This window comes from Pseudoalteromonas 'SMAR', assembly GCF_048515945.1.
Classification (GTDB): Bacteria; Pseudomonadota; Gammaproteobacteria; order Enterobacterales; family Alteromonadaceae; genus Pseudoalteromonas.
The window spans coordinates 1-57,671 of sequence record NZ_JBLWMW010000006.1 but is presented as its reverse complement, the minus strand read 5'-3'; the positions used below and the strand labels follow the sequence as shown (position 1 = coordinate 57,671).

At 44.8% G+C, this 57,671-nt stretch carries 53 protein-coding genes (1 of these 53 running past the window's edge); 30 read left to right on the top strand and 23 right to left on the bottom strand.

Features of this window, described 5'->3' with window-relative positions:
- Together ACNKW2_RS04455 and ACNKW2_RS04450 are read right to left on the bottom strand one after the other, a co-directional pair.
- Positions 1 to 146, bottom strand: partial view of a tetratricopeptide repeat protein gene (locus tag ACNKW2_RS04455; RefSeq protein WP_419147456.1) — the 5' portion only. The gene continues 841 nt to the left of window position 1, outside the view; only the first 146 of its 987 coding nucleotides appear in the window; the start codon lies at positions 144 to 146; its stop codon lies beyond the left edge, outside the window.
- 10 nt (positions 147 to 156) lie between these two features.
- Positions 157 to 897: a hypothetical protein gene (locus ACNKW2_RS04450; RefSeq protein ID WP_419147455.1), complete on the bottom strand. Its 741-nt coding sequence runs from the start codon at positions 895 to 897 to the stop codon at positions 157 to 159.
- Positions 898 to 1,055: 158 nt separating this feature from the next.
- Here ACNKW2_RS04450 and ACNKW2_RS04445 point away from each other — a divergent pair, with 158 nt between their 5' ends.
- Positions 1,056 to 2,198: a sensor histidine kinase gene (locus tag ACNKW2_RS04445; RefSeq protein ID WP_419147454.1), complete on the top strand. Its 1,143-nt coding sequence runs from the start codon at positions 1,056 to 1,058 to the stop codon at positions 2,196 to 2,198.
- Positions 2,195 to 2,833, top strand: a complete 639-nt coding sequence (locus tag ACNKW2_RS04440; RefSeq protein ID WP_419147453.1) for a response regulator — start codon at positions 2,195 to 2,197, stop codon at positions 2,831 to 2,833. Before ACNKW2_RS04445 ends, ACNKW2_RS04440 begins: the two co-directional genes overlap by 4 nt.
- Positions 2,834 to 2,874: 41 nt before the next feature.
- On the opposite strand, the gene acuI is transcribed toward ACNKW2_RS04440, so the two are convergent.
- From acuI to ACNKW2_RS04415, 5 genes are all read right to left on the bottom strand, one after another.
- A complete protein-coding gene (gene acuI / locus ACNKW2_RS04435; RefSeq protein WP_419147452.1) occupies positions 2,875 to 3,864 on the bottom strand; it encodes an acrylyl-CoA reductase (NADPH) in 990 nt (329 codons plus the stop codon).
- Between the two features lie 239 nt (positions 3,865 to 4,103).
- Entirely contained in the window at positions 4,104 to 4,745 is a 642-nt protein-coding gene (gene acuR, locus ACNKW2_RS04430) for an acrylate utilization transcriptional regulator AcuR (protein ID WP_419147451.1), read from the bottom strand.
- Positions 4,746 to 4,968: 223 nt separating this feature from the next.
- A complete protein-coding gene (locus ACNKW2_RS04425) occupies positions 4,969 to 6,603 on the bottom strand; it encodes a methyl-accepting chemotaxis protein (RefSeq protein ID WP_419147450.1) in 1,635 nt (544 codons plus the stop codon).
- A gap of 260 nt (positions 6,604 to 6,863) precedes the next feature.
- Positions 6,864 to 7,283, bottom strand: coding sequence for a GNAT family N-acetyltransferase (locus ACNKW2_RS04420; protein ID WP_419147449.1), 420 nt, complete (start codon positions 7,281 to 7,283; stop codon positions 6,864 to 6,866).
- 51 nt (positions 7,284 to 7,334) lie between these two features.
- Entirely contained in the window at positions 7,335 to 8,453 is a 1,119-nt protein-coding gene (locus ACNKW2_RS04415; protein WP_419147448.1) for a TRAP transporter substrate-binding protein, read from the bottom strand.
- A gap of 135 nt (positions 8,454 to 8,588) precedes the next feature.
- Here ACNKW2_RS04415 and ACNKW2_RS04410 point away from each other — a divergent pair, with 135 nt between their 5' ends.
- Together ACNKW2_RS04410 and ACNKW2_RS04405 are read left to right on the top strand one after the other, a co-directional pair.
- On the top strand, positions 8,589 to 9,671 hold the full coding sequence (locus tag ACNKW2_RS04410; RefSeq protein ID WP_419147447.1) for an MBL fold metallo-hydrolase: 1,083 nt from the start codon (positions 8,589 to 8,591) through the stop codon (positions 9,669 to 9,671).
- 127 nt (positions 9,672 to 9,798) lie between these two features.
- Positions 9,799 to 11,187, top strand: coding sequence for a hypothetical protein (locus ACNKW2_RS04405; RefSeq protein WP_419147446.1), 1,389 nt, complete (start codon positions 9,799 to 9,801; stop codon positions 11,185 to 11,187).
- 69 nt (positions 11,188 to 11,256) lie between these two features.
- Here the strand turns inward: ACNKW2_RS04405 and ACNKW2_RS04400 are convergent, their stop codons facing one another.
- The 4 genes from ACNKW2_RS04400 to ACNKW2_RS04385 all read right to left on the bottom strand — a co-directional run bounded on the left by ACNKW2_RS04400 (position 11,257) and on the right by ACNKW2_RS04385 (position 15,168).
- The gene (locus tag ACNKW2_RS04400; protein WP_336567149.1) at positions 11,257 to 11,712 is read right to left on the bottom strand and encodes a hypothetical protein; all 456 of its coding nucleotides are present in this window, start codon (positions 11,710 to 11,712) and stop codon (positions 11,257 to 11,259) included.
- 182 nt (positions 11,713 to 11,894) lie between these two features.
- Positions 11,895 to 12,143: a hypothetical protein gene (locus tag ACNKW2_RS04395; protein ID WP_419147445.1), complete on the bottom strand. Its 249-nt coding sequence runs from the start codon at positions 12,141 to 12,143 to the stop codon at positions 11,895 to 11,897.
- 95 nt (positions 12,144 to 12,238) lie between these two features.
- Positions 12,239 to 12,895, bottom strand: a complete 657-nt coding sequence (locus tag ACNKW2_RS04390) for a cupin domain-containing protein (protein WP_419147444.1) — start codon at positions 12,893 to 12,895, stop codon at positions 12,239 to 12,241.
- A 251-nt stretch (positions 12,896 to 13,146) separates the two neighbouring features.
- Positions 13,147 to 15,168, bottom strand: a complete 2,022-nt coding sequence (locus ACNKW2_RS04385; protein WP_419147443.1) for a S9 family peptidase — start codon at positions 15,166 to 15,168, stop codon at positions 13,147 to 13,149.
- 263 nt (positions 15,169 to 15,431) lie between these two features.
- Here ACNKW2_RS04385 and ACNKW2_RS04380 point away from each other — a divergent pair, with 263 nt between their 5' ends.
- The 3 genes from ACNKW2_RS04380 (at position 15,432) to ACNKW2_RS04370 (ending at position 18,885) form a co-directional block, all read left to right on the top strand.
- A complete protein-coding gene (locus ACNKW2_RS04380; RefSeq protein WP_419147506.1) occupies positions 15,432 to 16,988 on the top strand; it encodes a BCCT family transporter in 1,557 nt (518 codons plus the stop codon).
- A gap of 91 nt (positions 16,989 to 17,079) precedes the next feature.
- Positions 17,080 to 17,778: a VC0807 family protein gene (locus tag ACNKW2_RS04375; RefSeq protein WP_419147442.1), complete on the top strand. Its 699-nt coding sequence runs from the start codon at positions 17,080 to 17,082 to the stop codon at positions 17,776 to 17,778.
- Between the two features lie 78 nt (positions 17,779 to 17,856).
- Positions 17,857 to 18,885 carry a metal-dependent hydrolase gene (locus tag ACNKW2_RS04370; protein WP_419147441.1) on the top strand — a complete coding sequence of 343 codons (1,029 nt, stop codon included), beginning with the start codon at positions 17,857 to 17,859 and terminating at the stop codon, positions 18,883 to 18,885.
- 24 nt (positions 18,886 to 18,909) lie between these two features.
- Here the strand turns inward: ACNKW2_RS04370 and ACNKW2_RS04365 are convergent, their stop codons facing one another.
- Complete coding sequence (locus ACNKW2_RS04365; protein WP_419147440.1) at positions 18,910 to 19,089, bottom strand: glycine zipper domain-containing protein; 180 nt, start codon at positions 19,087 to 19,089, stop codon at positions 18,910 to 18,912.
- A gap of 287 nt (positions 19,090 to 19,376) precedes the next feature.
- Here ACNKW2_RS04365 and ACNKW2_RS04360 point away from each other — a divergent pair, with 287 nt between their 5' ends.
- On the top strand, positions 19,377 to 21,038 hold the full coding sequence (locus ACNKW2_RS04360) for a Na/Pi cotransporter family protein (RefSeq protein ID WP_419147439.1): 1,662 nt from the start codon (positions 19,377 to 19,379) through the stop codon (positions 21,036 to 21,038).
- A 62-nt stretch (positions 21,039 to 21,100) separates the two neighbouring features.
- Here ACNKW2_RS04360 and ACNKW2_RS04355 read toward each other — a convergent pair whose 3' ends face one another.
- From ACNKW2_RS04355 to ACNKW2_RS04345, 3 genes are all read right to left on the bottom strand, one after another.
- A complete protein-coding gene (locus ACNKW2_RS04355; protein WP_419147438.1) occupies positions 21,101 to 21,709 on the bottom strand; it encodes a glutathione S-transferase family protein in 609 nt (202 codons plus the stop codon).
- Positions 21,710 to 21,742: 33 nt separating this feature from the next.
- Complete coding sequence (locus tag ACNKW2_RS04350) at positions 21,743 to 22,792, bottom strand: NADP-dependent oxidoreductase (RefSeq protein WP_419147437.1); 1,050 nt, start codon at positions 22,790 to 22,792, stop codon at positions 21,743 to 21,745.
- A 95-nt stretch (positions 22,793 to 22,887) separates the two neighbouring features.
- Entirely contained in the window at positions 22,888 to 23,577 is a 690-nt protein-coding gene (locus ACNKW2_RS04345; protein WP_419147436.1) for a type 1 glutamine amidotransferase domain-containing protein, read from the bottom strand.
- Between the two features lie 172 nt (positions 23,578 to 23,749).
- Here ACNKW2_RS04345 and ACNKW2_RS04340 point away from each other — a divergent pair, with 172 nt between their 5' ends.
- The 11 genes from ACNKW2_RS04340 (at position 23,750) to ACNKW2_RS04290 (ending at position 32,849) form a co-directional block, all read left to right on the top strand.
- Complete coding sequence (locus ACNKW2_RS04340) at positions 23,750 to 24,664, top strand: LysR family transcriptional regulator (protein ID WP_419147435.1); 915 nt, start codon at positions 23,750 to 23,752, stop codon at positions 24,662 to 24,664.
- 94 nt (positions 24,665 to 24,758) lie between these two features.
- Positions 24,759 to 25,067, top strand: a complete 309-nt coding sequence (locus tag ACNKW2_RS04335) for a hypothetical protein (protein ID WP_419147434.1) — start codon at positions 24,759 to 24,761, stop codon at positions 25,065 to 25,067.
- A 181-nt stretch (positions 25,068 to 25,248) separates the two neighbouring features.
- Positions 25,249 to 25,713 (top strand): DUF3015 family protein, encoded by a 465-nt coding sequence (locus tag ACNKW2_RS04330; protein ID WP_419147433.1) that lies wholly within the window; start codon positions 25,249 to 25,251, stop codon positions 25,711 to 25,713.
- A 40-nt stretch (positions 25,714 to 25,753) separates the two neighbouring features.
- Positions 25,754 to 27,568 (top strand): Lnb N-terminal periplasmic domain-containing protein, encoded by a 1,815-nt coding sequence (locus ACNKW2_RS04325; protein ID WP_419147432.1) that lies wholly within the window; start codon positions 25,754 to 25,756, stop codon positions 27,566 to 27,568.
- A gap of 143 nt (positions 27,569 to 27,711) precedes the next feature.
- Positions 27,712 to 28,500: a hypothetical protein gene (locus ACNKW2_RS04320; protein WP_419147431.1), complete on the top strand. Its 789-nt coding sequence runs from the start codon at positions 27,712 to 27,714 to the stop codon at positions 28,498 to 28,500.
- Positions 28,501 to 28,723: 223 nt separating this feature from the next.
- Positions 28,724 to 29,503: an ion transporter gene (locus tag ACNKW2_RS04315; protein ID WP_419147430.1), complete on the top strand. Its 780-nt coding sequence runs from the start codon at positions 28,724 to 28,726 to the stop codon at positions 29,501 to 29,503.
- 196 nt (positions 29,504 to 29,699) lie between these two features.
- Positions 29,700 to 30,014: a DUF6172 family protein gene (locus ACNKW2_RS04310; protein ID WP_419147429.1), complete on the top strand. Its 315-nt coding sequence runs from the start codon at positions 29,700 to 29,702 to the stop codon at positions 30,012 to 30,014.
- Positions 30,015 to 30,340: 326 nt separating this feature from the next.
- Positions 30,341 to 30,988, top strand: a complete 648-nt coding sequence (locus ACNKW2_RS04305) for a CsgG/HfaB family protein (protein WP_419147505.1) — start codon at positions 30,341 to 30,343, stop codon at positions 30,986 to 30,988.
- 8 nt (positions 30,989 to 30,996) lie between these two features.
- Positions 30,997 to 31,338: a DUF4810 domain-containing protein gene (locus ACNKW2_RS04300; RefSeq protein WP_419147428.1), complete on the top strand. Its 342-nt coding sequence runs from the start codon at positions 30,997 to 30,999 to the stop codon at positions 31,336 to 31,338.
- A gap of 1 nt (position 31,339) precedes the next feature.
- Positions 31,340 to 32,017: a DUF799 domain-containing protein gene (locus ACNKW2_RS04295; RefSeq protein WP_419147427.1), complete on the top strand. Its 678-nt coding sequence runs from the start codon at positions 31,340 to 31,342 to the stop codon at positions 32,015 to 32,017.
- A gap of 196 nt (positions 32,018 to 32,213) precedes the next feature.
- Complete coding sequence (locus ACNKW2_RS04290; RefSeq protein ID WP_419147504.1) at positions 32,214 to 32,849, top strand: SDR family oxidoreductase; 636 nt, start codon at positions 32,214 to 32,216, stop codon at positions 32,847 to 32,849.
- A gap of 52 nt (positions 32,850 to 32,901) precedes the next feature.
- Here ACNKW2_RS04290 and ACNKW2_RS04285 read toward each other — a convergent pair whose 3' ends face one another.
- Both ACNKW2_RS04285 and ACNKW2_RS04280 read right to left on the bottom strand, forming a co-directional pair.
- Positions 32,902 to 33,933: a fatty acid desaturase gene (locus ACNKW2_RS04285; protein ID WP_419147426.1), complete on the bottom strand. Its 1,032-nt coding sequence runs from the start codon at positions 33,931 to 33,933 to the stop codon at positions 32,902 to 32,904.
- Positions 33,934 to 34,109: 176 nt separating this feature from the next.
- Positions 34,110 to 34,547, bottom strand: a complete 438-nt coding sequence (locus ACNKW2_RS04280; protein WP_419147425.1) for an acyl-CoA thioesterase — start codon at positions 34,545 to 34,547, stop codon at positions 34,110 to 34,112.
- Positions 34,548 to 34,926: 379 nt separating this feature from the next.
- Between ACNKW2_RS04280 and ACNKW2_RS04275 the strand changes: the two genes are divergently transcribed.
- Positions 34,927 to 35,241, top strand: a complete 315-nt coding sequence (locus ACNKW2_RS04275; protein ID WP_419147424.1) for a hypothetical protein — start codon at positions 34,927 to 34,929, stop codon at positions 35,239 to 35,241.
- Between the two features lie 148 nt (positions 35,242 to 35,389).
- Here the strand turns inward: ACNKW2_RS04275 and ACNKW2_RS04270 are convergent, their stop codons facing one another.
- Positions 35,390 to 35,824 carry a hypothetical protein gene (locus tag ACNKW2_RS04270; protein WP_419147423.1) on the bottom strand — a complete coding sequence of 145 codons (435 nt, stop codon included), beginning with the start codon at positions 35,822 to 35,824 and terminating at the stop codon, positions 35,390 to 35,392.
- Between the two features lie 21 nt (positions 35,825 to 35,845).
- The gene (locus ACNKW2_RS04265; protein ID WP_419147422.1) at positions 35,846 to 36,487 is read right to left on the bottom strand and encodes a hypothetical protein; all 642 of its coding nucleotides are present in this window, start codon (positions 36,485 to 36,487) and stop codon (positions 35,846 to 35,848) included.
- 421 nt (positions 36,488 to 36,908) lie between these two features.
- On the opposite strand from ACNKW2_RS04265, the gene mads1 reads away from it, so the two are divergent.
- From mads1 to ACNKW2_RS04220, 9 genes are read left to right on the top strand one after another with little or no spacing between them, the layout of a single operon-like run.
- A complete protein-coding gene (mads1, locus tag ACNKW2_RS04260) occupies positions 36,909 to 37,094 on the top strand; it encodes a methylation-associated defense system helix-turn-helix domain-containing protein MAD1 (RefSeq protein WP_062570374.1) in 186 nt (61 codons plus the stop codon).
- Positions 37,095 to 37,107: 13 nt separating this feature from the next.
- Positions 37,108 to 38,022 carry a restriction endonuclease gene (locus ACNKW2_RS04255; protein WP_419147421.1) on the top strand — a complete coding sequence of 305 codons (915 nt, stop codon included), beginning with the start codon at positions 37,108 to 37,110 and terminating at the stop codon, positions 38,020 to 38,022.
- A gap of 3 nt (positions 38,023 to 38,025) precedes the next feature.
- On the top strand, positions 38,026 to 40,470 hold the full coding sequence (locus ACNKW2_RS04250; protein ID WP_419147420.1) for an N-6 DNA methylase: 2,445 nt from the start codon (positions 38,026 to 38,028) through the stop codon (positions 40,468 to 40,470).
- A gap of 4 nt (positions 40,471 to 40,474) precedes the next feature.
- Complete coding sequence (locus ACNKW2_RS04245; protein ID WP_419147419.1) at positions 40,475 to 42,997, top strand: type I restriction-modification system subunit M; 2,523 nt, start codon at positions 40,475 to 40,477, stop codon at positions 42,995 to 42,997.
- Positions 42,990 to 44,330 carry a restriction endonuclease subunit S gene (locus ACNKW2_RS04240; protein ID WP_419147418.1) on the top strand — a complete coding sequence of 447 codons (1,341 nt, stop codon included), beginning with the start codon at positions 42,990 to 42,992 and terminating at the stop codon, positions 44,328 to 44,330. Before ACNKW2_RS04245 ends, ACNKW2_RS04240 begins: the two co-directional genes overlap by 8 nt.
- Positions 44,331 to 44,355: 25 nt before the next feature.
- Complete coding sequence (locus tag ACNKW2_RS04235; protein ID WP_419147417.1) at positions 44,356 to 47,658, top strand: type I restriction endonuclease subunit R; 3,303 nt, start codon at positions 44,356 to 44,358, stop codon at positions 47,656 to 47,658.
- The gene (locus ACNKW2_RS04230; protein WP_419147416.1) at positions 47,655 to 48,347 is read left to right on the top strand and encodes a M48 family metallopeptidase; all 693 of its coding nucleotides are present in this window, start codon (positions 47,655 to 47,657) and stop codon (positions 48,345 to 48,347) included. Before ACNKW2_RS04235 ends, ACNKW2_RS04230 begins: the two co-directional genes overlap by 4 nt.
- Positions 48,348 to 48,378: 31 nt before the next feature.
- Positions 48,379 to 49,923, top strand: a complete 1,545-nt coding sequence (locus ACNKW2_RS04225) for an AAA family ATPase (protein WP_419147415.1) — start codon at positions 48,379 to 48,381, stop codon at positions 49,921 to 49,923.
- A gap of 2 nt (positions 49,924 to 49,925) precedes the next feature.
- Entirely contained in the window at positions 49,926 to 50,786 is an 861-nt protein-coding gene (locus tag ACNKW2_RS04220; RefSeq protein ID WP_419147413.1) for an HNH endonuclease, read from the top strand.
- A 190-nt stretch (positions 50,787 to 50,976) separates the two neighbouring features.
- On the opposite strand, the gene gcvP is transcribed toward ACNKW2_RS04220, so the two are convergent.
- The 4 genes from gcvP to ACNKW2_RS04200 all read right to left on the bottom strand — a co-directional run bounded on the left by gcvP (position 50,977) and on the right by ACNKW2_RS04200 (position 56,266).
- On the bottom strand, positions 50,977 to 53,877 hold the full coding sequence (gene gcvP / locus ACNKW2_RS04215) for an aminomethyl-transferring glycine dehydrogenase (protein WP_419147412.1): 2,901 nt from the start codon (positions 53,875 to 53,877) through the stop codon (positions 50,977 to 50,979).
- Between the two features lie 198 nt (positions 53,878 to 54,075).
- Positions 54,076 to 54,465 (bottom strand): glycine cleavage system protein GcvH, encoded by a 390-nt coding sequence (gcvH, locus tag ACNKW2_RS04210; protein WP_336567187.1) that lies wholly within the window; start codon positions 54,463 to 54,465, stop codon positions 54,076 to 54,078.
- A 61-nt stretch (positions 54,466 to 54,526) separates the two neighbouring features.
- Positions 54,527 to 55,609 carry a glycine cleavage system aminomethyltransferase GcvT gene (gene gcvT, locus ACNKW2_RS04205; protein ID WP_419147411.1) on the bottom strand — a complete coding sequence of 361 codons (1,083 nt, stop codon included), beginning with the start codon at positions 55,607 to 55,609 and terminating at the stop codon, positions 54,527 to 54,529.
- An 81-nt stretch (positions 55,610 to 55,690) separates the two neighbouring features.
- Positions 55,691 to 56,266 carry a hypothetical protein gene (locus tag ACNKW2_RS04200; protein ID WP_419147410.1) on the bottom strand — a complete coding sequence of 192 codons (576 nt, stop codon included), beginning with the start codon at positions 56,264 to 56,266 and terminating at the stop codon, positions 55,691 to 55,693.
- Positions 56,267 to 56,394: 128 nt separating this feature from the next.
- Between ACNKW2_RS04200 and ACNKW2_RS04195 the strand changes: the two genes are divergently transcribed.
- Positions 56,395 to 57,240, top strand: coding sequence for a LysR family transcriptional regulator (locus tag ACNKW2_RS04195; RefSeq protein ID WP_419147409.1), 846 nt, complete (start codon positions 56,395 to 56,397; stop codon positions 57,238 to 57,240).
- The last annotated feature ends 431 nt before the right edge of the window (positions 57,241 to 57,671 follow it).

Below are 57,671 nucleotides of genomic sequence, written 5' to 3'. Positions count from 1 at the left end.
TTGAAAGCCGCTTTGGCTTGTTGGTACTTTTGCGCAGTAAACCACTGCATCGCCTCTGCAAACTGGCTTTGCTGCGCTCTGGCAGACTGACCTGCCATTACCAGCAGCATTAGCACTATAATTAGAATTTTAATTAAACGAAACATTACTCTCTCCTTAAGCGATGCGGTACTGTTTAGCAATGCGTTTTTTAAAGCGATTTATCGCCACTGTGCCAATAATGCCTGGTAACACCCAAGGCAGTAACTGCCAAGCCCCAGGTAACACTTGCATTAACCAATGACGGCCTCCAACAGCAAAAAAGGCAGTATACACAGCAATGCCTGCGCCGATGATGGTGGTCATGTGCTCAAGCACCCACTCCCGTGGTTTAAGCGTAGGCTTGTAGATGTAATACAGCGTGGTGATCGCTGTAAATAACCCTATCCCTGCAAAAATGGCGTACAACACACTGCCTTTGTCGATAGCAATATAAAGCACCCGAGTGGCACTGAGTGTTAACAGCCCAATTCCTAGCAAGTGGCCCAGTGTTTTGAGCTGTTGGCGGGCTTGCTTTGCCTGTAATACCAAAGTGGCGTGACGAACGCTCACCCATACCAGCAACGACAGCATCAGCAAGAATTCACTCAACTGCCTTTGTTGTGTGCTTAAACTGGCCAGCTGTTGTGGCGACAGTTCTGCGCTTGGGTAGCGGATGGCAATGGGGTCGTAAATCACCATCAGCGACATAACAACGCCACTGACGGCCACCGCAAGCATACTGTAGTTAAACATTTTGCCCATTAAAATATGCTTGGCGCTGCCTTTTTTAACTAGCACAGGCCCCCAAAAAATGATCAGCGCAAACGCCCCTAATACAATGTGGAGATATAAAATAAACTGGTGAACGGTAAGCATAATTCTGTCCTCAATAGTGTCATTAAGGTTAGCTTACGCAACTTATTGCTCTGTTACCTGTGCCAAAAGTCATGATGTAAACCGTGACTTTTGACCTATAGGAGAGCGCGGTATTCTGTGCCATACTGCAAAAAAGAACAATAACAGGTACATCATCAATGGCGCAGAATAAAGCTTTACCTGACCGTGATAAGCGCGATGTATTGGCCATCGCCACATGGGCAGTAATAGCGCTGCTGGCTACCTATATAATGCAAAAGCAATCAGCGAGCTTGCCGTGGTATCACTATTGGCCATTTTTACTCAGCTATATTGGCGGGTACTGGTTCGCCACCGACAGGCGCTTAAATCCAACTGTGCGTACAAGTTGCCTCGTAGTGATGCTGCTCTCAGCAATTTGCACCATCACCATTTTGCAGCTTGAATTTACCGTTATTCTTACCATTATCTGGGCTGCCGTGCTGGCCTATTTTACCTCACCTAAGCGTGCAACTTGGATCACTGTTGCGGTTGTGGTGCTGCTTTTTGCGCTGCTGAGCTGGCAAGCACAGCAGGTAAAATGGATTGAGGCCATTTTATATGGCGCGTTTCACTTATTTTCGGTGTCTTTAGCAGCCGCCAACCATGGTGAAGAGCAAGCCAAAGAAGCCTTACAAAATAAAAACGCACAACTGCAAGCTACCCAGCACCTATTATCGGAGCTCTCGAGGCAGTCTGAGCGCACCCGAATTGCCAGAGATTTGCATGATTTACTTGGCCATCACCTCACCGCCTTAACAATAAAATTGCAAGTCGCGGGCCTCGCTTGCGCTGAGAATGATAAGGCCAAATCGCAAATAGACGAATGCCATCAGCTCGCCAAGTTACTCCTCAACGATGTCAGAGACGCCGTTGATACCTTAAGACATCACCAGCACATTGACTTTAGACAGTCACTGGCGTTATTTCTCACACAGGTGCCGCGACTTGAAATACACCTAACAGATGAGGATGATTGGCAGCTGCAAGATAGCGCCTTGGCGCAAACCATGCTGTTTTGCATTCAAGAAGCCATTACCAACAGCTTAAAGCACAGCCAAAGTACGCATTTTTGGCTTAAAATAAGCCAGCAACAGCAGCAAATCATTTTAATAATGCATGATGATGGTAAGGTCGCCGCTGACTTTCAGCCTGGCAATGGTCTAACAGGTATGCAGGAGCGCACCCAGCTTTACCACGGCGATGCACAGTTTACGGTGGTGGCTGGTGCTTTGCATTACACTCTTACCTTTACTTTACCAAACGACGAGGAGCAACGATGAAAGTGGTATTGGTCGACGACCAAAAGCTGATCCGCGACGGCATTAAAAGCCTGCTTTCATTTCAACCGGGAGTGGAAGTCGTGGCGGAGTTCAGTAATGGTCAAGCGCTCATTGAGCAGCTAGACACCTTACAGGCGGATATCATCTTATTAGATCTTAATATGCCGGTGATGAATGGCATAGAAACCCTTGAGGCACTGGCCAAGCAAACAACGACACTGCCAGTCCTGGTGCTGACCACCTTTGATGATCCTAAGTTGGTGCTCGACAGCTTAGACAAAGGTGCCCGTGGTTTTGTGCTCAAAGACATTGCGCTGGAGACTCTGGTTGCGGCCATGGAGGTTATCATCCAAGGTGAAACCTACTTCCAACCCGCCATTACCAACTCCTTACTACAACAAGTGAGCAGTAACCGCCAAGGGCTTGAAAAGCAAAGCCACTATGAGGCATTAAGCAATCGCGAAGTTGAAGTGTTACGGCTGTTGGCCAATGGCTACTCCAACAAAGAAATTGCCGCGGCACTGCACAAATCAGAGGGCACCATTAAGAACCATGTCTCTAATTTGCTGGCTAAACTGGGTGTTCGCGATCGCACTAAGGCCGTGCTTCTGGCCATTGAGCAGAGGCTCATTTAATCTGCTCGCAAGGGCGTGAGTATCGCCCCTAGCGCTGTTTGCTAGTCGCCATTGACATCAACGATGACGCGGCCTCGGACTTGACCTGCCAGCAACTGCTCGGCCATGGCTGGTACTTCAGCGAGCGAGATTTGATGGTAAATTTGCTCTAATTTAGTCATATCCAGATCTCGCGCTAAGCGCTGCCATGCCTCAAGCCGCAGTGGCCTTGGGCACATCACACTATCAACCCCCAGCAAACTCACACCGCGAAGAATAAACGGTGCCACGCTCGCAGGAAGGTCCATACCACCAGCCAAGCCACAAGCGGCCACAGCACCACCGTACTGAGTACTAGCACAGGCATTGGCCAACACATGCGAGCCAACCACATCAATTACCCCAGCCCAGCGCTCCTTTGCTAAAGGCTTACCAGCGCCCTCTAATTCACTGCGAGGGATGACTTCAGAGGCGCCAAGTTCAAGTAAAAAGTCTTGCTGTTGCGCTACGCGTCCGCTTAAGGCGATGGCCTCATAACCCAACTTAGCAAGCAGTGTCACGGCGATACTGCCGACCCCGCCGGCAGCTCCAGTAACAAGCACAGGACCACTTTGAGGTGTAATGCCATGGCGCTCTAAGGCCATAACACACAGCATCGCGGTGTAGCCCGCAGTACCTATGGCCATGGCGGTTTTTGGCGAAAATGCCTGAGGTAAAGGAACTAGCCAGTCACCATTTACTCGTGCTTTTTGCGCCAACCCTCCCCAATGTTTTTCACCCACGCCCCAGCCATTTAAGATCACCAGCTGGCCGCTTTGATAGTCGGGGTGTTGCGAGTCGGCCACACGGGCGACAAAATCAATCCCAGGGATCATCGGAAACTGCCGCACCACAGGCGACTTTCCGGTAATGGCTAAGGCATCTTTGTAGTTTATCGTTGAATACAGCACCTCAACGAGGACATCTCCTTGAGGTAATTCTGACTCTGTCAGGGTGGTAAGTTGGCAATGATACTGCTGCGCTGATTTGTCTATTACGATCGCGTTAAACATACCCTCTCCAATTAATTAGACTACTTGTCTATTAAAATATATAAAAATAACCAAGTTGACTTATCATGGCCAACCTAGCCACGAGTTTACTGCTTATACCAATTCGCTTAATTAAGTGGTCTATTTGAGGCAAGAAAATTCTGTCGATAACCAGGCAAAAATTTTGCTATTTAGTTGTTCTAAATGAGAAATTTTTAACGCAGTTAGCGTCGAATTTGCTTCCTCAAATTGAGCAGGTATTAATGCGGATTGGTATTAATCGCAGCAATATAAAAGTCGCTAAACGCCGTTAAAGGTTCAGTAGAATGTTCCAACTTAGCGCGCATAACAGCGCCTTCCCAGCCATTCCAAAAGACATAGGCTAATTGCTGACAATCGCTGTCAGCGGCGATTTCTTGCTGTGCTTTGGCAAGCTCTAAGCACTGTGTGACCAACTGCTGCCAATCAGCCAGTACGCCCGAAAGCTTTTGCCGAAACGATGGCGGTAATTGCGCCACTTCTTGACTTAAATTGCCCACCAAACAGCCTCGCGCAAACTGGTGGCGCTGCATCGCTTGGGCAGCATTTTGCATGTATTGCTGCAGTCGTTCTAAGCCCGACAAATGCGATTGTTGCAGTGCTCGGTTCAGTTGTGTTTGTAAGTAGTTACTATAACTTTCAAGTAGAGCTAAACCGTAGTCTTCTTTGCTCTTAAAATAATGATAAAACGATCCTTTAGGCACATTCACTTGCCGTAAAATCACTTCAATACCAGTGGCACAAAAGCCGCGCTCTGTGAGAATTTCCATCCCAGCACGCAGTAAAGCCGCTTTGGTTTCACTGTGCCCGGCCTGATCTTTTTTTGGGCGGCCACGCCGCCGTTTTGGAGAATATTCAGTCATGGAAAGATATTAGACCGGTCGTCTATAAAAGTAAAGTGCAAAAAACGTTCTTTCAATGTTATTCGGTTGGGGGAGTAAGTCAGGGCTTTATACCAATTAGCTTAATTAAGTGGTCTATTTAAGGGACTATTAATGCGGATTGGTGTTAGTGCCTGTGAGTTATTGCCGGATAACAGTGAACAAGGTTGAGTCATAGCAAGGCTCAACCTTGTTCAAGGCAGAGCTACACTCTGAATTTAGAGACTTGTTGTTTTAATGCCACAGCCAGCGCTTTTAGCTCACTGCCGGCATCGGCAATTTCGCTACTGCCTTTCACTGTGGTGGTGGCGTGTTCACTGACATTAATAATGCCGCGATTGATTTCTTCTGCAACCGCTGACTGCTCTTCAGAGGCCGTTGCGATTTGGGCACTCATGTCATTAATAATGGAAATGTCTTCAACGATTTCTTTCAGCGCTTGATCGGCATCTTGCGCCTGCTCCACCGTTCTGTGGGCATACACTTGGCCTTCTTCCATTACCGTTACCGCTTCATGGGAGTACTTTTGTAAGTCCTCAATCATTTTTTGAATGCTTTCGGTGGATTCTTTAGTGCGCTGTGCCAAAGCACGCACCTCGTCGGCCACCACGGCAAACCCGCGGCCTTGTTCACCGGCACGTGCGGCCTCAATAGCCGCATTCAAAGCCAGCAAGTTAGTTTGTTCAGCAATGCCATTAATCACCGTAGTAACATTGCCAATTTCTTCACTCACCGCACCCAGCTGATGAATAACATTTGCCGCTTTTTCAACTTCACTGGCAAGACCATTCATCGCTTCAATGGCTGTATTAAGCAGCTTCATACCATCACCGGCTTCGTTATGGGCTTTGCTAGCAGCGTTCGCGGTATTAACCACATTATGAGCCACTTCGGTCACTGTGGTGGTCATTTCATTCATGGCCGTAGCCGCCTGCTCTATTTCTACCTGCTGACTGTCCATCGAGCGCTTAGTGTCACTGGCAACGCCTTCGAGGCTATCGGTGGCCACATTAAGCTGCTCTACCGAGGCATTGGTATTAAAAGCAATGTCTCTAAAGCTCGACACCATGCTATTCAGGCCAGTGGCTATATGGGTTAATTCATCTTTGCCAGAGGTATCAACACATAAAGTTAAGTCACTGGTGGCCTCCAGCCGACCAATGGTTTCATCAATACGGGTAAGTGGGTTAATAATACTGCTCAAGACCTGGATTGTAACAAACACCGTTATCACGGCGATCACCAATATAATCACAATGAGGGAGGCTGCTTCAGACCAAAAAGTATCTTCAATGTCATCAACATATACCCCAGTTCCAACTACCCAATCCCAAGCTGCAAACTCTTTAACGTAAGAAATTTTACCCACCGGTTTGCTCGAGCCGCTTTTTGGCCACAAGTACTCCACCGTGCCCTCGCCGTTACGCTCGACAGTGTTCACCATTTCTTTAAATAAGTATAAACCGTTAGGGTCGCGGTTATTTGCGACATTTCGGCCATTTAGCTCAGGCTTAATGGGATGCATTACCATGGTGTGGTCGGTGGTTAAAATAAAGATATATTCATTGTCGGCGTAACGCACCGCTTCTAGTGCCGCTTTTGCGCGTTGCTTTGCTTGCTGCTGGGTTAGCGCCCCGCTTCGAGCTTGATCGCCGTAATGGCTAATAATGCTGTGGGCGGTTTCCACCAGGTTCTGGGTACTGGTTTGCTTTGCGGTTTTCAGCTCATCGTATAAGGTGTTCAGCATCAACACCGATATTAACGCAATCACCGCAAAACAAGAGATAACTTGCGCCCATAGGCGCGTTTTTACGCCATATTGTCTAAAAAAATCTTCCATCACTTTCCCTAAATAATCGTGCTAAATTTCCAGCAGCCATTAGCTAACAATGTCTTAAAATGCCCTTAAACTCATGAGCAGCCAAAGCAAATCATCTACTCATGGGTCATTTGATAGCAGACAGTATATTTGCTTAGCAATAATACCCTTTGTGTTTAATCAAATTTCGAGTTGAATTGGTATAGTAATCAGTCACCTTCTTCTAAGGTAGAAGATGAAATAACAACAGTAAAGCCATTAAAGCTAAAGCCAACATAGACTTAAGAAGTTAATTCTTTCACCATAAAGTAACGACACCCAGTTTTTGGGTAGTCCTGTTGTACCCACTGCGTTTCATAACCATGACGCTGGTAAAAAGGCTGCGCTTGAAAGTTTAAAGTATCCAGCAACGCACGTTGACAACCGCGCTCAATGGCAACGGCTTCAACTTGTTGCAGCAGCTGTGTGCCAAGGCCTTCTCCACGCTGACTTTCACAGACCCATAAACGGTCTAATAACAACCAATTCCCAAAGGTACGTGCGGTTGCACCTGCCACCACTTCTCCTTGGTCATTTTTTACTTGTGCGGCTAATGGTAAACGCTCATTAACCTCCCAGTTTTGCCAGTTAAACTCACTGAGTTTGTTACTAATAAAGTCAATAAAATCAGCATCGGGATCGGATAATATTTCTACCTGCAAAGGCTGTGCTCCTGAGCAAAACAAAACAGCAAACAGTATAGTATTAAACGGCTAGGAAAGGGAGTACTTGCTCGGGGTTTGCGTGGCATCGAGCAGCTGATTAAACGCCTGAGTACTTCCTAATAATTCGCTTTTAATGCTATTCCATGCTTGCTTGTGATGACCATAGCGAGATTGCCATAACGCCAACTCATCGCGACTGGGCTGATAAATTTCTGCCCCAGCTTGTTTTAATCCCATTTCGCAGCGCTGTTGCAGTGCTTTTATCTCGGCCAAGTGAGCGCTAAAGGTAAGTTGGCTAGCTTGTTCCACTTGTTGCTTAAGCTTAGTGGGCAGCTCAGCTAACCACTGCTGATTTAACACGGTCACCCAAGCATCCGGGACGCTGGCGATTTTGGCAACCTGGCCAATTTCACTTTTAAGGTTATCGGGGCCAGCATAAAGTCCCACAACACTGGGATCCAACGCATCAATTTGGCCATTACGAGCCAGTTGCGCGGCTTTATCCCATGGCACATCCACCACATTCGCTGCTGTCATACTGTAGAAGTGATTTAGCACTCGAGAAGCAGGCACTCGCATAGTCACATCGGTTAACGCGTCGGGCGTGTTGATTAAACGCTTGTAGTGCTTGGTGGTAGTCATGGTGCGAGACCCAACCACATGCTGTAACAACACGGTGAGCTTACTGTGTGTTTGAATAGGCTGTAACACCATTTTTTGCCATGTCGGTGAAGTGATCAGATTAAGGTACGCCTGATCGCTATTAAGCCAGAATGGAATATTTAAAATATCGAGCAGTGGCAACGCTCGAGATAAGTTTGAGACCGAGATCAGCGCGGCGTCAATTCTGCCGCGAGTAACCGCAGCCATTAATGCTCGGCCAACGCCTAGAGCGCCATTATCATGAATTTCAACATATACCTTACCTTGCGTGAGTGACTCAATATGTTGCTTAAGCTGCAAGTGCATGTGAGGAATAAAGTCAAAATCAGCGCTACGGTAAGGCGAGGCCAACCGCAACGTTTGCCAGGCCCGCTTTCGTTTCTCAACCTCTTCGGCTTGATGCAATATCTTAGCAGTCAAGTTATTAGCCAATCCTCCAGACAAATAAGTGCCGGCGTAGAGTGCCAGTGAAGCTTGGAGAAAACGGCGTCTGTTTGGTGGCATAACTACAACAGCCCAATAACCACAGTGTTTTAACTATAGTAACTGTGGAGTCAAAAGCAATTCTCACCTTACTATTGGCAAGGTCTAGATAATGGGTAATAATCCGCTGGATAAATAATAAAAATAAGGACGATTATGAACAGGCTCATGCTGCTGTTAAGTGTTTTTCTGATTGGCTGTTCCAGTAAAAATACCGTCAACACGGTCGTAGCAGAAAACGCGGTGATCAAACACAGTCATATTCAAGGATATGAAGACAGATACAGCAACTTGTATGATAAGCAAATCGCTTACCCCGTAACCTGTGAGGAAAACTGCTACCCCACAACTGAGCAGATCCAGTGCCAGGAGGCTATGGAAAACTGCCACTATGTTGGCAAAAATCCCTCCTTAGAGCTCGATACCGGCTTTACCATTCAATGGCTTGGACACGCTAACTTTAAAATAAACACCGCCGATGGCCAGCAATTTCTTTTTGATCCTGTTTTTGAGCAGTTTGACTGGCCGGTGAACTGGGCGTTTTATCTCGCCGATGGCTTTAACCGCCAACCAGCCACCCCCTTATCAGAGGCCGAGTTAAAGCAAACCACAGCGGTGATGTACTCACATATTCATTATGATCATTTTAATAAAGATGATATTGCCGCTCTAGGAACTAAGCCGCAATACCTTGTGCCATTGGGCTTTGCCAAACACTTTGCCCAAGATGGTTACAACATCACCGAAATGGCCTGGTACTCCAGTAAACGCTTTGCCGGAGTGACCGCGCACTTTGTCCCTGCTAATCACTTTAGTAGCCGCATTTGGGTACCGTTTATTTATGAAGACAATAACACCAGTCTATGGGGAGGCTGGCTATTAGAGCAGCAAGGTAAAACCCTGTTTTTTGCCGGTGACACTGGCTACTCGCCGCATTTTAAAGATATTCAGGCTAAGTACGGCGACATTGATATTTGCCTGTTACCCATTGCCTCTTATTACAGTGAAGAATCGCCAAAATGGTACCGCAAAGTGCACACCACCCCAGAAGATGCCTTAACCGCCGCGCAGGATCTAAACTGTAAAGTCATGATCCCATGGGGCTACGGCAATGCTAGCTGGAAAATGGGCGACCGCAGCTCCCATTCAGCCTTATTTCGCTTACTACACATGCGCGATACATTAAACGCAACGACGCCATTATACATTCTTAATGAAGGCGAGACGGTAGCGCTGTAAGGCGGATAAAGGGCACAGCAGAGACAATCACTGCTGTGCCCTTTAATTGCCAATTTTTTGCTGTACTCAACAATAATATCAATGTGTTATAATTGAGGGTAATAAACGACTGGAGTATTGCGCCCGAGTGACTAAAGCCAAATTAAGCCAAGATGAGAGCCTATCATTTAAAATAAATTACCAACTTCTCCCCAAAGAGACTAATCAGCTCGACTTATATTTCTCTATCCCCACCGACATGGGGATCAATGCCAACACCCTCAATGAGGCGAATTACTTTAATGCCAATATTAAGTGCCACAGCGCTTATTACTCCGAGCAACTTCATCTCCCCTTGGTTCGCAGTCGCTTTATTAGCCAAAGTAAGGGAGAAAAAAGCGATTATCGGGTAAACCTTAATTTATTCAGTTACCAGATCCGCATCGCCTTAGATGCCGATATAAAAATGACTTTAAAATTAAAAACGGCAGAGGAGTTCTATCCAGCGGCAGTAATCTTAGTAGCAGAAACCAAACGTTTACTGAAGAAATTACGACGTTACACGCCACCTGACGACAAACTAAAGCCATATTTTCAAAATGCCGATAACTATCTAAGCTGGCACAGCGAGCAAGCTTTTTTAAAGTTGTTATCGCAAGGACCTAAGTCAAGTGACTTCAGTGATGAGCGCGCCATTTTAATGACCTTTTGCCAAGCCGAAAACGACTATCGCACCGCAAAAAGTTACAACTCACAGGTCACTTTAGAAGACCCCAATCGCATCACCAATAAAATGAAACTGTTGGAGCGTTTGATAGAGTATGGCGTGGTATTAAATAAACACACCATCGATTTAGGCGCTAATTTAAAACGCCTAGTTCGGGGCGTTGTCACCGGTGTGATGATGGCATTTGTGATGTACATTGTGCTTAACGCCCGCTCTAATTTCGAAGAAATCACCGTCGCCCTAATAGCCTTACTGGGGGTTATTTATGGGCTGCGGGAAACCTTTAAAGAAGATCTCACCCGCTGGGCTTGGCGTTTAATTCAAAGAGGCCGACCAAAGTGGCGTAATAAATTTAAAAACTCAGTCAACGACGCCATTATTTGTAGTCAGACCATTTGGCTGGAGCATATTCGCAAAAAGGACTTGCCGGAAGATGTCAAAAAGCTTTTAAGTAAGCGCCGGCAACAAAATAAGCAGGCCGCTAACCTATTGCATTTTAGCTGTAAAAATCAAGTTCAAGTGAATGCCTTTCTGCCGGGTTATGAAGAAGTACAGCAAAGGATCACCTTTAACATGAGCTCCTTTGTGCGCTACCTGAAAAAAGGCGCGGGTAAACTGTACAGCCTAGAGGGTAAGAAAGTCTCAAAGCAGTCGGTAGAGAGGCGCTATCAAATTAACTTAGTGATGCGCTTTAAGACCGAGTCAGGCACACAGTTAGAGCGCTATAAGGTCACCATGAACCGCTCTGAAATTGTCGCCATCGAGCTGATGGAAAGCGATTCTGAGTACATCGAACACAAGTCTAGTTAGCCAAGCGTCCTTTAAGCCATACAACGACATTTACGCAAACAAGCACCAATGAGGGCCTGGCGAGTGGAGCTATTCTTTAATTTGGTTAACAGAAAAGCTGTTATTTTTAGCCAATATTTGCTCCATTTTCTGCTGCTTTTCGTTGTCGATGTCCACTAAAATAGCCAGCGGATGTGATTTGTCTTTGGTTAACAGCTGACATTGGCTGTAAAGGTGGATCATGTGCCACCCCACCAAACCGCTTACCCAAACAGAAAATAACGTCATCAGGGTGAAAAAGCCAAAACCTATGGCAAAGGACCAATCGAATAAACTACTCAACACAAGTGTGATCAAATAAAGCACCAGCAAAAATACCACTTCTGCTCGGGCTATATTGGCCACTCGGTGTGTTATCCAAGCATACCAAGGGTGTTGTTGCGAACCACAAATATCTGAAATATCATCCACCTCAGATATGTTTTCCAATTGGTCTTTCAGTGTGACAAATTCTTGATAGTTTGTACTAGTGATAAGATAGTGCATAACTGCACCTCGATTTGTTGCTTAATCCGCTTAGTTCTACGTAGCGCAAACACAAATCGTTCAAAAATTACACAGATACCATGTTTTAGTGAATGTTAGAGGGAAGCAGAACAATAAGGTGGCAAGTTTAGAGGGAAGATCTGGGAGCGCTTCAGCGCTCCACCAGCCAAAAACGATGCTACTTAGTGGCGTTTCTTAGGCCCATAACGCACCATGTCTTTGCCGTTTTCGAAGACTTCGCTTGTCACCCAACGCCCTAACAGCAATTGATGATTATCATCGAGCACCGCAACGAATGGCCGACCATCACTGTTATTGGTTGCCAACGCCACACCGGCCACGTTTTGTAGCCCCAATCCACCATTGTCGACTAAAATCAAAAATGATTCTAATTCTTCCAGAGTCGCGATCACGTCGTTGTCATTAATCATGTTGCTCTACCTAGTAAAATTTTAAGGCGCGTAGAATAGCAGTTATCATCGCTTGGTTGAAGTAAAGCACTATGCCGCTTATTGCCCAGCATGGCTTATTTGCGCTCAGGTAAATGCCCCACTTTCACTAGAATCACGGTTTCTTGCTCGACATAGGGGCAATGTTCGCTCAGGTGTGGGCTACGGATCCAGGTGGCTTCTGGGTAGCGACCCAACTCATCAATAAATTCACCACTGAGCACTAAAATTTCTTCGCCACCAAAATGCTTATGAGCAACGAACTGCTCACCTGCAGGCCATTTAACTAGAGCGGTATGTTGGCACTCAAAACTGTGCAAAGGCATTACTTGGAGACCGCCCTGCCCAGCTTGCCATGGCGTTTGCTTAGTATTAACCCGCACCACTTGGTTATCATCAGGATGAAATTGATTCAGTTTAACGAAAATAACACAGCCCGACTGACTGAAAGGTGCATGACTACTCCCTGGGGGATTACGCAGATAGGTACCGGCGGGATAATCTCCATGCTCATCAGAGAATACACCTTCTAAAACGAAGATCTCTTCACCGAGTGGATGGGGATGCGAACTAAACGCTGAGCCAGGTTCGTATTTCACAATACTGCTAGTATGCCCCGACTCTTTATTTTCACGCTCCAGCGGCTTGCGCCACACACCGGCTGCCGGACTGGCAAGCCAAGGTTGCTGCGCCGTTTCAATCACTAAACGCTCAGCAAAGTTCATATTAAACATCATCACTCCACATCTATTACTGCTAACTGATGAATCATACTGAATAACTTAGTAAATGGCTCACTTGTTGCCGCATCTATATCAGTTTCCCCATTGTGAATACCTCAGATGCTTCACTGTGTGAGCCAAATTAACCTCATCGCGGTCCAGTTAATAACGGATAAGGGGATTGTTAAAGCAACAGAAACTTAAATAAAGTTAATTCAGTTGCCTGTAACCGCCGCGATAAAAAGCACGCTACAGCGTGGCAATCACTGCTTATATTTTTCAAACCATGCCAAAGTGTGCTCAATTTTACTGATCATTCTTGATGGCTTGCCTGCAATACCATGGGATGCGCCTGGGATTTTGACCAACACGGAATCCACTTTTCGTAATTTCAGTGCTTGATAATATTGCTCGGTTTCGGCCATTGGCGTACGTAAGTCTTCTTCGCCAGTCATCAGCATGGTGGGCGTTGTGACATTGCCTACCAACGACATAGGTGAGCGCTGCCAGTAGTGTTCAACATGATCCCAAGGCATGCCAGGAAACTGAGTAGGAATTTGCATTAAACCACTGTCCGCGGTAAGCACTTTACTGAGCCAGTTGATCACCGGTTTTACCACCGCAGCGGCATTAAAGCGGTCGGTTAAACCAATGGCGTAGGCGGTAGCAATGCCGCCGGCAGAGCCTCCAGCAATAAAGAGGTTGTTGTTATCAATAAAGCCTTTGGCTAGCATGGCATCCACCCCAGAATTATGATCGGCAAAGTCTTCTTTGGAGCTATATTTATACTTTAATAGCATGGCAAAACGCTCACCATAGGAGCTACTGCCGCGATGGTTATCGTAAAACACCACATAGCCTTCAGCCGCATAGCGCTGTAATTCCGCAGAAAAGTGTGGGCCATAGGCTAGATGTGGACCGCCGTGAATTTCCAGCAATAACGGGTACTTTTTGTTGGGTTCAAAGTTTGGTGGGGTAATATACCAACCTTGAATGGGCTCACCATCAAACGACGAGGTATAGTTGATCTCATGCACCTGGCCTAAGGATTTATGGCCAAGCAAGTCTTCGTTGAGGGTTGTTAGCTGTTTTACCTTGCCGTCTTTACTCACCACAGCCACATCCGCCGGACGCTCGCTCGAGCCCTTGGTAAAGGCTATTTGGCCAGCATAGTTGGCACTGAATTCGCCGCTAATGTAAGGGCGACCTAGATACGTCCCCGACACCGAATCAGTTAAGTCGGTGATCTTGCCACTGGTGGTAATGGTCGCAAGCTTGCGTTTGCCGTGGTCGTCATAAGCAATAGCGAGCTTATTACTAGCAATCCAAGCAGGGCTTTGAATAGAACGATCAAAATCTTTAGCAATCATTTGGTAAGACTTTGATGACCAATCCATGATATTGAGTTTATGGTTACGATAAGGGTTCAGCTCACCAGAGGCGCTTAAGAAAGCCAGCTTTTTGCCATCTTTAGAAAAGCTAGGGGCATGCTCTTTGCCTGGCGCCGAGGTTAACTGGGTTAACTCCCCAGACAACGACACCTTGAATAAATCCCCTTCTAGGCCTTTGTATTCCCAGTCGACTATGCGATTAGCTGAAAACACAATGGCCTGTGAGTCAGGCTGCCAAGCCAGCTTACCGCCATGGTGAAATTCGCCGCTGGTTAACTGTCTCGGCGTACCTCCTTCACTTGGCAGAATAAAAATCTGCTGGTAGCCTGGCTTTACTAATCCTCGGCCATCGGCTTGGTAGTAGGCTTTATCAATCACAATCGCCGCTTCTGACCACTGGGCCCCTTTAGGCTTGGCTGGCATGTTGGCAATCACCGCTGGTTGCTCTGCTACTTTTTGACTAAACGCTAACCATTTGCCATCAGGCGACCAAGTCAGGTTACTAATAGGTGCCTGCAATTGACTCACCAGCGCCGTGCGATTTTGTTTTAGGTAATGCACGTAAATTTGGCTGCTACCAGAGGCTGAACTTAAAAAGGCGATTTTACTGCCATCTGGCGACCATCGCGGTTGATAATACTGGTGCTGATCAGAAAACAACGGGGTTTGCGTGCCCGACTGCGTATCTAGCAGCCACAAGTTACGTCTCGTACTGTCTTTCATTACATCATTACTGTTGCGCACATACACTACCTGCTCGCCATTGGGAGATATTTGCGGATCGCTGGCGTGCTCCAAGTCGAAAATATCACTGGCCGTAAACGTGCCGTTGGCCTGTACCAAGGCTGGTAAAAGTGCAGCCGCCGCAAGGGTGCGCTTTATTGAGCTTTTCATAAAAATCCTTTCGGGCAAATAAAATTAGCTAAGTGATACTAAAGATATCAGCAAATGTCATTCATTCACGATAAAAGCCACACCAAGAACAAAAATAATAACTCTCCGCACAGCAAATAGTTAGCAAATGCTTGGCGTAAAACCATGGCGTATCGGCCATCACAGCAGTTATAATGGTCGGTTTCGCCCGTTACGTCGTAGCGTAAACGCAACACCAAGCAACAACCGAGTATTTTTGCTTAACTGAAGTTTGATGAGGAAACATTATCCATTTAACCACAACACCCTCGAACCCACTTGGGGTAGATAAACCGTTATTTGTCATCACCGCAGGGTTTATCGCTCTGTTTTGTCTGTTAGCCGTCGTTGACCTCGGTACCCTATCGGCCCTAGTTGATAGCAGCTTTGCTTGGTCGGCGCGCTACTTTGGCCTGTACTGGCAATTACTGTTACTGGCTACTTTCTTGATCAGTATTGTGATCGTATTTATGCCTGGAGCAGGCAGAAAACTGGGCGATACCGAGCAACCCGAGTTCACCGCCTTTCAATGGGGGGCCATGATCATGTGTACTCTCCTTGCAGGTGGTGGCGTCTTTTGGGCGGCCGGAGAGCCCATGGCTCACTTTTTAACCCTGCCACCGCTATTTGAGCATATAGCAGCAAGTAGCAAAGCAGCGGTGCCATACGCTTTAGCTCAGGCTTATTTACATTGGGGCTTTTTGGCTTGGGCCATACTGGGCAGTCTTACCACCATAATGTTTATGCATTACCATTATGAAAAAGGCTTACCGCTGGCTCCGAGAACCCTGCTGTATCCGGTGTTTAAACAGCGCGCAATAAGCGGCCCTATTGCGACTTTAACCGACGCGGTGTGCATTATCGCGGTTGTCGCAGGCACCGTAGGGCCCATCGGCTTTTTGGGATTGCAAGTCAGCTATGGCCTCGAGGCGCTGTTCGGTATCCCTGATAGCACCACCACCCAAGTAATAGTCATTGCCGTACTCACAGCCCTATTTGTCCTTTCGGCTGTATCTGGCGTGACCAAAGGCATCCAAATTTTAAGCCGTTTAAACATGTACTTAGCGCTGGGTTTATTGGCTTTTATTATTGTTGCAGGCACCAGCGCGTTTATTTTCACCAGCTTTTTTGCCAGCCTTGTCACTCACCTTGAGCATTTCTTTGCCCTGGCACTGCACCGTGGCGATGCCGGGCTATTCAATGAAGCTGGCTGGCTAGGTTGGTGGACGGTGTTTTTCTGGGGCTGGTTTTTAGGCTATGGCCCTATGATGGCCATTTTTATTGCCCGTATTTCTCGTGGCCGCTCTATTCGTGCAATTATTATAATGCTGTCGGTGGTTGCGCCATTAATCACCATGTTTTGGTTTACTATTGTTGGCGGCACTGGCCTGGGCTTAGAGTTAGAAACGCCCAACACCATTGCCAAGGCCTTTGAGGGCTTTAATCTGCCCGCAGCGCTGATTGCCATCACCCAAGCGCTCCCCTTGGGTGGCCTAGTATCCTTTTTATTTTTGCTACTGACTATGACGTTTGTTGCCACCACCGGCGACTCCATGACCTATGTGTTGTCTGTATCGACGTCAAAATCCGAGCACCCGTCAGTGCAAGTTCGGGTATTTTGGGGCGTGGCCATGGGCTTAATGGCAGCCATTTTAATTGTGATAGGCTCTGGCGGCATCGATAAGTTGCAGGCCTTTATTGTGGTCACCGCAGTGCCCGTTTCCATTATTTTGTTGCCATCGCTTTGGGATGCGCCAAGAATCGTGATGACTCGCTCAACACAAAAAGCCCACACTAGCTAACAAATAGGCAACTTTGGGCCTGCCTCAAAGTTGCCCCGCTCAGCGGCTTGCCGTACACTCATCACTATTAGAAGTATTTCGATAAGAGGGTGTGGTGTCAGCGACCAATCAAAAGCAGTCTGGCTTTTTTAGCCAAATGATTTTTAACATTATTATTCCTGTGGTTATTCTAACCCGCTTTTCTGGTGAAGAAGATCTCGGCCCAACTCTTGGAGTCATTATCGCACTGGCTTTTCCGCTAGGGTTTGGTTTGTGGGAGCGCAAGAATACCGGAAAATTTAACTTTATTTCAGGCTTAGGAATTGTTTCAGTGCTACTCACTGGCGGAATAAGCCTGCTGCAGCTCGATGCTAAATACATAGCCATCAAAGAGGCCTTAGTGCCAGGCCTCATTGGCATCGCCATTATTGTCAGTCAGTACACTAAATACCCACTGCTAAAAACATTACTGTTTAACGACACCGTTATGGACATTGCTAAAATAGAGCAGGCATTGGCAGATAAAGGCAATACGCAAAAGCTGCGCAAAGTGCAAATTGTCGCCTCGAACATTCTGGCTGGTTCGTTTTTCCTATCTTCCGTTTTAAACTATGTACTGGCGAAAATGATTGTCGTCAGCCCAGCAGGCACTGAGGCTTATAACAATGAACTTGGCCGCATGACCGCCCTAAGCTACCCGGTTATTATGGTGCCAACCATGATCATCTTTTTTATCGCCATGTACTACCTTATTACCTCACTAAAGAAGCTCACTGGATTGGAGTTGGAAGAGCTCTTTCATGAGCAATAACAACTAAGCCATTACGGCGAAGATCGGCCCATGGCCTAAATGAGTATAACTAGCAAGATTGGCAAATAGGTAGACACATTGGACTCAATTACACAAGTGGCATTAGGCAGTGCCGTGGGCTATGCCGCCCTTGGCAGCAAGCTAGGTCGAAAAGCGCTATTGGTGGGTGCCGCATTTGGCACCTTACCCGACTTAGATGTCTTAATTGATTTTGGTGGCGCCGTGGAAAACTTTGTTTTTCACCGCAGTTTTAGCCATTCATTACTCATCCAACTGATGCTGAGCCCCCTATTTGCCTGGTTATTGCTGCGTTTTCAGTGGTCAAAGCCGGTCTCTTTGATGCGCTGGAGCGTTGCCCTATTTGCTATCATGAGCACCCATGCTCTGCTCGATGCCTTCACTGTGTACGGTACCCAATTGCTCTGGCCGTTGACTGATTACCCCTTTGGAGTGTCGAGTATTTTTATTATTGACCCTGCCTACTCAGTGCCACTGTTGTGCGCGGTGATTGCCCTGGCTTTTATAAAAAGCCCTGCTACCGGGCAGCGTCTTAACATCGCCGTACTAACACTTAGTTGTGGTTATCTTGCTTGGAGTGTGGCAGCAAAGTGGTACATAGATGACAAAATCAAAGCCGCCATGACGGCCCAGAACATGACTTACTTGGCTTATGAAAGCACGCCTTCGGCTTTCAACACCTTATTGTGGCGCGCTGTTGCAACCACTCCTTCGGGGCATTATGAAATTTATGCTTCGATATTTGATAACCCAGAAGAAGTCAGCATTGCCTTTTACCCCACTGAAAACACCTTACTGGATAAACTCAGCAACGAACGTAGAGTGCGCTTACTGCAGCAATTCACCAAAGGCCTATATGGCATTTATTTAGAAAATAATCAGCTAATTTTCAGTGACTTGAGAATGGGAGTTGAAGGGTTTTACGTGTTTTCTTTTGTTATTGCTAAACAGTCGCAACAAACTCTGGAATTTGCCGATTTTAAACAGCTGGAACGGCGCCCACCGCTATCACGCGCCAGCAAGTTGTTTGAGCGCATCACCGATCCTAGCATCAAATTAAACTTTCAAAGCGACATACAGCCCGACTAAGGCCATAACACGATAATGACGGGGTTACTCTTCAGAGCCACTTTGCTTGGTTTTACAGCCTCGCTTGGCATTGGTAAAAGCAATCCCTAAGGCCACACCAATGGCAATGCCAACTCCGACGTTATCAAACAGGGCTTCACCAAAGACAACCCCCAAAGCCACGCCAACCGCTATCCATGTCCCCTTTTGTTTGTTATTCGACATCCTACCTCACTTACTCATTTAACCTATCGAGTTATACTCAATGAACTTGTTGATGTGCTCGGTTCTCTACCTGCCTATAACCAAGCGAAGATAACGGCTTTGTTGCTATTGTAAAACCGCACTAGGTCACTATAGCCTAATTTACAACCAGCGTCTTGCAGCCCCAAACACAACCGCGCCTTATTCAACGCAAACGTTGTTGCCTAAGATTTATTTAGGCAATAAACAACACTTCGGCTAGACTTATAATAATCAATAAATTCAAAGCAATATACGAGTAATCAACGATGGAAACGATAACCTTACTCGGTACCTTACTGGGCGGCATAGGCATCTTTTTAGTTGCCATAAACATGATGACCGATGGCCTAAAGCTCGCTGCAGGTGAGTCGTTACGTCATGTTTTAGCAACATGGACTAAAACACCACAGCGCGGAGTCGCAGCGGGGTTTTGCATGACCGCCTTGGTGCAGTCTTCCAGTGCCGTTACGGTGGCCTCACTGGGGTTTGTTAACGCTGGTCTTATTACCATGTACCAAGCCTTAGGGGTGGTGTATGGCGCCAATGTTGGCACCACCATTACCGGCTGGTTAGTGGCGGCAGTGGGGTTTAAATTCAATATTCAAGCCATTGCTTTGCCCCTAATTGGCTTCGGCGCATTACTAAAATTACTACGGCCGCAAACGCGCTTGGCAGCCACTGGTATTGCTTTGGTGGGCTTTGGCTTATTTTTTATTGGTGTCGATGTGCTTAAAGGCGCATTTGAAAGTGTGGTCGCCACCTTTGATTTAAGTGCGCTTGAGGCCGATGGGCTGACTGGCATGGTTACCTTTTTGCTGGTCGGCATCGTAATGACCACCTTAACCCAATCATCCAGTGCTTCCATTGCCTTAACTATCACCGCAGCGGCCAGTGGTATTATTGATATTTACGCGGCAGGCGCCATGGTGATCGGTGCTAATGTGGGTACCACTTCCACCGCCATACTTGCGGCCATTGGCGCTACCTCAAATGCCAAACGCGTGGCCGCAGCCCAAGTGGTGTTTAACTTATTAACCGCAGTGATTGCTTTTGCCATCTTACCGGTGTTGTTTTACTTGATCCGGCAATTTACTGGTTTGATCAATCTTACGCCCAACCCAGCCTTATCGTTGGCCCTGTTTCACACTCTCTTTAACCTCTTAGGCGTCATTATTATTTTCCCTGTGAACCAGTACCTTGCTAACTTTTTAATGAAGCGTTTTTGTAGTGCCGAAGAAAACGCCTCGCGACCGCGTTTTTTAGACAAAACCATCGCTGCCACACCTTCTCTGGCAACTAATGCACTGCTGTTAGAATTAAAACTGGTGGCAGATAAACTGCTGGCGCAATTTGATAAAACCTCGGAGCTTGGAAACCAGCACGCAATCGAGCAAGAGATAAAAGTGCTGCAGTCACTATGTCAGCAAATCAGTAACTTTATTGTTAGCGTTGAACAGGCGGCTTTATCACAACATACCACCGCTTTGTTGGCTAAGCTGATGCGGGTTGAACACTATTTATTTACTTGCTGCCATTGTGTTGAAAAGCTGGCGCGGTTAACCCCGAATAAGGCGCTGATGGGGCAGCAACAGCTGCATTCGCAATTCAGCGAGTATCAAAAACAACTGAGCCACTTTATGAAAACCAGTCTAGCAAAAGAGCTAACGGCCGCCAGCGAGTTAACCTCGGCCACTGAGCAGTTACAAAGCTTACATGACGACGTTAAAGACGATCTTATTTTGGCAGGTACCCATGCCACCTTAGCGGTAGACAAAATGGTACAAAACATTAATGCCTTAGCGGAAATGTGGCAGCTGTCGCAGCAGTGGCAAAAAGCCATGTTGCTGTTGTACCAAGTGGAGTCGCAATTAGATAACTCCCAAGCCGATGAGCTCGAGCAGCATGGTTCGCTTGAGATAAGCCGTTGACAAACAAAACGCGGATCAAAGTAACTTAACTACCCTCTGATCCGCGATTGCATTTATATCACTTAGCCGTGGCGCTTCGCGGCTTGATAAGCCGGCCTTGCTTGCACTTTTTCTAAGTATTTTTGAATATTGTGATATTGCTCTAACTTGCCGAGCTTAGCGGCCACTTCGAATAAAAACGTCATCATAATGTCGGCTGCAGTAAACTCGCTACCGGCAAAGTATTCTTGTTCAGCTAAGGTTGCATCAATATAAGCCAAGTCAACGGCAACTTCTTTGCCAATATAGCCATCCATCGGCTGATCGCCTGAGCGCGTTTCCATGCTCATTAATAAGGTGGTGATCATTGGCAGTGCCAGCGAACCTTCAGCAAAGTGTAACCACTCAAGGTAGCGGTAGTACTCTGGGGTGCCAGCTTGTGGCCGCAGTGTCGACTCTGGTGCTTGGTCAAGCAAATACTCCATGATGGCGCCCGACTCACACAAGGTGGTCTCACCATCCACTAAAATAGGTGCTTTCCCTAAAGGATGCACCGCTTTTAGGCTCTCTGGTGCTAGGCGAGTTGCGGCATCGCGCTCATGCTTTACGATGTCATGAGCCAACTCGAGCTCATTTAAGAGCCACAACACTCGAGTTGAGCGCGATTCGTTTAAATGGTGAACAGTTAACATGGTGTTTATCCTTATATCATTAATATCGTGCGGTTATACCAGCTCATCGGGGCCTAAGCGCACCACTAACTTGCCAAAGTTTTTGCCCTCAAGTAGGCCAATAAAGGCATCCACGGTATTGTCCATACCGTCAACTAAATGCTCTTTGTATTTGATTTTCCCCGCTTGTAACCAAGGCACCATGGCATCACTGAACTCTTGATAACGATGACCATAATCATCAAACACAATAAAACCTTGCATTTTAATACGCTTAACTAATAGCATCGCCATTAGAGCCGACATGCGATCTGGCCCTTCTGGTAGCTCGGTGGCATTGTATTGTGAAATGAGTCCACACACTGGAATACGAGCACTTGAGTTCAGTAGCGGCATAACTGCATCAAAGACCTTACCACCGACGTTTTCAAAATAGACATCAATCCCAGCATCACAAGCATCTGCAAGCTGCTCGGCAAAATTATCGCTGCGATGGTCGATGCAAGCATCAAAGCCCAACTCTTCGCTAGCATAACGGCACTTTTCGCTGCCACCAGCAATACCAACCACTTTACAGCCTTGCAGTTTAGCAATTTGCCCCACTAAGCTGCCTACCGCCCCGGTTGCTGCGGCCACGACTACGGTCTCACCGGCTTTGGGCTGACCAATGTCCATCAAGCCCATGTAGGCGGTTAAACCGGGCATGCCTAACACCCCTAGGCTATAAGACGGTTTTGTGATGTTATTATCAAGCTTCAACAGCTCAGAGCCATCAGACAGGCTGTAATCTTGCCACCCGGCCATGGCCAACACCCAATCGCCCTGAGCAAACTTGGGGTTATTAGACTGCTCAACACGGCAAACCGTGCCCCCGACCATAACATCACCAACGGCCACAGGCTCAGCATACGATTTGGCATCACTCATGCGGCCACGCATGTAAGGATCAAGAGATAAAAACACCGTGCGTAGCAGCACTTCGCCAGCTTTTGGTGTCGGTATGTCACGATGTTGCAGTTTGAAGTTTTCTTGGCTTGGTGCACCGTGGGGTCTAGATGCCAAGGTGAGTTGTCGGTTACTTTCTCGGGTTTGTGACTGGCTCATTATTTACTCCTTTAACGTACTGTAGACTGGCATAGCAATCCGCTTAATTAAGCGGATCGCTATTAACAGCGTTATATCAATTAGTATTGAACGCTTTACTGATTTAAAAAGGTCAGCATTTTCTCGGCCACTAACTCAGAGCTTGCGGGGTTTTGACCGCTGAAGATAAGGCCGTCTCGTACCGCAAATACACTCCAGTCTTCTACTTTTTGGTAGTCTGCGCCACGCTTAAGCAACTCATCTTCTAATAAGAAAGGGACTACCTCTGTGAGGCCAACAGCAGCTTCTTCACTGTTGGTGAATCCTGAAACCGCTTTATCTTTAACTAAATAGTCGCCAGAATCTGTTTTAACATCCATTAGTACAGCGGTCGCGTGACACACAGCACCAACGGGTTTATCCGCTGCAAGAAAGTCTTTAATCAATGAAATCGACTGTTCATTGCCAGCCAAGTCCCACAGTGGGCCATGACCGCCTGGGTAAAACACAGCATCAAACTCTGCCGCATCTACTTCACTAAGCGCTTTGGTATTGGCGATAAGCGCTTGTGCAGTATCGTCTTTATAAAAACGTTCAGTACTGGCAGTTTGAAAATCTTCGGTCTCACTGTTGGGGTCGATAGGGGCAGTACCGCCTTTAGGAGAAGCCACTGTCACTGCCATCCCGGCATCAACAAAGGCATAGTAAGGTGCGGCAAACTCTTCTGCCCAGAACCCAGTTTTATTACCGGTATCACCGAGTTCTGAATGTGATGTTACTACCATTAATACTTTCTTCGTTGCCATGATTATCACCTCTGTTTCATTAATGTTCACTACACAGACTGAGAGTTTTCTCTGTCTGTATTCGATTAACGATTAGTGTATGGGCCAAAACAAGGTCAAACAATGCAGACAAAACCTAACTCTTTGTTCAAATAATTGATACAATCAACATTCAGTAAGTGGGGAGCTAGGTATGGATATTTCGTTTGAACGCCTAAAAAGCATGGTGGTATTTGCTCAAGTGGTAGAGCAAGGTACGTTAAGTGGTGCGGCAAGGCACCTCAATTTATCTCGGGCGGTGGTGAGTTATCATATCAAAAAGCTGGAAACCCAGTTAGGCATCAAACTGCTAAACCGCTCCACCAGAACCATTTCTCTAACCCAAGCGGGCAGTGAGTATTACCAGCGTTGCCGGGTGATTGCCGAGCAAGCGGCAGCAGCCAATCAACAAATCGAAAACCATAAAAACGAGCCCGAGGGGCTGATTAAGATCACCTGCCCTGTTAATGTTGGCTTGCAGACCATAGTGCCTGCTTTAAACCAATTTCGTGCCCTATACCCCAAAATCCAGCTCGATATTATGCTCACCGATGAGGTGGTTAATATCATTAAAGCAGGCATTGATTTAGCCATTCGCGGTGCCCCTCTGCCCGATTCTGGCTTGCAAGCCACGAAACTCTCAGTATTAAAAACCTGTTTATGTGGCTCACCCGCTTATTTTGAACAACATGGTACGCCCAAACACCCTACCGACCTATACCATCATCAATGGGTGATTTATAAGCTCACTGCGGGAACACTGGAATTAACAAAGGGGTCTCGTAGTTATAGCATTAGCATGCAAGGTGGAGTAAGCACCAATAACGCAGCAGCCCGCACCGCTTTTGTTGAAGGCGGTCATGGCTTAGGGCGGATCCCGATATACGACGCCTATCCTAAAATTCAAGCCGGTACGCTGGTTTCCGTTCTCGACGATTACAGCATGAAAGACATTCATGTTTACGGCGTTTTTCCTGAAGGCAATACCAACGCTAAAAAAGTACGCTTGTTGCTGGACTTTTTAAAGGGATACTTTAAACAAAACCTGCCAGAGCCAAGTATAAATTAATCGGCTTACTCCCTTATAAAACAGTACCTCAATAGTGCTTTTAATTGGCTGTTTAAGATATACTTTTGGTTTATGGATGTAACCTAGGACCCCCATGAAGAAACTGTCAAAAGTACAACTTAAGCAACAAGCGCTAGTAATGAGTGTTGCAGATCAGATTGAAGCCGAAGCGCTGGCGGAAATTCCGGGTATGGTGCAGTGCTGGTTCGATGTGGAATACCATCTATTTCCCGGCTCGTTGCTGCTGTGTTTTCAGTTCGAAGATGACAGCGCCCTCAATGCCGCCCAGCCAGAGTTATTAAAGTGGCAAAAAAAGCTCAGCGCCGCCATGTTAAAAAAAGGCGTGATCTTAAAAGATATGCGCAAGCACTTAACCTTCACATTGCTTGGGCCTGATGATTAGAGCTGTTAATTCACGCTAATTTCATACTCCCAGACACGAGTATCCTCTACTTGAGCAATAATAGAGCAATTAACCCCCATTACAAATAATTGTATTAGTCACCTATTGTTTAACAAAGGGGGACGGTATAGAATCGCGCTCCCACATGTCGGGATATAAAATTAAAATAAGGATTTAATTCATGCTAAAAGCAACTCTTTCTGCGGCAGTACTTGCAGGCGCTTTCTTAGCGGCTCCAGCACAAGCGCAAAACATCAACCCTTGGCAACAATGTGGTATCGGCGCAATGATCTTTCCAGACAATGGAGCGGCAGCTGCAGTCTCAAATATTATTTGGGACCTTGGTACAACCGCTGTATCAACAAAGATCTCTTCGCAAGAATCTTGTGCTGGTGCAAATGTAAAAACAGCGATGTTTATTCAACAAACGTTCCCGGTTCTTGAACAAGAAATTGCTCAGGGTGAAGGTGAGTACGTTGCAGCTATGCTAAACGTACGTGGCTGTGATGCGACTGCACACGCAGATATTGTGACAGCGATCCGTAATGATTACGCACAAAAACCAGCGACTGACGCACAATCGCTGTACAACATTGTTGAAAGCAAAGTAACTAGCCAATTTGCTGCTAATTGCTCTGTCATCTAAGCAATCGAAGTGGGCATAACTGCCCACTTATGCTCCAGCTATGCTGCGACTATTCCTATTAACAGCCTTATGCTTACTGGTTCACACTACCAGTTGGGCTAAACCTGACTATACACAGCTTGCCAAACACCCTACTTGGTTAAAGTTAGGCCACTATAAAGCCCCTTTATTCAATAAAAGTTACGTTACCAGCGATCACTTTTTCCTTGCAGAGAATGGCCATACCAACCCCCACGCAGAATTACTTGCAACGGTTGCCGAGTTTAATCAACACCCCGAGAGCCAGTGTCGTTTCCCGGCTAGATACCAATGGCTTAATGCACAGGGGGTAACATTTACTTCAGCTAAGTCGGCATGCCCTGATTTGACACAGTGGCGAGACGCACAGAAAATACAGTCTGTCAGTTTAGTTTTTGCCTCAGGGTACATGAGTAACCCGGCTTCTTTGTATGGCCACATGTTGTTGAAATTAAACCGCGCCACAGAAACACACAGCAAGCTTCTTGATTACAGTATAAATTATGGCGCTTTAGTCCCTGACAATGAAAATGGTTTGGTGTACATCGCCAAAGGCTTATTTGGTGGCTATCAGGCAGGCTTTTCCGATCAGCTATTTTATCGTCATCGCCATAATTATGGTGAAGTTGAGCTAAGGGATTTATGGGAGTATCAGCTCAATCTTACAGATACTGAAGTACAGTTAATTAGTAACCATATTTGGGAGCTGATGGGAACAGACTATACTTATTATTTTGCTGATGAAAACTGTGCCTATCACATCGCCCGAGTCATTGAATTGGTGGTCGGAGATAAGCTCACACCAGACCTATCACCTTGGGTGATCCCAGTCACTATTTTTTCCAATTTAGCTCAAAGCCAACATAATGGTGAGTCATTAATTAAAAAAGTACAGTTCACACCATCAAGAAGTAGCGCTTTTTATCAACTACAGCAACAGCTAAGCCCAAAAGAACGCGAGTTCGCCCAACGCATATATGCACAAAAATCGCTACTAGAAAGCGCAGAGTTTAACTCATTGCCACTTAGCAGCAAAAAAAGAATCATTGAAGTTTTATTTGAGTTTGTACAGTTACAGCAGCTAAAAAAGCACCGACCAGAGCATAATCAAACGTTAAAAAAAGCGCTCATTAAATCACGATTGGCACTGCCTCCAGGTAACGAGCTTAGCGCTGAGCAATATCAGCAAAGCGCCCCACATAAGGCACAAAAGCCATCAAGCTATTCACTTTCGGGAGCATCGACGAATCATACAGAATTCGCCAAAGCAGGCTTTAGGCTGAGTTATTTCGACTCCTTAGCCAGTGATATTGCCAGAGTGCCTTTTTCTAATTTAGAAATGCTTGATGTCGAAGTCGCGATAAAAGACTCTACACTCTACTTAGATAAGCTTCATATTCTTGATTTAGAGTCATTTAACCCAGCTTACACTGATTGGCCTAATGATGGCGGCTGGGCTTGGCAGCTAAGTGCCGGCTTTGAACGCGATAGAGCAAGCTGTAACCACTGCAGCAATACTTTTATTGCTGGCGGTGTCGGCAAATCACTGCTTCTCAACAACGACAAAACCCTCTTTTATGGCTTTGTAAATGGTTACATGGGAGAGCTTGCCAACACTTCACATCACCTTGAGGGAAGCGTAGAAGTTGGAGTGCTCACTGATGTTTATCGTGGAGTAAAGCTAAGAGCGAGCATTGAACGTTCATACGAACGTGCAACCTTAGATAAAAAAGTTGAAGTTGTTATGCCAATACATCAAGACTTAGATATTCGCTTTGCTTATCAGCGCAAACAACAAACGCTTTGGCAATTAAAGGTTAACTACTACTGGGATTAAAAGTATAGATTCATTCTGTTGAACACTAAAAGTTCACCTTGGGTGGCCTGGTATCTAGTATATCGCCGCGGGCCGATTCCATCCTTGCCCTTTTTGCAGTAAGCTTGTAGCCATGTTCTTAACCCAAACAAAAGGTAACCGCGTTGAGCAAGAGAATAGAGCCTGAACTGCCTAGTATTATGCCCGATATCGATCAGGTTGAAGCCTACAAGCAGTCTACTGGCGCAGCGAATAATAAAGCGTCGGCAGCACAACCCGACAGCACCACAAAAACAGCACCGGCCAAATCAACCGGGATCACCACTTGGTTGGGGGCGGTTGCCATCATTGCCCTTGCTGCGGGCAGTTATGGTTTGTACCAACAAAATCAAGCGACTAAAGCACAACTGTTCGCCTCTGAACAGCGAATTGCTGAGCTTGAGCGCACCCTTTCTGCCACCGGCGAAGAAATGGGTGAATCGGCAGGAGCTATGCGAGCTAAGCTCTCTGAATTAACCGAGAAAACCGATGAACTGTGGAGCCAGATGGATAAACTATGGGCCTCGGCATGGCGTCGTAACCAGTCTGAAATTAAAGAGTTACAAAAGCAAACCAACAATATTGCCAGCACCCAACAACAGCAAGGCGACACGCAATCGGATGTCGCTGCCACCGTGCAAACCCTGTCGCAGGCGCAGAATGAAATCACTTTAAAAATGTCGTTAATGCAAGAGCAAGTAGAAACCGCTCAAACTCTAAAAAGCCAGCTGGCCTCTTTAAACGAAGACCTAGACAAGCTTAAAGCACAATCGCAGGAGCGCAGTGCACAACAAGTTGAGATAGGCAGTAGCATGGCGCAGCTAGAAATGACGCAAAACGCCTTAACCGAAAAAGTAGAACGTTTAGAGCGTCAACTATCAAGCACCGCCAAGGTTGGGCAAAACCTGAACTAGCGCAGCGCTGTTACGCCACAGATAATGACTTAAATCTTATTCCGCCATACCGTAAAACGACTCAGTTGAGTCGCTTTACGGCAAACGGCTTCTAGTTGTGTAACCACCTCGCGGTTGTTCATCACCGCAGCCAAAATAACTCTTGAAAAATACGCAGTTGCCCCACATTATGGCTTACCTTTGCGTTTTTCATTTTCGAGTTATGACATCCTCTAACACCTTTATGTCAAAGTTAACTGCACTGGTTGAAGCGCAGTTTTTTCAAAACTTTTTAATCGCTGTGATTTTATTTAATGCGATAACCTTAGGCTTAGAAACCACCCAGTTTGGTAAAGACAATGCCTCTATATTGCATAAAATCGACCTCGTGGTATTGGTTATTTTTAGCCTAGAACTGTTATTAAAACTGATTGTCTATCGATTCAGGTTCTTTAAGTCGGGTTGGAATTGCTTCGACTTTATTATTGTTGCCATTTCGTGGGCGCCGTCGAGCGGTGCACTTTCGGTACTACGTGCCTTTCGGATTTTACGGGTGTTACGGCTATTCTCTGTGGTGCCACAAATGCGCAGAGTCATTGGTGCTCTTGGCCACTCGCTACCAGGCATGGCCTCGGTAGTTGGGGTGCTGGGGATCGTGTTCTATGTTTCGGCGGTACTCACCACTAAGCTGTTTGGCCAACACCCCGACCCCAACATGCAAGAGTGGTTTGGCAGCATCAGTGCCTCTGCTTACACCCTCTTTCAGGTAATGACCTTAGAGAGCTGGTCAATGGGCATTGTGCGCCCGACCATGGAGCTGTTCCCGCACTCGTGGCTATTTTTTGTGCCATTTATTATTATCACCAGCTTTGCGGTGCTTAACTTATTTATTGGTATTATTGTCGATGCCATGCAAACCATGCATGAGGAAGAGGGCAAACCCGACCAAGTGTTTGTTACTCGGCAAGACATTGCTCGAGTCGAAGCCAAGCTCGATGAGTTACTTAAACGCGAGCAGCAATAACAGCACAGAAGAGAAGTCGCGCAGTTGCGGCTTCTTATTCGCTCAGCAATACACGCCTTGCTCGCCAACAATTGAAATATCACGTAAAATAAGTCATTCCCTTTTTGTATTTATGTCACATCACCATTAGGCTTAGTACATATCCATTTTTACTCTGGCAATTTCGCCATTGAGTATTTCTTGCTTGAAGGCAACTATGAAAAAAACATTTGAACTTACTCACCCTAAAATTAAACTCGCAAGACGTGTTGACGCCGTTAAGCATGAGCTTAAAAAGTACTTAAAGCGTGAGCGCAATAAAACCTTACCAGCTGGCGCTGATTACTGGGACTTTGATTGCAAGTTTGGCAACACAGAAGCCGAAGCCGAACCGGTGCACGTATCGCAGCTTAATAAATTGATTGATAAAACCCAGCAAGAAGAACGCACCAGTTTCTATGTTGAAATTTTAGCTAAACCAGCGGTAAGACAAAGCAACCTTGGCGCTGATGACGAGGCTGACGAAGAATAAATCCAGCCTAGCTTCTTCTGGCCTCAATGACGCTACCTGTAGCAAATGGCATTGGGGCTAGCTTTTAGCAAACAACGCCACTGTAAAATTAAACGAGTACTCTACCTCCCCTTGCTGATATTGGTTGCTACAAAGCACCAAACAAATAAATACCATTACATTTTATAAATATTTTTTGCGCTTTTTTACTTGCTCAGGCGCGCAGTACCATGAACAATAGTTACAGTACATTTAACTCATCACTTCCTCTGTTGTAATGGAAGATAACTAGTCATTATTAGTAGGGATCCCCTGTGAATAAACAAATACCTCATCAAATTAAAACCATGGCTTTGGCATTAGGCACTTGTGCTTTTTTAAGCGCGTGTGCCACCACCTCTTCACAAGTGATAGAAACACCGAAAGTGGCAAGTTACAACACCCAATATACAGGAGAGAAAAGTAAGCTTGTGGTGGGTAACTTTGTCAACCGTTCAAGCTTCCAAAATGGTATTTTTTCAAGCGGTGAAGACAAGCTTGGCAACCAAGCCAAAACCACCTTGATGAGTCACTTGCAGCAAACTAACCGCTTTCGAATATTAGATAGAGCCAACCTAGAGCTACTGGCACAAGAAGCACAACACGCTGGTACCACACAAAGTATTGCCGGTGCTAAGTATGTTGTTACTGGTGATGTTACCGAGTTTGGTCGTAAAGCCATTGGCGACAAACAGCTATTTGGCATTTTGGGCAAAGGCAAGTCGCAAATAGCTTATGCCAAAGTCACCCTGAATGTGGTGGATGTCAGTACCTCAGAGGTGGTTTACTCCGTTCAAGGTGCTGGCGAATATAGCCTGTCTGAACGTGAAGTGATCGGTTTTGGCAGCACAGCAAGTTATGACTCAACTCTCAATGGTAAAGTGCTCGATTTAGCTATAAGAGAGGTAGTAAATAAATTAGTGAACGGTCTTGAGACTGGCGCGTGGACAAACTAAGGGTAAGCATGAAAAAGTCCCCTTTGGTCCTGTTAGCCATTATGGTTTTAGCTGGCTGTGAAACCACAGCCCCGCTTTACTATCATGGTCAATATAACACCGCAGTGTATAGTTACTTTAAAGCAGAAGATGTCACCCTCAAAGAGCAAATTGGGGTGTTGCAAGAGCTCATTGAAACCGCTGCAGCAAACAACAAACACGTAGCGCCGGGGGTGCATGCTCATTTAGGGATGCTTTATTTTGAAACCGGTAATGCCACCTTGGGTAAACAACATTTTGAAACAGAAATGGCATTATTTCCCGAGTCCAAACACTACCTCACGTTTTTATTAAAGTCTGCCGGAGTGTAATATGCGCCAAATACTGTTAACTCTCCTGCTCGCGGTACTATTATTGGCTGCCGGTTGTGTTAGTACGCCAGAAGGCCAAGATTACTCTGAGTTTCGGGCTGCAGATCCGCATTCTATTCTGGTTTTGCCTCCGATTAATAACACCCCAGAAGTAATTGCTCCTTATAGTTTAATGTCACAAATATACCGCCCTATTGCGGAATCAGGCTACTACGTATTCCCAGCAGCGGTAGTGGCACAAACCTTTAAAAACAATGGTCTTACGGTGGCTAGCGATACCCATGCCGTACCAGTGGCTAAGCTGCATGAAATATTTGCTGCTGATGCCGCGCTTTATATCACCATCGAAGAATATGGCACCAGCTATGTGGTGATTTCGAGCGAAACCAGAGTCACCGCCTCCGCTACACTCGTTGATCTTAGGTCTGGCACAGTGCTATGGCAAGGTAAAGCCACAGCTTCATCTGCTGAAACCCAAGATAATAGTGATAGTGGATTGCTTGGTATGCTCGTTGAAGCAGCCCTAACGCAAGTGCTGGAAAGCGTTTCCGATAAAGGCTTTGATATTGCTGCCATTACGGCCAACCGACTGCTCTCATCAGAAGCGTATAACGGCTTACTTCACGGCCCACGTTCACCCAAATATGGTCAGCCTGCGAAAAGTGAAAAAGCCAAATAACCTATTTAAGCTGTTGTTTACTCATGTATGCAACAGCTTTTCTTCACGTTTCTCTAAACAATAAAAAGCCACACACCTGCTCTACTCAATCCGCAACATGACCGCCTTGTTTTAATAAAAAAACTCACCGGGGGTTTAAATCTCAGAGGCCATCCCAAGGTCTTAATGTAAGCGAACAAAGCGAAAAAGGAGTGCGATTATGAAGACCTTAATTATTGGTGCTAGCGGTCAAATCGGTAAAATGACCACCGAAAAAATGCTTAAAAAGGGGCACGATGTGGTGGCATTGGTACGCGACAAAACTAAGCTTGCCGATATCAACTCAGAACAGCTCCGCATTGTTGAACAAGACTTAGAGGGCGATTTTAGCGCCGCTTTTGATAACGTTGAGCAAGTGATTTTTAGCGCCGGCTCTAGCGCCAGCACAGGCCCAGATAAAACCTTATTGATTGATTTATGGGCTGCGGTTAAAGCCATTGATTACGCCGTAAAAGCCGGTGTAAAACACTTTATTATGGTCAGCTCCATTGGCGCCGACAACCCAGATCAAATAGAGGGCGACATCAAGCCCTACTTGGTGGCCAAACACATGGCCGACCAACACCTGCAACAGAGTATTTTAAACTATACCCTAGTACGCCCTGGCAGCTTGCAAAATGAGCCGGCTACCGGTGGCTATACCACAACCTGGCCAGAGCAAAGAGAGCAGGCAGTAATTAACCGTGAAAACGTCGCTGAGGCACTGGTGTATTTAGCTGAGCAACATCCAGAAAACCTCACCTTTGAGCTTTTTAACGGCGAGCAGCCCATCGAACAAGCTCTCGCAAAGTAAACCAATGCAACTCCCAAGGCGCTTGCCTTGGGAGCCTTACGCTCCCTCAGCCCTACTCTTTTACCAAGGCCACCTTGTCAGTTTGCTCAACAGGCGTTGCAGCTGGGTACTTATTCGCATGCCTGATGCTTTCAAGGTCATTAAAACGCACGCCATGCTCGGCCATAATCGGGTGTATTTTTTTACTGATCCACTGGCGAATATAAAAGGGTTGATTAGGCACAAAATGATGAATGGTGTGAGTACGACCAAAATCAAAACAAAACAGCTGAAAGGGCAAAAACCAGCGGCTAGTAAGCACATGCGTTTGCTCTAACACATTACTCACACCACCGTAATAATGCATTGAAGAGGTGATCAGGTTCAAAGAGGTTGAACGAATCATATTGGGCACAATCAGCACCACCATTAAAAACTCAGCCAGCGCCAGTAATTCGGCTCCCCACTGTGGCACAGCAAAAGGGTGCAGCCACTGCAGTGCATGATAAGCAATCACGCCATACAAGATGGCAAAATACGCCGTGGTGATTGGAAAACCAGCATTAAAGACCTGTAAAAAGCGAAAGCCACGAATTTCTTGACTAAAACGCTTCGCGTTTATTAATAAGCCGAGCAGCCCATCAACAATGACCAGCCCCCGTAACCAAGGCGACTTAATGCCATTACCCACTAAGCGCTCTTCTAAATCTTGCTCGGTTCCAGAGACTTTATGGTGGTGCAGGTGTATTTTCCTGCGATACCAAGGGTTCACCGTATTTGGCCGCATTAACCACACCACCAGCATCATAACATTATGGATAAATGGCCGATGACTGAAATACTGTTTATGGATAAGGTCGTGCTCAAGTTCATGAGAAACGGAAGTGATCAAAGCCGCTAAAATAATACATAACCAAGCCGGAATAAGCGCAAAATAGTACAGCGCAGCCACACCAATCAATGCGCCAAACGACACCAGCAAGATCACCATGGCAATGCCATTTTGCCAATCTAATATAGGGTAACGTGCCCTAAGCGCTTGCTCTTCTGCTTTAATCGCGGTCACTATCGCTTTTATGTTGTGCTTTGCGGTTACTGTCGACATGACTTACTTTACTCACTTAATGATAGTAAAAGCATATCGTAAAGCGCCCGCACACTCGAGCAAATGCGCTAGAAAAAATAAAGCGCACACCTGGTTGCCTGTGCGCTCAGTAATATAAGCCAGCCTGTAGCAGCGACTTTATATCGCAACCGCTTGCCACAGCCAGACTCAAATTACTACTGGTTATCATCCAGCTCGTATTGTTTCAAAATGGCTAGCATGTTTTCTGGGATCGGGGCCTTTTGCCCTGTTTTCATATTAAACATCACCACGTTGGCATACCCCGTTGTGCAAATCGCTTGCTGCGACTCACTATATGCCTCATAGCGCATAGTAAAACGGTCTTCTTTAATATCGGTAATGTACGAGCCAATATGTAAGGTATCTGGAAACGTCACCGGGCGTTTGTACTGCGCATAAGTATCGCGCAACACTGGGCTATGCGTGGGCTCTGATAAAACAGAAAGTAACCCTGTTTGGGTTAAAAAATCGATTCGCGCGGTTTCAAAATAACGAAAGTACGAGACATTATTGACGTGCCCTAAGGCATCCATTTCGCCCCACACCACGTTAATTTTGGTGGTAATTGCAAACTTGTCGAAAAATTCCTGCATGATGTTGCCTTTAATTTTGGTTATAGACTTTGAGAGTAACAACTCATCGTACCAGCAACAAGCGCTATGCGATAAGCCTAAGTGAGTAACATTGAGCGCTCAATGTACTTCCCTTGAATGAAATGAGCCACATGCGCCAAAGCGCAGACAATTAAAGTGAGCCACAAGGCAGTCAAAGTAATAAAGCCAGCGCCAAAAAAGTTACATAGCAACTGAAGAAACAAAAAATTGACACCCCAGAAAGATAGCCACCAAGCTCGAAGAAGCATGATTTTTTCAATATTTTCAATACCTAACAAATAACATAAAACATATGCAAGCTTGGTTTGAAAAATGCATCTGAAAGAAAATCGGAATGTAACTTAGCGATGTCAACAGTATGAATAAAAGCGCAAACACAGTGTATGTTTTAAGCGGCTACGCCAAATGCTCTGTTACCGAACAGGGCAAGTACAAACCCGGCAACAAACACTCCATCGGCCTACTAACAACCGATGAAAATTATCAAAATAACATCAGTAAGCTGAAGAGTTTTATTAAAAACCTCGGCTGGGAATCCATCACCTTCTGCATGGTTGAAGAGGTCAACGACATCAGCACTTTGTCGAACGACGTGCTGATATCCAGCTTTCTTCGGGCCCAGAAAAATGGCCAGTCATTGGTGGTCAATGACCTGCCAATTACTGTGCATTAAGTAATAAATAAAACTGGGTAGGAGCGGCTTTACGGCGCACTCTCTAATCGAGAGGTTATGACACCTGAAATGATAGACACTCATTTAAGATGAAGAGGGCTTTATCTACCATCTTTTAGCAACTTAATTGAGCTTTACTTGGTTTCATTTAGCGTTCCTCAATTGAAACCAAGTAAAACTCACTGCCTTCACCTTCAGTAAAAGAGCAAGATAAAACCAAGACCCCTTCTTGTACAACTAATGCCTTAGTGTCTTCAGCCCACTGAACAAAGTCTTCCATGGAGCATTGTGGGTCTTGTAAACTATATGTTTTATTTGCCAGCATTGATGAAATTACGCCAGGGTTTTGAGTTAGGTACTCATTTAACGCTTCTTTACTCTCTAGAACCTTGTACCCTGCTACACACCCTTCAAGACAATACAGCAACTCTCCAAAGTCAATCTCAACCATGGTGGCACTTTCAACGATATCGATGAGTCGGTAAATCAGTTCATCAGGGAATGTACTATCAAAGCGCTCTACGACAAGCTGATATAGTTCGTCTATTTCTTCTTTCAAAAATGGAACCCACTCTCTTGCCACCAATGTCACCTTGCTTAAACTTTACTTTCCAACGTACTTAAACTCCCACACACCACCCTGTAGTTCGGAACCTGTTCGGCTCCTCTTGGTGCTGGTGAGCGGCTTATTGTCTTCATCCACAAACATCGCCTTCTCAAACGTTACTTTTACGATACCTGCTTCGTAACCAAGCTCTTCCATTTGTTCATCCACAACTGCTTGCAGCTCATCTCTGCGTTTGTCCAGTAAGTGTTCACTTCTGTGAGTTACAGCCACTAGGTAGTTCGTTTCCGTGCGGTGGCCCGGCGGAGAAAAAATGCAAACAGCAGAAAGTCTCAGAGCATCAGCTATAAGCCCTTTTAAACCGATGTGACGTTTGAACTCAACAAGATGTCTAACCTTTTTACTTTTTTTAGAGCGGATCACCATGTCCACTTTACCTTTGCCTAAAAGTCTAGAGTTGTAACTTGAATCCTCTACTTCCAAATCAACTTCGTCAATAAGCTCCCCAACTGTTGTCTCCATTGAAAATGTGAAAATCTTAAAATGATCATGTACTTTCTCAGCGACTTTTACGCTAAGGAAATATTCTGGGAGGTCGTTGATTGACTTACCAGTGAGCTTGAATGCTTCAGCAGAACTTTCACTAAGGGCAGATGCAAGTACCTTGCGAATTGATCTCATAAATACTCCTTTTTTAACAGAGGTTGCAGGGTTATGACTTTACTAATAAATACACTCAGCAGAAACAGCCTATGTTGCTTGAGAACCCTAAAAATTTAATAAGTGTAATTAGCGAGGGGACTGTCACTATTAATAACAAGCAGCTTTGATTGTCTCCTTACAAAAACAATATAAACTTTTTAAGTTCATTGCACTATACCTGATAATAATATTAATGTTCTATTGACTCCTCATAATTAAGTATTTCAACGAAAGATAAGACCCTACTTTTAAGGCCTATGCAAAATTGGCCGAAAACTTTTTTAAAAAGACTTTTAATCGCTCATAAAACCAGCAAAAAGACAATCAAGATCGCTTGCGATCAATTGCTAATTCCTCAATTTTCTCATACTATCAATTTGTTCATATACAGAGATTAAACATGGCCGATGATATTTTGACCATTCAAGAGGTCGCAACCTACTTAAAGCTAAATGAAAAGACGGCATATCGTCTTGCAAGTGAAGGCAAATTGCCTGGTTTTAAAGTGGGTGGTAGTTGGCGCTTTAAGCGCGTAGATTTGGAAAAGTGGATTGAAGAACAAAAGAGTCCTCAACCAAAAGAATAAATAAGGATGTTATATGATCCCTAGTTATCAAGAATTCATGCGCCCCTTTCTCGAAATTGCTCATCAAGCTGATGGCAAAGAAGTTAGATTACGCGATGTGATAAATCAGTTAGCTGATAAGTTCTGTCTAACTGAAGCTGAACGTGAAGAGACACTGCCAAGCGGCAGACAATCTATTCTTGATAACCGTGTTGGTTGGGCTAGGACTTACCTAACCAAAGCAGGCTTGCTTGAAACCACACGACGAGCACATTTTGTGATCACCGCTCGTGGTATATCTGCTTTGCAAGATCCCAGTGTTAAAATTGACAATGACTATCTAAAGCAATTTGACGAATTTGTAGCATTTAAGCAAAAGACAAATGAATCTGATACGCCTAGCGTTGACGTAGAGTCAGACAAAGACATCACCCCGGATGAAGCGCTAAGAGCTGCTTACAAAAAGATTAACGATGCATTAGCGCAAGATATTCTCGATAGAACCCGTAAAGTCACGCCTGCCTTTTTTGAAGATTTACTGATAGAGCTTCTCGTTGCTATGGGCTATGGCGGTACAGGTGAAGGTGCTGCCCATGCATTAGGAAAGACTGGCGACAATGGTGTAGACGGCGTAATAGACCAAGATCCACTTGGTGTTGATCAAATCTATATCCAAGCCAAGCGTTATGCCGAAGGCAATAACGTAAGTGCTGGAGACATCCGAGATTTCTTTGGTGCTTTGAACCTCAAAAAAGCACAGAAAGGAATTTTTATAACCACCTCCGACTTCACTGCATCAGCCATCGAGACTGCGCAAAACTTAGGTACTCGCATTGTGCTTATTAATGGCACTGAATTAGCGAAGCTAATGCTGCGATATAACATCGGTAGCCGTGACGAACAGGTGTTACACCTGAAGAAAATAGACGAAGAATTTTTTGAAGGCTAACAGGTGAAAATAACTCAATCTGAATTGCAAGATTATCTCTTAAAAGCTACAGGTCTAATACGTGGCAGTAATAACGCCTACGAAGTCAAAGAATACATCTTCGCCATGTTATTTTTAAAGCGCTGCAACGATACATTTCAAGCACGTCAAGAAGAAATCATAAAAGAACAATTGTTAAATGGCACCAGCCAAAAAGAAGCAGAGGAAATCGCAGAAAACGAGATGTCGTACAGAAGCTTATTTTTTGTGCCACCGACCTCTCGCTGGAACTATCTTGTCAATCAAGCTCATAAAAATATTGGCAACTACCTAAATGAAGCGCTTGGTGGATTAGAAAAATGTAATTGCTCACTAAAAGGTATTTTTAGCTCTATCGACTTCAACCGTAAAATTTACGGAGGTTCGAAGAATGACTCCAGTTTACGAGAACTTATTAACCATTTTACTGCACTAGATTTATCTGATCGTAACAAAGAAGCTCAAGAACTATTGCACAAATCCTATGAATATCTAATTAGTGTCTTTGCAGAAACTGCGGGCAAGAAAGGAGGTGAATTTTTCACACCAAGACCTGTAACAAAATTAATGGCGGGGATAATAAAACCAAATGAAACTCATAAGGTTTACGATCCTTGCTGTGGTTCTGGCGGCATGTTTATCGCATCCAAAGAGTACATAGATCTGCATGGTGGCGATGGACGCGCACTTGCTTGCTACGGGCAAGACATTAATAGAACAACTTGGTCATTAGCCAGAATGAATATGTTACTACATGGCTTAAGTAACTGTACGTTAGAGCAGAAAGATTCTCTATACCATTCACAACGTGCAGTGTGCAATGGTGAAGTTATAAAGTTTGATCGTATTCTTTCTAATCCGCCCTTTTCAATGAAATATGATCAAACTTCATCGGGCCCTCGAATAGCTGACTTAGTGTTCATTCAGCACATGATTGATGCATGTTCTGATGAAGGAAAAGTCGCGACTATAACTTCTCTAGGTGCATTGTTTCGAGGCGGAGAAGAGCTAAATATCAGAAAAAGTATTGTTAACGATGACTTACTTGAAGCAGTAATTTCTCTACCAGCAAATTTATTTTACGGTACTGGTATTCCTGCTGCGGTACTTATTTTCAATAAAAATAAAGAAGCCGCTAAAAGAAACAAAACGATTTTTATCGATGCAAGTCATGACTTTTTAAAAGACAAAAATATAAACCGGTTAAGAGAAGAAGACTTATCTAAGATAATCCATGCCTATGATGAGTTTAAAGACCTAGGCTGTTACGCAAAATTAGTCGTTCTAGATGATATTCGCAAAAAAAACTATGACTTAACGACCAAAAGATACGTAGATAATTCTCCTGTTTTAAAAAAAATAAATGAACTTAACAAGCACCACCAATCTTTTGAAGAATATGGATTTTCTCAAGAACACCCTAACTGTATAGTTCGCTCTATTAGCACACCGAATAATACACCTAAAGATAATTCAATAGTAATTAGAAGGCTCATCCTGGGTAAAAAAGACTATTTCAAGCACCATGAGATAGATGCAAAGCGAAGACATGATTATTTCGAAATAGAGTTTGACGACACTATCGTTTCAAGCATATATGTAGAGCTATTTTTTGAATCTGAGTTAGGAAAGTTAACGTTACTAAACCTCCCTAGTGGTAGCTATTCATATAGGTTAACAAAGCAAGATATTGAAAGCTTAACAATTTATCTTCCATCACAAGAGGAACAAGAGAAGATTCTCATCTTGGCTAAAAAACTTGATGTTGCTAGAGAGCAGCTAGCTGGCTACAAAAGAGATCTACTTACTAAGCCATCGCTATATCAGGAAGTTGAATCGAGAACGGATGACTTTGTATATGAACTCTCTTCATTGGATGAAGTTAGCAGAGTTAAGCAACTCATTAAAATAAACGAAACGCAGCGAATTGAATTCAAACAAACTTTTTTCGCCAATGCCGATGATTTAGGTCAAGAGTTCAGTAAGGGCGACAAAGAATACAAGAAAAATTGTAAAGCAGAGCAATATAAAATCATTAAAAATATAGCAACCTTTTTAAACACAGATGGAGGCACACTATTGATTGGTGTGACTGATGATAGCCAGGTCTGCGGTATTGAAATGGAAATGCAGCATATCAAAGAAGTTAAAGCGGAAGGCTATATTAAGCGCCTTGCTGAACTTGTAGCAAATTTGATTGGCGAAAGTAATAATAAGTGGGTTGAATACTCTGCCGTTGAAGTTGATGAAAAAACTATTATCGTAATTGATTGCCAACCAGCTACAAAGCCAGTTTTAATCCCTACCAAAAATAGTGATGGGAAAATTCAAAGCAAACCAACTGAGTTTATTATTAGGCAAGGAACCGCGTCTAAAACTCTTTACGGTTATGAACTGTTAGAATACATAGAATCACATTTTAAGAAGTAAACTTATGCCATTAACCTTAACACAACTAGAAAGACATCTATTCAACGCTGCTGACATATTGCGCGGCAAGATGGATGCATCAGAATTTAAAGAATACATTTTTGGCATGCTGTTTCTTAAGCGCTGCTCAGATATTTTTGAAGAGCGACGTGAAGAAGTCATAAAAGCCCAAAAAGAAAAAGGTAAAAGCCAAGCAGAAGCCGAGAAAATTGCAGAAACCAAGCTGTGGTATAAAAGCTCATTCTACGTGCCACCAACTTCTCGCTGGAGTTACCTTGTTAACGAAGCACATAAAAATGTTGGTAACTTTTTAAATGAAGCGCTTGGTGGCTTAGAGCAAGGCAATAGCTCTCTGCAAGATGTTCTAGAGTACATCGACTTTAATCGTAAAATTGGTAAAAGCTCGATGCCAGATCGTAAATTACGTGAGCTGATCACACACTTCAATAAGCACAGGCTACGCAATGATGACTTTGAGTTCCCTGACTTACTTGGTGCGGCCTATGAGTATTTAATCGGCGACTTTGCTGATTCTGCCGGTAAAAAAGGCGGTGAGTTCTACACCCCTCGTTCCGTTGTACGTTTGATGGTTCGATTAATGAAACCAGAGCAACACCATAAAGTCTATGATCCTTGCTGTGGCTCTGGCGGTATGCTTATTGCGTCTAAAGAATATATTGATGAACAAGGTGGTGATGGCGCTCGCCTAGATTGTTACGGCCAAGAAGCTGCTGGCACTGTTTGGTCAATTGCCAAAATGAATATGTTGCTACATGGTTTAACCAGTAACAGCTTAGAGAACGATGACACGCTAGAACACCCTCAGCATACAACAGATGGCAAACTGATCCAGTTTGATCGCATTCTAACTAACCCGCCATTTTCAATTAACTTTGGCACCAAAGAAACAGATGATGATGGCCAATTTATTTATCAGCCTGATCACCCCGAACGTTTTAAATATGGCCAAGTACCTTTAGGCGCTAAAAAAGCTGACCTTATGTTTGTGCAGCATATGCTGGCGGTATGTGCTGAAGGCGGTCGAGTAGCTACCGTACTGCCTCATGGTGTGTTATTCCGTGGTGGTGAAGAGAGAGACATCCGCGCTGGCATTATTGCAGACGACCTACTTGAAGCGGTTATCGGCCTGCCACCAAATCTATTTTACGGTACAGGTATACCTGCCTGCATCATGATTTTTAGGCAACAGGTTGCTGAAGGGGCACACCAAATCAGCGGTAAGCCAAAGCATATGCAAGGCAAGGTATTGTTTATCAATGCCGATAAAGAATACTTTGAAGGCCGTGCACAAAACTATCTGATGCCTGAACATATCGAGCGTGTAGCGTCGGTTTTTGAAGCCTTTGAATCGGGCGAACTAAAAGAAGATATTCCGGGTTTTGCTTCGATAGTCACAAACAAAAAGCTAAGTGAAGAGAGTTATAACCTTAATATCCGCCGTTATGCTGACAATTCACCAGCACCAGAACCCCATGATGTTAAAGCGCATTTACTGGGCGGTATTCCAGATAGCGAAATTGCTAGTAAGCAACCTCTTTTTACCGCACAAGGTTTAAAAACAACAGACATCTTTACGCCAAAAGCAGGCCAAGCTGGTTACCAAGAATTTGTAGCAGTGATTGACTCAAAACAAACAATTAAAGCTACGATAAACAGTAACCCAAGTGTAATGACACAAGAGCAAGCAATGCGAACAGCGTTTAATACTTGGTGGGATAACCACAAATTAAGTATTACAGCCCTTGCTAAAAACAAAGAGTATGCAGCGCTACGCAAAGAGCTTATCAACAGTTTTACCGAAAGCTTGAAACCGATTGGCATGCTAAGTGATGCGCAAGTGAGTGGCATGATAGCGGCGTTCTGGTATCAACAGCGCTATGACTTTTTAACCTTAATTGCCCGTGACTCCAAAGGTGTGGTTGATGCATGGCGCACCAGCATTATTACCGCCATGGAAGACAGTAAAAGCAAATATGATCCACTAGAGCACAAACTCGTACGCTTTTTACTCGATGGCTTTTTATCTGAAGTGCAAAACTTACAGCAGCAAAAAACTGAGCTAGATGGCTCAATAAAAGCCCTTGGCGCTAAATTGCCGCAAGATGAAAATGAAGATGATGCTGAAAATGACACTGACAGTGAAACCAACGAAGTACTCTCAGTCGAAGAAATAGCGCGTATTGAAAAGCAAATTAAAGCGCAAAAGTCTGAACGTAGCAAAATTGTTAAGAACTTAAAGGCAAAAACAGAAGCTTTTGAGAGTGAGTTAAATACCAAAGTCGACGAGCTTGGCTCTGCTGAAGCCGCACAGTTAATACTCGATATCCTTTACCAAGATATGTTGACCATTGTAGAACGTTATCTGGCGGCGGAGCGGCAGCAGTTAATCGCAACGGTAGAGAATTGGTGGGATAAATATCAGGTGACATTGACGCAGATAGAGTCATCTCGAAATAAATCGGCAAAAGCACTTAATGGTTATTTATCGGGGTTGGGGTATGTCTGATTATCAATCATTGTTAAATAACATCCCTTCTGACTGGGAAACAAAGTCTATTTATGAACTAGGAACTGTTGTAAGTGGTGGCACGCCTTCAAGAGCTGTAGCACCTTTTTGGCAAGGTAATATACCTTGGCTGACACCTGGGGAAGTATCTAAACATAAGAGCAAATACATACAAACCACAGCAGAATATATTACTAATTCTGGTTTGAGCAATAGCGGTGCAAACCTACTACCGGAAGGTTCTCTTTTAGTGACATCAAGAGCAACGCTTGGCGCTAGAATCATAAATCAGTTACCGATAACGACTAACCAAGGTTTTAAATCAATAGTATTTAAAGACCCTAATGACGCTGAATATTATTACCATTTTTTCAGTCTGCTAAAAGCTGAACTAGAAAGACGCGCGTCAGGCACTACATTTTTGGAAATTTCAGGAAAAGAGTTCTCCGAAATAGATTTACCGGTTCCACCACCGATAGAACGAAATAAAATCAATGAAGTTCTAGATACTTTAGACACTCAAATCCGCGAAACTGAAGCCATTATCGCCAAATTACAACAAGTTAAACAAGGCTTGTTGCATGATCTATTAACCCGTGGTGTTGATGAAAACGGTGAGCTACGCCCAGGTTATGAAGATGCGCCTGAATTATATAAGTCCTCTGAATTGGGCTGGATTCCTGTTAACTGGACTTGTATGAATATTGGTGAAGCTATAACAAAAAAATACATAATGGAAGTTCAAGATGGAAATCATGGTGAAATACATCCTAAAACGAGTGACTTTGTAAAAGATGGTGTGCCATTTATCATGGCGAACGATATTCAAAATAATAAAATTAACTTCGATAAATGCTACCGAATCTCAGAGAAGCAATATGAATCACTTCGAATAGGTTTTTCCAAAGCAAGTGATGTATTACTCAGCCACAAAGGTACTGTAGGCCAAGTTGCAATTGTGCCAGATGACTGTGAAAAAATTATGCTAACACCACAAGTCACTTACTACAGATGTGATGCGGAACAATTAGCCCCTCAATATTTAAGTTGCTGGTTCTTAGGTTCATATTTTCAAAAAATATTAAGCGCCCTTTCTGCTCAATCAACCAGAGCATATATTGGAATTCTAGCTCAGAGAGAATTGCCTTTATTATTTCCTACAAAAAAAGAACAACTCATGATTTCTGAACGATATTCTTCAATATGTAATAGGTATGATTTTGAGTTGGCGTACCTAAAGAAGCTAAAACTCAAAAAATCAGGCTTAATGGACGATCTTCTTACCGGTAAAGTCCGTGTCACTGAATTATTAAAACAAAAACAGGCCAGTTAAAAATAATAGTTTAAAAGGAAGTACTATGGGTCCGGAATATTTACAATCAGAATTGCCCTTGATTAAACAACTGCAAACACAAGGCTGGCAGTATATTGAAGGGTGTTTAGATGATGCAGCGGTAACTGGCCGTGAGTGCTTTGCAGAGGTGCTGCAAAGCAAGGTATTACGCGAGCAGCTGGTAAACATTAATTTACGCACGTTAGAAAATGGTGAGCAAGTTAAGTGGCTTGACGAGCAAAGAGTCAACCAAGCCATTTCGGCCATTAGCCGGATTGCCGCTTCTAAATTGATGGAAGCGAATCAGAAAGCATCTGAACTGTTGACCAACGGCATTATTGTCGATGGTCTGCCTGACTGGGATGGTGGCCGCGCCCGCAGTATTCATTTTATTGACTGGGATACGCCAGAAAATAATACCTTTACGGTGATTAACCAGTTTAAAGTACAGTGCCCAGCAGGGCATGACACCAGCAAAAAGCACATTATTCCTGATCTAGTCTTACTGGTTAATGGTATACCACTTGTCGTTATCGAATGTAAAAATCCTGATAGCGCCGAGCCCATGGCAGCGGCGATTGATCAGCTGCGCCGATATTCAAACCAGCGTTTTGCCGCAGGTGAAGTTGAAGACAACGAAGGCGCTCCGCAGTTATTTAATACCAATCAGCTGATGATAGCGGCAAGCTTTGAGCAGTGTTTAGTGGGCACCATTGGCGCACGTGCTGAGTTTTACAAGCCTTGGAAAACCGTTGTTACAGCGAGCGAGCCAAGCCGATGTGAAAAAGCGTTGGCAAAAGAGCTGGAAGTAAAACAGTTATCTGCGCAGCAACGGCTTGTCGCTGGCATGTTAATGCCAGAATCACTGCTTGATATTATTCGCCACTTTATTTTATTTACCCATCAAGGTGGGCAAACCATCAAAATGGTATGTCGCTATCAACAATATCGCGGCGTGGTACGCTCTATTCATCGTTTGCTAAATGGTAAAACCCGTAAGCAAGATGGCGAGTACGATAGACGCGGCGGCATTGTATGGCATACCCAAGGTTCGGGTAAATCACTCACCATGATGTTCCTGATCCGCAAGCTGCGTACCGACGTAAAACTACGACGTTTTAAAGTGGTGATTGTGACCGACCGTAAAGACTTACAAAGCCAACTCTCAGGTACGGCCAAAATTACTGATGAGATGGTTTCGGTTGCAACCAACAATAAGTCGCTTAAAAACCTATTGAAACAACAAGGCCCCGGCATTGTATTCGCTATGATCCAAAAGTATCGCGAATCACAAGCGAAAGCGGCTGATCCATTTGAATTACTTAATGCCAGCGAAGACATTTTGGTCATGGTAGACGAAGCGCATCGTACCCAATCAGGTGACTTGCATGCTAATTTGCTTTCAGGTATTCCAAATTGTGCGCGTATCGGCTTTACCGGCACCCCCATTATCATGGGTGAGAAGAAACGTACTCATGAAGTATTTGGCAAGTTTATTGATAAATACACCATCAAAGAAGCTGAAGCGGATGGTGCAACCGTCCCTATTTTGTATGAAGGCCGCACAGTAAGTGGTGCAGTTAAAGAAGGCTCAAGCTTAGATGAGCTATTTGAAGACTTTTTCAGTGAAAAAACAGAAGAAGAGCTGGAAGCTATAAAGAAGAAGTACGCAACCAAGGGTAACGTACTTGAGGCGACTAAGCTAATTGAAGACAAAGCCGCGGATATGCTTCGTCACTATGTGACGAACATTCTGCCCAATGGCTATAAAGCGCAAGTTGTGGCATACAGCAGACTGGCTGCTGTGCGCTACTTTAAAGCCTTTAAAGAGGCCCGTGATAAACTGTTATTAGATGCAGAGCATTTAGCTGAAGAGTTAAAAGCGTGTGATAACGAAAAATTGTGTCGTAAATCACCAAAAGTACAGGCATTGATACAAGCTTGGCGTTACCGCGATGTATTAGCAAAAATGGAATTTGCCACCATTATTTCATCTGACAATAACGATGGACCAGAATGGGCGGAGCATACAGACAGGGCTAAGCAAGATAAAGCGATTGAGCGCTTTAAAAAGCCACTTTTAGCTGAAGAAAGCAAACAAACAGACACTGACCCGCTTTCATTTTTAATTGTTAAGTCAATGCTGCTTACGGGCTTTGATGCGCCAATTGAAGGGGTAATGTATTTAGACCGCTCTATTCGTGAAGCGGAGCTATTACAAACCATTGCCCGTGTTAACCGTACAGGTTTTGGTAAACAATTTGGTATTGTTGTTGATTACTATGGCGTTGCTAACCATTTAAAGGCTGCTCTGGCTGCTTATAGTGATGAAGATGTTGAAGGTGCGCTTCGCAGTTTAAAAGACGAGGTGCCCGCACTTAGAGAGCGACATATTCGTGCCGTTGATGTTTTTCGCAGTAAAGGTGTTGAATCTCTTGATGATATTGAGTCTTGCGTGCAGCTACTTAGTACTGAGCGATTACGCCAAGAGTTTTCTGTTAAGTTAAAAGCCTTTTTACAAAGCTTAGAGACGGTTCTGCCTAGACCTGAAGGCTTGCCTTTTGCCGCTGATGCAAAAGCACTGGCGATGATCCAAAACCGTGCAAGAATGCGCTATCGCGATAGCATGGTGATAGGTAAAGACGTTGGCGCTAAAGTACGTACTTTAATAGACGAACACATTGTCTCGCTTGGCATTGATCCTAAAGTAGCGCCAGTTAACCTAACCGATGCTCACTTTGAAAATAGTGTAAATGAGGTGCGTGAACATGCAGCAAGTTATGGCGCTACAACGGAAGAGCAGAAAAAAGCGATTGCTTCAGAAATGGAACATGCAATAAAAAGCCATGTTTCTCAGCACATTGATGAAGACCCTGTATATTATGAGAAATTAAGTGAGCGACTTAAAAGCATTCTAGACTCTCTCGCTGGGCAGTGGGACGAGCTAATTAAAGCCCTACAGTCTATTATTGATGAGGTGCGCTCCGGCTCTACAAAGCATGAAGAGGGTTTGCCTGATATTCCAGAGCATTACCTACCTTTTTATCGCATGCTTAAAGTTGCAGTATGCGGGGAAGAGAAACCTGATTTAGCTATAGAAGCACAACTTATCGAATTAACAGAAAAGTTGGTGGCACATATCCAAGACAAGATTACCACAACGAGTTTTTGGGAGCCCCACAGAATCTCGTTACAAGAAGAGCTTGAGCAGTACTTATTTGAAAGCCTGCATGAGTCAGATCTTTTAGATTTTGACCATATGGAGCCTTTAGTAGACAAGCTAAGAGAACTTGCCAAAGCTAATACATATAAGTTAGAGGCTGTATGACCTTAACCATTGAAGATTTAGTTATTCCAGTTAGGCATAGTTGCAATCGCAAAACGATGCAACTCACTGTGGATAGAGATTGCAGTTTATTGCTAACTGCGCCACCCTCGGTGGCGAATGACATACTTGAGGGGTTTGTTCGTTCTAAGCTTAGTTGGATATACCAAAAGCTTGCTGAAAAATCGTTAATGCAGAAAACGATTAGACCAAAGCAGTTTATTCAAGGCGAAGGTTTTTTATATTTAGGTCGTAGTTATCGTTTGAATTTAGTCGATGAACAAACAGCACCATTGAAATTTCATCATGGGCGCTTTCACCTAGCTGAGAGTAACGTTAGAGATGCTCGAAAACTATTTATTAATTGGTATTCATTAAAAGGGTTGAATTGGTTAACTGCTAAAGCTAATGAATTTAAAAATAGGCTAGGCGTTGAGTATTCATCAGTAAAGGTTCGAGATCTAGGCTATCGCTGGGGCTCTTGTGGTAAAAACCAAACTTTGTACTTTCATTGGAAGACAATTTTATTACCTGCGAAAATAGCTGAGTATGTTGTTGTTCACGAGTTATCTCACCTTATTGAACCAAGCCACTCCGCTGAGTTTTGGCTATGTGTAGAACGTGCAATGCCCGACTATAAAGAACGAAAAAAGTGGTTGGCTGAGCATGGTATGGATGTTGAGGGTTTATAAAGGCTCATCACTAGGTATTAAGTAAATTAAAATGGAATTAGCGTTTAAAAAAATCAAACACAGAGCCTACCCTCCGCAAACTGGTAGGCTAATAGCATTCGTTTGTGAAGATAATTGGGATGACTACTCATTTAAAACAAGTTTTTCACTCATCGTATTCGATGAAAATGGAGTTAGGCATGAAATCGGTAATCTGAAGATTGGTATTGTTGGCTTTGAATCGGGGTGGGTCTCAGAGCAATTACCAGATAGTTTTAGCGAGTTAGCTGAAAAAGCTTTTACGCTAGGCCAAGATGAAGAATATTACAAAAATATACGAAAATTGCTGAGCGAAGAGTTAGGAAATCAACTCTTGGAGAAACTCAAAGACGTAGCGTATTTAAAATCGAGTTTCGATGTAGCGGTTAAAGAGGATGTTTTTAAAACATCCTTGCTAAGGAACGTAAGTATTTCTGTAATCCATGGCCAATATTCAAGAATTTTAAAAAATGAAGCCCCGCTTACAGAGTTCAACTTTTCATATAGGAAGCAACAGACTGAAAAAAGCGCTCAAATAGACTTAAGCTTTGAAGTTACACCGGGCTCTTTTCCATCTAGCAATATTCACGTATTGATAGGTAGAAATGGGGTTGGTAAAACAACCCTTCTAAACAATATTGTTAGAAGTGTTATTGAGGAAGAAGCTGACCCTGCCGAAGTTGGTTCGATATTCATACAAACTAATTTTTGGCAAGAAACTGAACTCCCAAAAGACTATTTTAGCAGTATATCATCTGTATCATTTAGCGCATTTGATCCGTTTATCCCACCGACAGATAGATCCGATAGATCTTTAGGTACATGTTACTTTTACATTGGGCTTAAGAAGAGCGGAAATAATGTTTCAAATGAGTTGAAAGATATAGAACTACTAAGGAGTGACTTTGTTAATAGTTTAGCCGTTTGCTTTGGTCTAGATAGCAAGAAACAAAGATGGATAAGAGCTATTGAGACGTTAGAGTCTGATATAAACTTCGCAGAAATGAATCTCACACGCTTAGGCCAATTAAACAGAATCAGCGAAGTTAAAAAATCAGCATTCAACTTAGTAAGCAGAATGAGCTCAGGCCATACGATTGTTTTACTCACATTAACCAAACTTATTGAAACAATAGAAGAGAAAACATTAGTCCTAATTGATGAGCCAGAAAGCCATTTACATCCACCGCTATTATCAGCATTTACAAGAGCCCTCTCTGATCTATTGGTAGATAGAAACGCTGTCGCTATCATTGCCACTCATTCACCCGTAGTGCTTCAAGAAGTACCTAAAAGCTGCGTTTGGAAGTTGGAACGTGCGAGAAATGAAGGGGTGTCATTTAGGCCAGAAAATGAAACTTTTGGAGAAAACGTCGGTGTATTGACTCGTGAAGTATTTGGCTTAGAAGTCACAAAGTCCGGTTTTCATGCGTTATTAATTGAGTCAGTCGAAGAAGGAAAAACCTTTGATGAGATTGTAGATCTTTATGATGGCCAGTTAGGGTATGAAGGCCAAGCCATCCTCAGAGCTTTAATAGCGCATAAAGAAGTAGTTTAACAATGAGAGCTATTCCACTGCCTCAATTAAATTTCACTGATGTATTAAATACCTGTGTAGGAAGCATTAGTAACCAACCTTTAACTACAAGGTTAAATGCTATCAACCCACAAATGAATAACGCTGTGCAAGATTTTGACGTTAAAGCTACCACTGCCGACTTATTCCAAATAATTCCTTTTGCTGGTGCTGATGCTGACATTGTCTCAGGGCAGGTAACTAAAGCAGAACTAAAAGGTCTATATACATTTCACTTAGTTCCTGCAACAAAGCCAGCTCGTGAACATTATGATTATTTAATGATGCGAGCTCCTTTGCGTATTTGTCCATTCTGTGGATTTGGGCAAGTTGACACGTTAGATCACTATTTACCGAAAGCAAAGTTTCCACTGTTATCTATTCATCCAAACAATCTAGTTCCAAGTTGTACCCCTTGTAATAAAGGTAAAAGTGCAGGAATAGCAACATCGAAGAATGAGCAAAGCTTACACCCTTATTTTGATCAAGGGCACTTTATAAATGATCAATGGCTGTTTGCAGAAGTCATAGAAACTAGCCCTGCTACAGTTAGATACTATGCTCACCCTCCAAACACTTGGAGCGCTGATGACAAAGCTAGAATTACCAATCATTTCAATGACTTTAATTTGGCACAACGTTTTTGTGTTCAAGCAGGTGAAGAGTTATCAAATTTACGTGGTGAGTTAGAAATTGACTTCCAAATTGGTCAGCAAACAGCTGTAGAGCAAGCCCTAATAAAAAAACATGCTGGAGCATCACTACAACATAAGAACAGTTGGAGAACCGCTATGTATCAGGCTTTGATGCAAAGCAATTGGTATTGCAGCGGTGGTTTTAAATAGCCGCCTGACAATGTCATTGAAGATGTGCTGTTTCTATAAAAATTTTATTTTGCACAAAAGCAAAAAAGCGAACCAACTGGTTCGCTTTTTCATTTTACTGACCTCAAAATTCAACTACCGGTTGCAAACTTTATTTAAGTTGCAAACTTAATTCCGATAGTTGCATTCTTTATTCGAGCTCGACAAACCCTTACTCATCACGATAACTATCAACCGCAGGGCAAGAGCAAATGAGGTTACGGTCGCCGTATACGTCATCGATACGAGTAACCGTTGGCCAGAATTTGTCTTTGGCTACGCTTGGTACTGGGAATGCGGCATAGAGGCGGTCGTATGCGCGGTTCCAGTCGTTGCTAAGTACGTCGGCTTGGGTGTGTGGTGCAAATACCAGCGGGTTGTCTTCGATTGACCATTCACCTGAGGCGATTTTGTCGATTTCGCCTTTAATCGAAACCAGTGCTTCGATAAAGCGGTCTAGCTCTACTTTTGACTCTGATTCAGTTGGCTCAACCATCAGTGTGCCCGCTACTGGGAACGACATGGTTGGTGAGTGGAAGCCGTAGTCTTGTAGGCGCTTGGCTACGTCCATTTCGGTGATGCCAGTGGCGTCTTTCAGTGGGCGTAGGTCAACAATACACTCGTGGGCAACACGGTCGTTACGGCCACGGTATAAAATTGGGAAGTGCTCGCTTAGTTTCGCAGCCACATAGTTACCATTAACAATGGCCATTTCTGTGGCTTGTTTTAGGCCTTCGCTGCCCATCATGGCAATGTATGCCCATGAGATAGGTAGGATCGCTGCTGAGCCGTAAGGCGCTGCAGAAACGGCACCGTTGCCGACATTTGTGCCTTCGACGTTGATCACGCTATGGTTTGGCATAAATGGCGCTAGGTGCGATTTAACACCGATAGGACCAACACCAGGGCCACCGCCACCGTGTGGAATACAGAAGGTTTTGTGTAGGTTTAAGTGCGATACGTCTGAGCCAATTGAACCTGGGCTAGTAACACCCACTTGCGCGTTCATGTTAGCGCCGTCCATATACACCTGACCGCCGTGCTGGTGAACAATGTCACACACTTCGCGGATAGACTCTTCATACACACCGTGCGTAGACGGGTAAGTAACCATGATGCACGATAGGTTTTCTGCTACGTCTGCGGCTTTGGCACGTAGGTCTTCCATATCGATGTTACCGTTCTTATCACAGTCAACCACAACCACTTTCATGCTCGCCATTTGAGCCGACGCTGGGTTAGTACCGTGTGCAGAGCTTGGAATTAAGCACACATTACGGTGACCTTCGCCGCGCGACTCATGGTATTTACGGATGGCGATAAGACCAGCGTACTCACCTTGGGCACCTGAGTTTGGCTGTAGCGATACCGCGTCGTAACCGGTGATGTTCACCAGCCAGTCGTGCAGCTCGGTCATCATGATCTTGTAGCCTTCAGCTTGGTCGATTGGGCAGAACGGGTGCAGCTCTGCAAACTCAGGCCAAGTCACTGGGATCATCTCTGCAGTGGCATTCAGCTTCATGGTGCATGAACCCAATGAAATCATTGAGTGGTTCAGTGCCAAATCTTTGTTTTCAAGACGCTTGATGTAACGCAGCATCTCAGTTTCGCTGTGGTAGCTGTTAAAGTTTGGATGAGTAAGAATTTCGTCATCACGTACTAGGCTTGCTGGAATACCAGTGATGTTCTCGCCTGCTACTTGTGCATCTAGTGCATCCACATCAAGGCCGTGGCCTTCGCCAAGGATGATGTCGAACAGCTCTGCTACGTCGCTGCGCGTGGTGGTTTCGTTAACCGCAACTGAGTACTCACCTTCGTGGTTAAGAGCAAAGTTTACGCCGTGCTCTACCGCACGTGTTAGTACCGCTTGCTTGTCTGCGTCGTCGGCTTTTACGGTGATGGTATCAAACCAAGTGTCGTGCTTAAGTGCTACGCCTTTGGCTTTAAGACCGGTGGCGAGAATGCTTGCAAAACGGTTAATGCGCTCTGCAATGGTTTTTAGGCCTTCTGGACCATGATACACGGCGTAGAACGCCGCCATGTTTGCCAGTAACACCTGCGCTGTACAAATGTTTGAGTTGGCTTTTTCACGACGGATATGCTGTTCACGAGTTTGCATTGCCATACGTAGGGCGTCGTTACCTAAACGGTCTTTAGAAACACCGATAATACGCCCTGGCAATGAACGCTTGTATTTGTCGCGAGTAGCAAAGAATGCCGCGTGTGGGCCACCGTAGCCCATAGGCACACCAAAGCGCTGAGCAGAACCAAGTACTACGTCAGCACCTAGCTTACCTGGTGCTTTTAATAGCATTAAGCTCATGATGTCGGCTGCCACACAAGCAATCGCTTTTTTGTCTTGTACTTGGGCGATTAAATCGGTGATATCAACTACTTCACCTGACGTGGTTGGGTATTGGAATAAGGCACCAAAAATGTCGTGGTTTGCCGCTTCACTCGCAGGGCCTACCACCACTTCAAAGCCAAATTGCTCTGCACGAGTCGCCACTACGTCAATGGTTTGCACGTGTACGTCGTCGGCGATAAAGAAGGTATTGGCTTTTTTGGCTTTAGCAACGCGCTTGGCCAATGCCATGGCTTCTGCTGCTGCGGTTGATTCGTCAAGCAGTGAGGCACTGGCAAGATCAAGGCCGGTAATGTCCATAGTCATGGTTTGGAAGTTAAGCAGTGATTCCAAACGACCTTGCGCAATCTCTGGTTGATACGGCGTGTAAGCAGTGTACCAGCCCGGGTTCTCAAGTACGTTACGTAAAATAACGTTAGGTACGTGAGTGGGGTGGTAGCCTTGACCGATGTAAGATTTGAAAACCTTATTTTTGCTGGCTACTGACTTTAGGTAGCTTAGGGTTTCCACTTCTGTGCGGCTTTCACCGATCTGTAAGCCCTCTTCTAAACGAATAGAAGCAGGTACAGTTTGACCGATCAGCTCTTCAACACTAGATACTCCTAGAGCGTTTAACATCTCGCTCACCTCAGCCGGGCTAGGCCCAATATGGCGGCGGATAAAATCTTGCTTTTGCTCTAATTGTTCAAGAGATTTGGCGTTTGACATTAGTCCAGATTCCTATGATCCAAATGAAAAAGTTGAATACTGTATTAACTCTAAGCTTACGACTTAGGATCAAAATACCTTGGTAACGGCAGTATTCTAAAAACAGGTGAGGTAGCAAAGCCGCCCCACAGCAACCGCAGTTGCTAAAAAACAATAATAAAAGCCCCTAAAAAGGGGCTTTTATTAATTATCAACAAATTAGTCTTCGTCGATTGAATTTGCGTAGCCTTCCGCGTCTAGCAGATTGTCTAGCTCAGACTCATCAGACGCTTTAATACGGAACAACCAACCGTCACCGTACGAGTCATTGTTTACGGTTTCAGGTGCGTCTTCTAGCTCTTCGTTGATAGCAATGATCTCACCACCAATTGGCGCATAGATATCAGAAGCCGCTTTTACAGATTCAGCTACGGCACAGTCTTCGCCTGCGTCTACTTCATCGCCTACTTCTGGTAGCTCAACGAATACCATGTCGCCTAGAAGTTCTTGTGCGTGCTCAGTGATACCTACTGTGTACTCGCCATTGCCTTCAGCGCGAACCCACTCGTGTGAAGTAGCGTACTTTAACTCGCTAGGAATGTTGCTCATTTTTTTGTTCCTTTGGTCGGTTGTTGATGCCGCCCCGTGAGCGACACCAGTGTTGTTCTAATTAAATAATTGACTTGCCGTTACGAACGAAGCTTGGCTTCACTACTTTAACATCAACTAGCTTTTTACGCATTTCAACTTGTGCTGTCTCGCCAATTGAACGCGGTACACGCGCAAGGGCAACGCTAAAGCCTAAAGTCGGTGAGAATGTACCAGAAGTGATCACGCCTTCGCCACCTTCCACGATAACTTTAGCACCAGCGCGTAATACGCCTTTGCTTTCAAGTACTAAGCCTACTAGCTTGTCGGTGCTTTTTTCTTCGCGTTGCTTCGCCACCGCCGCTCGGCCGATAAAGTCACGATCCTCAGGCTCCCAAGCAATGGTCCATGCCATGTTTGCCGCCAGTGGCGACACAGTTTCGTCCATGTCTGAGCCGTAGAGGTTCATGCCCGCTTCTAAACGTAGCGTATCACGTGCACCTAGGCCAGCTGGACGCACACCAGCGTCTAATAATTTTTGCCATAAATCCGCAGCAGCATCGTTATGTACTACGATTTCATAGCCTGCTTCGCCAGTGTAGCCTGTGGTTGCAATAAACAATTCGCCAGCTTGTACACCAAAAAATGGCTTCATGCCCTCTACTGCAGCTTGTTGTTGTTCATCTAGCACAGTCGCCGTTTTAGCAATGGCGTTAGGACCTTGTACCGCAATCATGGCGTATTCTGGGCGTTCGGTTACGCTTACTTCAAAGTCAGCAGCCACAGCATTGATGTGCGCTAAGTCTTTTTCACGCGTTGCCGAGTTAACCACCATGCGGTATTGCGTTTCTGAGAAGAAGTAAATGATAAGGTCGTCAATTACTCCGCCTTGCTCGTTTAGCATGCCGGTGTACAGCGCTTTACCAGGCACGGTAAGCTTAGCCACATCGTTTGCTACTAGCTTGCGTAAAAATGCTTTGGCATCAACGCCTTCAATATCAACAATGGTCATGTGAGAAACGTCGAACATACCAGCGTCGGTACGAACAGCGTGGTGCTCTTCAATTTGCGAACCATAGTTAATTGGCATTTCCCAGCCGTGGAAATCTACCATTTTTGCGCCAGCTTCTAGGTGCTTGGCGTGGAGTACTGTTTTAGAAGCCATACTTATCCTTCACTTTTTACTCAGTTAGCTTGGTTGCTACTGAGGGGGTTATTGTTATCGCCAAGCGATAACCGCACGGAATTACGATACCAGTTTAAATCCAGCACCAGTTAATGCTGCCTGCCACTTTTCGAGTACGCTGGCTTGGGCAATTAACTGATACTGCTGTTGTTCTGCCACCAATAAGGTGGTGATAAATACGTCACCGCTTTGTTTGCCGTAGCAGGCGTTTTTGTCTGAAATACGCAGCCCAGGTGTTAGCGCAAAGTCATGAATTAAGCGCTCAAACGCCTGCTCACCAGTCACGGTAGCGGCCAGTAGATCTTGGCGTCTTACCAGTTCAATATCGAACTCGCTAACATGCTGCTCAACCAGTGTCGTGAGTTCTTTGGCTGCCGCTTCACTCACCACAAAACGGTACGCGGTTTCACTAAAATAGTAAATGGCGAATTTTTCGCCACTTTGTAGCTGACCTTGAACACCTAGACCCGGTGCCATCAGCTTATTGAGGTTAAGCCCAAGTATTTGACTTAAAAACGGTGTGCTTTCAAAACCGCTGAAATCGAGGACTACAACCGCCGTGGTTGGAGTGTAGTGGTTTTGCGCCGGAATACTGCCTAGACGGTGCTTAGCAAAGATAATTGGCGTGACGCTCATAGGGCTAACCTTAGTGAAATTTCGATAGCTAAAAGTATAAGGATGCATAAAGGCAACAACAAATTGTATTTACTTATCAATTGATAAATAATATTAATGTATTTTGGTTTTATAAATAGCTTTTCCTTATGAAGAACTTATCGATTGATGGCTTAAGAACGTTAGTGACTGTGGTGGACATGGGTGGCTTTGCCAAAGCCGGAGAGTTACTGGGCTTATCGCAACCTGCCGTGAGTTTGCAGATAAAACGGTTAGAAGACATGCTCGGCTGTAAACTGTTTAAAAAGCAGGGGCAGCGGCAAGTATTAAATCAGTATGGCGAGCTGCTATTGCCGCTGGCAAAACAGATGCTGCAACAAAATGATGCTATTATTCAGCAGTTTACTTCAGAGAGTGTCACCGGCCGTGTGCGTTTAGGTATTCCCAGCGAATTTGCCGCGCGTATTTTGCCATCGATTATTGGCGACTTTGTTTCTTTGTATCCAGATGTAGCGTTAGAAGTAAAATCGCGTTTAAGTAAGCATTTACTCTCGGTGGTACGCCAAGATCAGTTTGATTTAGTGCTGGCACTGAATGAAGATTTAAGCTCATCGAGCCACCCGGTGTTTATGCAAGACCAATTAGTGTGGGTTGGCGATTTATCCAAAGTGCAGTCTTCTGTAGTGACCCTAGTTACCGCACCTGAAGGCTGTATTTACCGTCGCCGCGCCATTGAAGCCTTACAACAAGCTGGCCTGCAATACCGTATTGTTTACAGCAACGCCGACCTAACGGGACTCACCGCCGCCCTAAAAGAGGGATTAGGGATCACCGTATTGGCCAAAAGCACCGTCCCCGCAGAGTTGCCCTACCAACCCCACACCCAAATCCTGCCAGAGCTTGGCCAAATTGGCATTAGCTTAGTAAAAAACACCCAAGAATCAGCTCACGCCGTAGACAAGCTCGCCGAGTTTATTGCTTTAAGATTGGGATAACCGCAAAAGCGCGGGGTAAACCCGCGCCTACCCCACATTACACCTTAATGAAAACCCGATTGTAGGCGCTGCTTTATGCAGCGCTTGCGATGTGAAACATCGCGGGGTAAACCCTCGCATACCCCTTAATTGGTATTGATTAAAAAATCGCGGACAACACCCGCGCCTACATCACGTTTCACCTTAATAAAAACCCGATTGTAGGCGCTGCTTTATGCTGCGCTTGCGATGTGAAATATCGCGGGATAAACCCGCGCCTACCCCTTAATTGGTATTGATTAAAAAATCGCGGACAACGCTCGCGCCCAACCCACGTTGCACCTTAATGAAAACCCAGTTGTAGGCGCTGCTTTATGCTGCGCTTGCGATGTGAAACATCGCGGGATAAACCCGCGCCTACCCCTTGATTGGTATTGATTAAAAAATCGCGG

Coding starts and splice junctions, on each gene's coding strand:
- ACNKW2_RS04450 (WP_419147455.1), bottom strand. CDS start 897: ATGCTTACCGTTCACCAGTTTATTTTATATCTCCACATTGTATTAGGG.
- ACNKW2_RS04445 (WP_419147454.1), top strand. CDS start 1,056: ATGGCGCAGAATAAAGCTTTACCTGACCGTGATAAGCGCGATGTATTG.
- ACNKW2_RS04440 (WP_419147453.1), top strand. CDS start 2,195: ATGAAAGTGGTATTGGTCGACGACCAAAAGCTGATCCGCGACGGCATT.
- acuI (WP_419147452.1), bottom strand. CDS start 3,864: ATGTTTAACGCGATCGTAATAGACAAATCAGCGCAGCAGTATCATTGC.
- acuR (WP_419147451.1), bottom strand. CDS start 4,745: ATGACTGAATATTCTCCAAAACGGCGGCGTGGCCGCCCAAAAAAAGAT.
- ACNKW2_RS04425 (WP_419147450.1), bottom strand. CDS start 6,603: ATGGAAGATTTTTTTAGACAATATGGCGTAAAAACGCGCCTATGGGCG.
- ACNKW2_RS04415 (WP_419147448.1), bottom strand. CDS start 8,453: ATGCCACCAAACAGACGCCGTTTTCTCCAAGCTTCACTGGCACTCTAC.
- ACNKW2_RS04410 (WP_419147447.1), top strand. CDS start 8,589: ATGAACAGGCTCATGCTGCTGTTAAGTGTTTTTCTGATTGGCTGTTCC.
- ACNKW2_RS04400 (WP_336567149.1), bottom strand. CDS start 11,712: ATGCACTATCTTATCACTAGTACAAACTATCAAGAATTTGTCACACTG.
- ACNKW2_RS04395 (WP_419147445.1), bottom strand. CDS start 12,143: ATGATTAATGACAACGACGTGATCGCGACTCTGGAAGAATTAGAATCA.
- ACNKW2_RS04390 (WP_419147444.1), bottom strand. CDS start 12,895: ATGTTTAATATGAACTTTGCTGAGCGTTTAGTGATTGAAACGGCGCAG.
- ACNKW2_RS04385 (WP_419147443.1), bottom strand. CDS start 15,168: ATGAAAAGCTCAATAAAGCGCACCCTTGCGGCGGCTGCACTTTTACCA.
- ACNKW2_RS04365 (WP_419147440.1), bottom strand. CDS start 19,089: ATGTCGAATAACAAACAAAAGGGGACATGGATAGCGGTTGGCGTGGCT.
- ACNKW2_RS04360 (WP_419147439.1), top strand. CDS start 19,377: ATGGAAACGATAACCTTACTCGGTACCTTACTGGGCGGCATAGGCATC.
- ACNKW2_RS04355 (WP_419147438.1), bottom strand. CDS start 21,709: ATGTTAACTGTTCACCATTTAAACGAATCGCGCTCAACTCGAGTGTTG.
- ACNKW2_RS04350 (WP_419147437.1), bottom strand. CDS start 22,792: ATGAGCCAGTCACAAACCCGAGAAAGTAACCGACAACTCACCTTGGCA.
- ACNKW2_RS04345 (WP_419147436.1), bottom strand. CDS start 23,577: ATGGCAACGAAGAAAGTATTAATGGTAGTAACATCACATTCAGAACTC.
- ACNKW2_RS04340 (WP_419147435.1), top strand. CDS start 23,750: ATGGATATTTCGTTTGAACGCCTAAAAAGCATGGTGGTATTTGCTCAA.
- ACNKW2_RS04335 (WP_419147434.1), top strand. CDS start 24,759: ATGAAGAAACTGTCAAAAGTACAACTTAAGCAACAAGCGCTAGTAATG.
- ACNKW2_RS04330 (WP_419147433.1), top strand. CDS start 25,249: ATGCTAAAAGCAACTCTTTCTGCGGCAGTACTTGCAGGCGCTTTCTTA.
- ACNKW2_RS04325 (WP_419147432.1), top strand. CDS start 25,754: ATGCTGCGACTATTCCTATTAACAGCCTTATGCTTACTGGTTCACACT.
- ACNKW2_RS04315 (WP_419147430.1), top strand. CDS start 28,724: ATGTCAAAGTTAACTGCACTGGTTGAAGCGCAGTTTTTTCAAAACTTT.
- ACNKW2_RS04310 (WP_419147429.1), top strand. CDS start 29,700: ATGAAAAAAACATTTGAACTTACTCACCCTAAAATTAAACTCGCAAGA.
- ACNKW2_RS04305 (WP_419147505.1), top strand. CDS start 30,341: ATGGCTTTGGCATTAGGCACTTGTGCTTTTTTAAGCGCGTGTGCCACC.
- ACNKW2_RS04300 (WP_419147428.1), top strand. CDS start 30,997: ATGAAAAAGTCCCCTTTGGTCCTGTTAGCCATTATGGTTTTAGCTGGC.
- ACNKW2_RS04295 (WP_419147427.1), top strand. CDS start 31,340: ATGCGCCAAATACTGTTAACTCTCCTGCTCGCGGTACTATTATTGGCT.
- ACNKW2_RS04285 (WP_419147426.1), bottom strand. CDS start 33,933: ATGTCGACAGTAACCGCAAAGCACAACATAAAAGCGATAGTGACCGCG.
- ACNKW2_RS04280 (WP_419147425.1), bottom strand. CDS start 34,547: ATGCAGGAATTTTTCGACAAGTTTGCAATTACCACCAAAATTAACGTG.
- ACNKW2_RS04275 (WP_419147424.1), top strand. CDS start 34,927: ATGAATAAAAGCGCAAACACAGTGTATGTTTTAAGCGGCTACGCCAAA.
- ACNKW2_RS04265 (WP_419147422.1), bottom strand. CDS start 36,487: ATGAGATCAATTCGCAAGGTACTTGCATCTGCCCTTAGTGAAAGTTCT.
- mads1 (WP_062570374.1), top strand. CDS start 36,909: ATGGCCGATGATATTTTGACCATTCAAGAGGTCGCAACCTACTTAAAG.
- ACNKW2_RS04255 (WP_419147421.1), top strand. CDS start 37,108: ATGATCCCTAGTTATCAAGAATTCATGCGCCCCTTTCTCGAAATTGCT.
- ACNKW2_RS04245 (WP_419147419.1), top strand. CDS start 40,475: ATGCCATTAACCTTAACACAACTAGAAAGACATCTATTCAACGCTGCT.
- ACNKW2_RS04240 (WP_419147418.1), top strand. CDS start 42,990: ATGTCTGATTATCAATCATTGTTAAATAACATCCCTTCTGACTGGGAA.
- ACNKW2_RS04235 (WP_419147417.1), top strand. CDS start 44,356: ATGGGTCCGGAATATTTACAATCAGAATTGCCCTTGATTAAACAACTG.
- ACNKW2_RS04230 (WP_419147416.1), top strand. CDS start 47,655: ATGACCTTAACCATTGAAGATTTAGTTATTCCAGTTAGGCATAGTTGC.
- ACNKW2_RS04225 (WP_419147415.1), top strand. CDS start 48,379: ATGGAATTAGCGTTTAAAAAAATCAAACACAGAGCCTACCCTCCGCAA.
- ACNKW2_RS04220 (WP_419147413.1), top strand. CDS start 49,926: ATGAGAGCTATTCCACTGCCTCAATTAAATTTCACTGATGTATTAAAT.
- gcvP (WP_419147412.1), bottom strand. CDS start 53,877: ATGTCAAACGCCAAATCTCTTGAACAATTAGAGCAAAAGCAAGATTTT.
- gcvH (WP_336567187.1), bottom strand. CDS start 54,465: ATGAGCAACATTCCTAGCGAGTTAAAGTACGCTACTTCACACGAGTGG.
- gcvT (WP_419147411.1), bottom strand. CDS start 55,609: ATGGCTTCTAAAACAGTACTCCACGCCAAGCACCTAGAAGCTGGCGCA.
- ACNKW2_RS04200 (WP_419147410.1), bottom strand. CDS start 56,266: ATGAGCGTCACGCCAATTATCTTTGCTAAGCACCGTCTAGGCAGTATT.
- ACNKW2_RS04195 (WP_419147409.1), top strand. CDS start 56,395: ATGAAGAACTTATCGATTGATGGCTTAAGAACGTTAGTGACTGTGGTG.